The 55,811-nt window shown below is 66.7% G+C and carries 55 protein-coding genes and 1 riboswitch (1 of these 56 cut by a window edge); of the genes, 15 read left to right on the top strand and 40 right to left on the bottom strand.

The genetic code is table 11. The annotated features are described in order from the left end of the window. Positions 1–139 precede the first annotated feature (139 nt). Together QNO06_RS06020 and dusB are read right to left on the bottom strand one after the other, a co-directional pair. The gene (locus tag QNO06_RS06020; protein WP_227913933.1) at positions 140–1,423 is read right to left on the bottom strand and encodes a deoxyguanosinetriphosphate triphosphohydrolase; all 1,284 of its coding nucleotides are present in this window, start codon (positions 1,421–1,423) and stop codon (positions 140–142) included. A gap of 8 nt (positions 1,424–1,431) precedes the next feature. Then, positions 1,432–2,604, bottom strand: a complete 1,173-nt coding sequence (gene dusB / locus QNO06_RS06015; RefSeq protein ID WP_227913932.1) for a tRNA dihydrouridine synthase DusB — start codon at positions 2,602–2,604, stop codon at positions 1,432–1,434. 131 nt (positions 2,605–2,735) lie between these two features. Between dusB and QNO06_RS06010 the strand changes: the two genes are divergently transcribed. Beyond that, complete coding sequence (locus QNO06_RS06010; protein WP_227913931.1) at positions 2,736–3,314, top strand: TetR/AcrR family transcriptional regulator; 579 nt, start codon at positions 2,736–2,738, stop codon at positions 3,312–3,314. Positions 3,315–3,415: 101 nt separating this feature from the next. Here the strand turns inward: QNO06_RS06010 and QNO06_RS06005 are convergent, their stop codons facing one another. From QNO06_RS06005 to QNO06_RS05995, 3 genes are all read right to left on the bottom strand, one after another. Continuing rightward, positions 3,416–4,321: a GNAT family N-acetyltransferase gene (locus QNO06_RS06005; RefSeq protein WP_227913930.1), complete on the bottom strand. Its 906-nt coding sequence runs from the start codon at positions 4,319–4,321 to the stop codon at positions 3,416–3,418. Then, entirely contained in the window at positions 4,321–5,709 is a 1,389-nt protein-coding gene (locus QNO06_RS06000; RefSeq protein WP_227913929.1) for a glycine--tRNA ligase, read from the bottom strand. Before QNO06_RS06000 ends, QNO06_RS06005 begins: the two co-directional genes overlap by 1 nt. Positions 5,710–5,896: 187 nt before the next feature. Further along, positions 5,897–6,910: a DMT family transporter gene (locus tag QNO06_RS05995; protein WP_442860188.1), complete on the bottom strand. Its 1,014-nt coding sequence runs from the start codon at positions 6,908–6,910 to the stop codon at positions 5,897–5,899. 76 nt (positions 6,911–6,986) lie between these two features. Between QNO06_RS05995 and QNO06_RS05990 the strand changes: the two genes are divergently transcribed. Beyond that, a complete protein-coding gene (locus tag QNO06_RS05990; RefSeq protein ID WP_227913928.1) occupies positions 6,987–7,217 on the top strand; it encodes an RNA-binding S4 domain-containing protein in 231 nt (76 codons plus the stop codon). Positions 7,218–7,253: 36 nt separating this feature from the next. Here QNO06_RS05990 and QNO06_RS05985 read toward each other — a convergent pair whose 3' ends face one another. Beyond that, the gene (locus QNO06_RS05985; protein WP_227913927.1) at positions 7,254–7,907 is read right to left on the bottom strand and encodes an alpha/beta hydrolase; all 654 of its coding nucleotides are present in this window, start codon (positions 7,905–7,907) and stop codon (positions 7,254–7,256) included. Positions 7,908–7,981: 74 nt separating this feature from the next. On the opposite strand from QNO06_RS05985, the gene QNO06_RS05980 reads away from it, so the two are divergent. Then, a complete protein-coding gene (locus QNO06_RS05980) occupies positions 7,982–8,845 on the top strand; it encodes an SGNH/GDSL hydrolase family protein (RefSeq protein WP_442860187.1) in 864 nt (287 codons plus the stop codon). On the opposite strand, the gene QNO06_RS05975 is transcribed toward QNO06_RS05980, so the two are convergent. Together QNO06_RS05975 and QNO06_RS05970 are read right to left on the bottom strand one after the other, a co-directional pair. Continuing rightward, positions 8,842–9,162: a hypothetical protein gene (locus QNO06_RS05975; protein ID WP_227913926.1), complete on the bottom strand. Its 321-nt coding sequence runs from the start codon at positions 9,160–9,162 to the stop codon at positions 8,842–8,844. The two genes, QNO06_RS05980 and QNO06_RS05975, sit on opposite strands and share 4 nt — an antisense overlap. Positions 9,163–9,192: 30 nt before the next feature. Beyond that, the gene (locus QNO06_RS05970) at positions 9,193–9,615 is read right to left on the bottom strand and encodes an SRPBCC family protein (protein WP_227913925.1); all 423 of its coding nucleotides are present in this window, start codon (positions 9,613–9,615) and stop codon (positions 9,193–9,195) included. A gap of 111 nt (positions 9,616–9,726) precedes the next feature. Between QNO06_RS05970 and QNO06_RS05965 the strand changes: the two genes are divergently transcribed. Continuing rightward, positions 9,727–10,500, top strand: coding sequence for a VOC family protein (locus QNO06_RS05965; RefSeq protein ID WP_227913924.1), 774 nt, complete (start codon positions 9,727–9,729; stop codon positions 10,498–10,500). Between the two features lie 13 nt (positions 10,501–10,513). Here QNO06_RS05965 and metX read toward each other — a convergent pair whose 3' ends face one another. Continuing rightward, entirely contained in the window at positions 10,514–11,638 is a 1,125-nt protein-coding gene (metX, locus tag QNO06_RS05960) for a homoserine O-acetyltransferase MetX (RefSeq protein ID WP_442860186.1), read from the bottom strand. Between the two features lie 7 nt (positions 11,639–11,645). Then, entirely contained in the window at positions 11,646–12,962 is a 1,317-nt protein-coding gene (locus QNO06_RS05955) for a bifunctional o-acetylhomoserine/o-acetylserine sulfhydrylase (RefSeq protein WP_227913922.1), read from the bottom strand. A gap of 89 nt (positions 12,963–13,051) precedes the next feature. After that, a riboswitch (SAM riboswitch) is annotated at positions 13,052–13,168 on the bottom strand. Between the two features lie 161 nt (positions 13,169–13,329). On the opposite strand from QNO06_RS05955, the gene QNO06_RS05950 reads away from it, so the two are divergent. From QNO06_RS05950 to QNO06_RS05940, 3 genes are all read left to right on the top strand, one after another. Next, positions 13,330–13,980: a VOC family protein gene (locus QNO06_RS05950; protein ID WP_227913921.1), complete on the top strand. Its 651-nt coding sequence runs from the start codon at positions 13,330–13,332 to the stop codon at positions 13,978–13,980. Between the two features lie 221 nt (positions 13,981–14,201). Beyond that, complete coding sequence (locus QNO06_RS05945) at positions 14,202–15,140, top strand: type IV toxin-antitoxin system AbiEi family antitoxin domain-containing protein (protein WP_227913920.1); 939 nt, start codon at positions 14,202–14,204, stop codon at positions 15,138–15,140. A gap of 145 nt (positions 15,141–15,285) precedes the next feature. Continuing rightward, positions 15,286–16,116, top strand: a complete 831-nt coding sequence (locus tag QNO06_RS05940; RefSeq protein ID WP_227913919.1) for an alpha/beta fold hydrolase — start codon at positions 15,286–15,288, stop codon at positions 16,114–16,116. A gap of 75 nt (positions 16,117–16,191) precedes the next feature. On the opposite strand, the gene QNO06_RS05935 is transcribed toward QNO06_RS05940, so the two are convergent. From QNO06_RS05935 to QNO06_RS05905, 7 genes are all read right to left on the bottom strand, one after another. Continuing rightward, complete coding sequence (locus tag QNO06_RS05935; protein ID WP_227913918.1) at positions 16,192–18,057, bottom strand: glycoside hydrolase family 2 protein; 1,866 nt, start codon at positions 18,055–18,057, stop codon at positions 16,192–16,194. Positions 18,058–18,059: 2 nt separating this feature from the next. Then, positions 18,060–18,848 (bottom strand): CPBP family intramembrane glutamic endopeptidase, encoded by a 789-nt coding sequence (locus tag QNO06_RS05930; RefSeq protein WP_442860185.1) that lies wholly within the window; start codon positions 18,846–18,848, stop codon positions 18,060–18,062. A gap of 43 nt (positions 18,849–18,891) precedes the next feature. After that, positions 18,892–20,145 (bottom strand): amidohydrolase family protein, encoded by a 1,254-nt coding sequence (locus QNO06_RS05925; RefSeq protein ID WP_227913916.1) that lies wholly within the window; start codon positions 20,143–20,145, stop codon positions 18,892–18,894. Further along, complete coding sequence (locus QNO06_RS05920; RefSeq protein ID WP_227913915.1) at positions 20,142–21,539, bottom strand: formimidoylglutamate deiminase; 1,398 nt, start codon at positions 21,537–21,539, stop codon at positions 20,142–20,144. Before QNO06_RS05920 ends, QNO06_RS05925 begins: the two co-directional genes overlap by 4 nt. Further along, entirely contained in the window at positions 21,536–22,762 is a 1,227-nt protein-coding gene (locus tag QNO06_RS05915; RefSeq protein WP_227913914.1) for an allantoate amidohydrolase, read from the bottom strand. Before QNO06_RS05915 ends, QNO06_RS05920 begins: the two co-directional genes overlap by 4 nt. 9 nt (positions 22,763–22,771) lie before the next feature. Next, the gene (gene hutU / locus QNO06_RS05910) at positions 22,772–24,457 is read right to left on the bottom strand and encodes a urocanate hydratase (RefSeq protein WP_227913913.1); all 1,686 of its coding nucleotides are present in this window, start codon (positions 24,455–24,457) and stop codon (positions 22,772–22,774) included. Positions 24,458–24,610: 153 nt separating this feature from the next. Further along, the gene (locus QNO06_RS05905) at positions 24,611–25,435 is read right to left on the bottom strand and encodes an IclR family transcriptional regulator (protein WP_227913912.1); all 825 of its coding nucleotides are present in this window, start codon (positions 25,433–25,435) and stop codon (positions 24,611–24,613) included. Between the two features lie 181 nt (positions 25,436–25,616). On the opposite strand from QNO06_RS05905, the gene hutH reads away from it, so the two are divergent. Beyond that, positions 25,617–27,185, top strand: coding sequence for a histidine ammonia-lyase (hutH, locus tag QNO06_RS05900; RefSeq protein ID WP_227913911.1), 1,569 nt, complete (start codon positions 25,617–25,619; stop codon positions 27,183–27,185). A 28-nt stretch (positions 27,186–27,213) separates the two neighbouring features. After that, positions 27,214–27,504, top strand: coding sequence for an acylphosphatase (locus QNO06_RS05895; RefSeq protein WP_227913910.1), 291 nt, complete (start codon positions 27,214–27,216; stop codon positions 27,502–27,504). 255 nt (positions 27,505–27,759) lie between these two features. On the opposite strand, the gene QNO06_RS05890 is transcribed toward QNO06_RS05895, so the two are convergent. The 9 genes from QNO06_RS05890 to QNO06_RS05850 all read right to left on the bottom strand — a co-directional run bounded on the left by QNO06_RS05890 (position 27,760) and on the right by QNO06_RS05850 (position 36,536). Then, positions 27,760–28,653: a hypothetical protein gene (locus QNO06_RS05890; protein WP_227913909.1), complete on the bottom strand. Its 894-nt coding sequence runs from the start codon at positions 28,651–28,653 to the stop codon at positions 27,760–27,762. Positions 28,654–28,838: 185 nt separating this feature from the next. Beyond that, the gene (locus tag QNO06_RS05885) at positions 28,839–29,942 is read right to left on the bottom strand and encodes an NAD(P)/FAD-dependent oxidoreductase (RefSeq protein WP_227913908.1); all 1,104 of its coding nucleotides are present in this window, start codon (positions 29,940–29,942) and stop codon (positions 28,839–28,841) included. Further along, on the bottom strand, positions 29,939–30,745 hold the full coding sequence (locus tag QNO06_RS05880) for a hypothetical protein (RefSeq protein ID WP_227913907.1): 807 nt from the start codon (positions 30,743–30,745) through the stop codon (positions 29,939–29,941). The genes QNO06_RS05885 and QNO06_RS05880 overlap by 4 nt, the downstream gene beginning before the upstream one ends. Continuing rightward, positions 30,746–31,648 carry an aminoglycoside phosphotransferase family protein gene (locus QNO06_RS05875; RefSeq protein ID WP_227913906.1) on the bottom strand — a complete coding sequence of 301 codons (903 nt, stop codon included), beginning with the start codon at positions 31,646–31,648 and terminating at the stop codon, positions 30,746–30,748. Positions 31,649–31,778: 130 nt separating this feature from the next. After that, entirely contained in the window at positions 31,779–33,296 is a 1,518-nt protein-coding gene (gene gatB, locus QNO06_RS05870) for an Asp-tRNA(Asn)/Glu-tRNA(Gln) amidotransferase subunit GatB (protein WP_227913905.1), read from the bottom strand. Next, complete coding sequence (gatA, locus tag QNO06_RS05865) at positions 33,297–34,799, bottom strand: Asp-tRNA(Asn)/Glu-tRNA(Gln) amidotransferase subunit GatA (RefSeq protein ID WP_227913904.1); 1,503 nt, start codon at positions 34,797–34,799, stop codon at positions 33,297–33,299. 8 nt (positions 34,800–34,807) lie between these two features. Further along, positions 34,808–35,104, bottom strand: a complete 297-nt coding sequence (gene gatC, locus QNO06_RS05860; protein WP_227913903.1) for an Asp-tRNA(Asn)/Glu-tRNA(Gln) amidotransferase subunit GatC — start codon at positions 35,102–35,104, stop codon at positions 34,808–34,810. Positions 35,105–35,424: 320 nt separating this feature from the next. Further along, a complete protein-coding gene (locus QNO06_RS05855) occupies positions 35,425–35,919 on the bottom strand; it encodes a GNAT family N-acetyltransferase (protein ID WP_227913902.1) in 495 nt (164 codons plus the stop codon). A 170-nt stretch (positions 35,920–36,089) separates the two neighbouring features. Then, positions 36,090–36,536, bottom strand: coding sequence for a TraR/DksA family transcriptional regulator (locus tag QNO06_RS05850; RefSeq protein ID WP_227913901.1), 447 nt, complete (start codon positions 36,534–36,536; stop codon positions 36,090–36,092). A 150-nt stretch (positions 36,537–36,686) separates the two neighbouring features. Between QNO06_RS05850 and QNO06_RS05845 the strand changes: the two genes are divergently transcribed. Beyond that, positions 36,687–37,478: a class I SAM-dependent methyltransferase gene (locus QNO06_RS05845; RefSeq protein ID WP_227913900.1), complete on the top strand. Its 792-nt coding sequence runs from the start codon at positions 36,687–36,689 to the stop codon at positions 37,476–37,478. A gap of 14 nt (positions 37,479–37,492) precedes the next feature. Next, positions 37,493–38,107 (top strand): GNAT family N-acetyltransferase, encoded by a 615-nt coding sequence (locus QNO06_RS05840; RefSeq protein ID WP_227913899.1) that lies wholly within the window; start codon positions 37,493–37,495, stop codon positions 38,105–38,107. A 14-nt stretch (positions 38,108–38,121) separates the two neighbouring features. Here the strand turns inward: QNO06_RS05840 and QNO06_RS05835 are convergent, their stop codons facing one another. From QNO06_RS05835 to QNO06_RS05785, 11 genes are all read right to left on the bottom strand, one after another. Beyond that, positions 38,122–38,916 carry an inositol monophosphatase family protein gene (locus QNO06_RS05835; RefSeq protein WP_227913898.1) on the bottom strand — a complete coding sequence of 265 codons (795 nt, stop codon included), beginning with the start codon at positions 38,914–38,916 and terminating at the stop codon, positions 38,122–38,124. Next, positions 38,913–41,102 carry an NAD-dependent DNA ligase LigA gene (ligA, locus tag QNO06_RS05830; RefSeq protein WP_442860189.1) on the bottom strand — a complete coding sequence of 730 codons (2,190 nt, stop codon included), beginning with the start codon at positions 41,100–41,102 and terminating at the stop codon, positions 38,913–38,915. The genes QNO06_RS05835 and ligA overlap by 4 nt, the downstream gene beginning before the upstream one ends. 240 nt (positions 41,103–41,342) lie before the next feature. Continuing rightward, a complete protein-coding gene (locus QNO06_RS05825) occupies positions 41,343–42,221 on the bottom strand; it encodes a hypothetical protein (RefSeq protein WP_227913896.1) in 879 nt (292 codons plus the stop codon). Between the two features lie 49 nt (positions 42,222–42,270). Further along, entirely contained in the window at positions 42,271–42,789 is a 519-nt protein-coding gene (locus QNO06_RS05820; RefSeq protein ID WP_227913895.1) for a hypothetical protein, read from the bottom strand. A gap of 141 nt (positions 42,790–42,930) precedes the next feature. Then, positions 42,931–43,383, bottom strand: coding sequence for a hypothetical protein (locus tag QNO06_RS05815; RefSeq protein WP_227913894.1), 453 nt, complete (start codon positions 43,381–43,383; stop codon positions 42,931–42,933). A 225-nt stretch (positions 43,384–43,608) separates the two neighbouring features. After that, positions 43,609–44,502, bottom strand: coding sequence for a hypothetical protein (locus tag QNO06_RS05810; protein ID WP_227913893.1), 894 nt, complete (start codon positions 44,500–44,502; stop codon positions 43,609–43,611). 31 nt (positions 44,503–44,533) lie between these two features. After that, positions 44,534–45,019: a hypothetical protein gene (locus tag QNO06_RS05805; RefSeq protein WP_227913892.1), complete on the bottom strand. Its 486-nt coding sequence runs from the start codon at positions 45,017–45,019 to the stop codon at positions 44,534–44,536. Positions 45,020–45,022: 3 nt separating this feature from the next. Further along, complete coding sequence (locus tag QNO06_RS05800) at positions 45,023–48,346, bottom strand: hypothetical protein (protein ID WP_227913891.1); 3,324 nt, start codon at positions 48,344–48,346, stop codon at positions 45,023–45,025. 44 nt (positions 48,347–48,390) lie between these two features. Continuing rightward, positions 48,391–48,780, bottom strand: a complete 390-nt coding sequence (locus QNO06_RS05795; protein WP_227913890.1) for a DUF6507 family protein — start codon at positions 48,778–48,780, stop codon at positions 48,391–48,393. 8 nt (positions 48,781–48,788) lie between these two features. Then, positions 48,789–49,094 (bottom strand): pore-forming ESAT-6 family protein, encoded by a 306-nt coding sequence (locus tag QNO06_RS05790; RefSeq protein WP_227913888.1) that lies wholly within the window; start codon positions 49,092–49,094, stop codon positions 48,789–48,791. 80 nt (positions 49,095–49,174) lie between these two features. Further along, on the bottom strand, positions 49,175–49,510 hold the full coding sequence (locus QNO06_RS05785; protein ID WP_227913887.1) for a hypothetical protein: 336 nt from the start codon (positions 49,508–49,510) through the stop codon (positions 49,175–49,177). A gap of 251 nt (positions 49,511–49,761) precedes the next feature. On the opposite strand from QNO06_RS05785, the gene QNO06_RS05780 reads away from it, so the two are divergent. Next, on the top strand, positions 49,762–50,541 hold the full coding sequence (locus tag QNO06_RS05780) for a glycosyltransferase (RefSeq protein ID WP_227913889.1): 780 nt from the start codon (positions 49,762–49,764) through the stop codon (positions 50,539–50,541). 50 nt (positions 50,542–50,591) lie between these two features. On the opposite strand, the gene QNO06_RS05775 is transcribed toward QNO06_RS05780, so the two are convergent. Together QNO06_RS05775 and QNO06_RS05770 are read right to left on the bottom strand one after the other, a co-directional pair. Beyond that, entirely contained in the window at positions 50,592–50,897 is a 306-nt protein-coding gene (locus QNO06_RS05775; RefSeq protein ID WP_227913888.1) for a pore-forming ESAT-6 family protein, read from the bottom strand. Between the two features lie 80 nt (positions 50,898–50,977). Next, positions 50,978–51,313, bottom strand: coding sequence for a hypothetical protein (locus QNO06_RS05770; RefSeq protein ID WP_227913887.1), 336 nt, complete (start codon positions 51,311–51,313; stop codon positions 50,978–50,980). A 337-nt stretch (positions 51,314–51,650) separates the two neighbouring features. On the opposite strand from QNO06_RS05770, the gene QNO06_RS05765 reads away from it, so the two are divergent. Beyond that, positions 51,651–53,999, top strand: coding sequence for an FdhF/YdeP family oxidoreductase (locus tag QNO06_RS05765; RefSeq protein WP_227914208.1), 2,349 nt, complete (start codon positions 51,651–51,653; stop codon positions 53,997–53,999). Between the two features lie 78 nt (positions 54,000–54,077). Here QNO06_RS05765 and QNO06_RS05760 read toward each other — a convergent pair whose 3' ends face one another. Beyond that, positions 54,078–54,395 carry a DUF6457 domain-containing protein gene (locus QNO06_RS05760; RefSeq protein ID WP_227914207.1) on the bottom strand — a complete coding sequence of 106 codons (318 nt, stop codon included), beginning with the start codon at positions 54,393–54,395 and terminating at the stop codon, positions 54,078–54,080. A gap of 194 nt (positions 54,396–54,589) precedes the next feature. On the opposite strand from QNO06_RS05760, the gene QNO06_RS05755 reads away from it, so the two are divergent. After that, a complete protein-coding gene (locus QNO06_RS05755; RefSeq protein WP_227914206.1) occupies positions 54,590–54,919 on the top strand; it encodes a hypothetical protein in 330 nt (109 codons plus the stop codon). A gap of 5 nt (positions 54,920–54,924) precedes the next feature. After that, on the top strand, positions 54,925–55,811 hold the 5' portion of the coding sequence (gene eccD / locus QNO06_RS05750; RefSeq protein WP_227914205.1) for a type VII secretion integral membrane protein EccD. Its footprint extends 439 nt past the window's final position; only the first 887 of its 1,326 coding nucleotides appear in the window; the start codon lies at positions 54,925–54,927; its stop codon lies beyond the right edge, outside the window.

Raw genomic sequence — 55,811 nt, 5'->3', positions numbered from 1 at the left:
TCGGGTGCGCTCGATCGGCCGACATCTCCCGTCAGTGAATCGGAAGACGCTGAACCACCCCGCGCCAGAGGCTAACTGCCCAAACGGCCGTCCACCAGAGAGCAGCCGCGCAATCCTGCAAAGATCCCAGGGAAAGTCCCTACCAGAGCGCCGGAACCGGTCCTACCAGCCGCTCGTGCAGGGCAAGCGCCGAGCCGTCCGTCAGCGAGGCGACCTGGTCCACCACCACGCGCAGCCGGGCGCCGTCGTCGGCCGCGTCCTGCCAGTCGGCAGCGAACATCGGCTCCAGGTGCTTGTCCCCGGTGGCGGAGAGCTGGGCAACCAGGGCCGTGAGGATCTCCCGCTGGCGCTCATACAGCGGCTGGCGCTGGTCGGTGGTCATCACGAAGGTGGTGGCCAGGCCCTTCATCACTGCGATTTCCAGTGCGGTGTCCTCGGGGACCACCATCTGGGCGTTGTAGCGCGTCAGCGGGTCCCTGCCGTAAATGCCGCGGGTGGCTTCCAGGGCACTGTTGCAGAACCTGCCGATCAGTTGGCTGGTCATGTCCTTCAGCGCGGCCATGGCGCGGCGGCTGCCATCAGACTCCCGGACCCACACCCGGGTTGCTTCCAGCCGTGCCAGTGCCGCCTCAATGGCAGCGGGGTCGACGCCGGGCAGGTACCACTGCTGCGTGTAGCCGACTACGCGGGCCCGCTGGTCGGGGTTGTCCAGCCACTTGAGCTGCACGTGGCCGGCGACAATGGCGTCCTCGACGTCGTGCACGGAGTAGGAGATGTCATCGGCCAGGTCCATGACCTGGGCCTCGAGGCAGGAGCGGCCCTCGGGGGCGCCGTCGCGCAGCCAGGTGAAGACCGGCAGGTCATCCTCGTACACGCCGAACTTGGTGGTGCGGTGCCCGTTAACCAGCGGGGCGTCGGCGATGGACCACGGGTACTTGGTGGCGGCGTCCAGGCTGGCGCGGGTCAGGTTCAGCCCGGCCGGCGTGCCGTCCGGGGCGATGATCTTCGGTTCCAGCCGGGTCAGCAGCCGCAGTGTCTGGGCGTTGCCCTCGAACCCGCCGATCACGTGCGCTATGTCGTTCAGCGCGGTCTCGCCGTTGTGGCCGAAGGGCGGGTGCCCCAGGTCATGGGAGAGGCAGGCGGCATCGACGACGTCGGGGTCGCAGCCCAGCGCGTTGCCCAGTTCCCGGCCCACCTGGGCCACTTCCAAGCTGTGCGTCAGCCGTGTCCGCACGAAGTCATCCGTATCCGGGGCCACCACCTGGGTTTTGGCCCCGAGCCGGCGCAGCGCGGAAGAATGCAGCACCCGCGCCCGGTCACGGCCGAACTGCGTGCGGTTGGTGTTTTTGGCCGGCTCGGTAACCCAACGGGCCAGGTCAACATCGGTATAGCCTGCGGTGGAAACTGCCTGCGGGAAGGTCATGGGTTGCTTTAGCCGCCTGATACGTCGAGTTCAGCTGCCGAAATGATGGCTTTCTGGGAGGCGTTCAGTTCCCGCCCGTCCAGCCAGCCTTCCGGCAGCGCTGTCTTTTTGGGTGTGCCGGCCCGTCCGCGCGGTCCCTCGGCGTCGGCGCCGGGGTACGGAGCTTCGGGATCCAGCTGGTCCAGCAGTTCACGGAGCACCGCCAGGGACGGTACCGTCGCCAGTTTAGCGCGGAGGTCTCCCCCGACCACGTAGCCCTTGAAGTACCAGGCCATGTGCTTGCGGATGTCGCGCAGGGCAATGACTTCGTCCCCGAAGGTCTCCACCAGCAACTCGGCATGCCGGTACACGCTGTCCGAAACCTGCTTCAGTCCGGGCCGGTGCCGTTCGGTGCTGCCCTCGAAGGCGGCCTCCAGGTCACCGAACAGCCAGGGCCGGCCCTGGCAGCCGCGGCCGATGACGACGCCGTCCACACCGGTTTCGCGCACCATGCGGATCGCGTCCTCGGCGGACCAGATGTCGCCGTTGCCCAGGACGTTCATGTCCGGCAGGGCTTCGCGCAGTTCGGCGATGGCGGACCAGTCGGCCTTGCCGGAGTAGAACTGCGAGGCCGTGCGGCCGTGCAGGGTCACCGCGGCCACCCCGGAGTCGCGGGCGATCTTCCCCGCGTCAAGGAAGGTCAGGTGGTCCTCGTCAATGCCCTTGCGCATCTTGATGGTCAGGGGCACGTTGCCGCGGGAAGCTTCCTTCACGGCGGTCTGCACAATGGCGGTGAACAGGTCCAGCTTCCAGGGCAGCGCCGAGCCGCCGCCCTTGCGGGTGACCTTGGGCACCGGGCAGCCGAAGTTCAGGTCGATGTGGTCGGCGCGGTCTTCCTCCACCAGGAGGCGGACGGCTGCACCGACGGTCTTGGGGTCCACACCGTACAGCTGGACGGAGCGGACCTTTTCGTCGTCGTCGTGCTTGATGATGCGCATCGACTCCGGCGAACGTTCCACCAGGGCGCGCGAGGTGACCATTTCGGTCACGTAGAGGCCGCCGCCGTATTCACGGCAGAGCCGGCGGAAGGCCTTGTTGGTAATACCGGCCATGGGAGCCAGAATCACCGGGGTGTCCACAGTGATGGGGCCTAATTGCAGCGGGGGAAGCTCGAGCTTGAGCTCCGGAGATAGAACAGTCACCTGTCTATTCTCGCAAGTGGATGCAAATCCTGCTCAGAACACCGCTGCACCTTCCGGTAAACGCGCCCGGTTGCGCCGCCAACTAAGATCAGTGGAAGAGATGTTTTCCATCGTGAAGGACGTACTGCCGCATGCCACGCGAATCCGGAACCCAGCGCGCCATACTGGATGCCGCGCTGGAACTAGCCGCAGCGAACGGCATCTCCGGCACCACCATGGATGACGTGGCCGAACGGGCCGGTGTGGCCAAGGGCAGCCTCTATTACAACTTCTCCTCCAAGGACAAGCTTTTCGAGAAGCTGACGCTGGAGGGTGTGGGCTCCCTGACTGATTCGCTGCGGACAGCACGGAGCGGCCGTACGGGCTGGCCTGCCATCGAGTCCATGGTCCGGGCCCTCCTGGAACTGCTGTACGAAAACCGGGCGCTGGCCAAGCTGATGGCCGCCGAAATCCTGCGCACCGACCGCACCTGGCAGCACTCCATGCACCTGCTGCGCCAGGAGGCGCTGGCCGAGTTCGTGGAACCGATCCGTGAGACCGTGCAGGAGAACGGGACCGACGGCCCGGACAATGTGATGCTGATAGCCGGCAGTGTTTTCGGCGCCACCCTGATGGCTGCCCTGGACTGGCTGGTGTTTGACCCCGAACGCCCGCTGGAAAAGGTCACGGACTCAGTGCTGTATGCCCTGTCCGGCCAGCTCAAGTCCTAGCCGCTCTTTCCGGCCGCAGCCGCCGCAAACAGAAAAGCGGCGGCCCCCGGAATCGAAGTAATCCTCGATGCAGGGACCGCCGCTTTCGGCGCCGGTAACGCCTAGTCGCTGAGGATCAGCGTTTCGCTGCCGACCTGCCGGGCCACCCCGGCACGGGTCAGCGGTTCCAGTGCGCGGACCACGGCAGTCATGGACTCGTCGATTTCCAGCTGCACCGGATACTGGTACGCCAGCATGGCGATGAGCGACTCCACGGCGGCCTGCGCCTCGGCGTCGTCCAGCGTGGTGTCATAGCCCACCAGCACGTCCGCAGGCTCGTCAGTGCGTTCCTGCGTGTAGCTCACCGCGAAGGCGGCAATCTTCCCGCCGTCCTTCTTTGGCTTGTCCCGCAGCACAATGGCTCCGGAGGCACCGGTGGCGTCATTGAGCAGCATCTGCTGGGCCCGGCCCAGGTTCATGTCCGCCCGGTCCCAGCCGTGCACCGAGTTGTAGAACTCCGTCACCGCTGAGGTCAGCTCCACCGAACCGGTGGCGGCCTCGTCCAGCTGGGGACCGTCGTCGGTGAACACGGGCAGTTTCAGCTTGCCCGGCTCCACCACAATCACGGCCGAGCGCTGGATGGGTGTCAGCCCGACAGCTTCGGCGAACTTTGCGCCCGGGGTGCCCGGCTCCACCTTCGCGCGCAGCTTCCGCACGCCCGACGGCGCGGATTCGGCTTCCTTGCGAAGCATGCCCAGCAGGGTGCTGCCGAGGCCTGCGCGCCGGTTTTCCCGGGCTACCTCCACGTAGGCCCAGAGCCGGTCCGGGTGCAGGCTGGTCTCGTAGACCACCCCGGCGGCCACGGGGATACCGTCGTCTTCGGCCACAATGCAGCGGCTCCACGGTTCGTTGGAGGACGGGCGGAGCACGGCACGAAACTGGCCGGCCTGCACGCTCTCCGGATCGCCCCAGAGCTGGTTCAGCTTGAGATCGTCGTCTTCACGCCATTCGCGGAATGAAAGAGCCATTACGCGCCGATCAGGCGTTCGGCGAGGTAGCCCTCGACCTTGTCCAGGCTCACCCGCTCCTGGGCCATCGTGTCGCGTTCACGCACGGTGACGGCCTGATCCTCGAGGGTGTCGAAGTCCACGGTGATGCAGAACGGGGTGCCGATCTCGTCCTGGCGGCGGTAGCGGCGGCCAATGGCGCCGGCGTCGTCGAAGTCGATGTTCCAGTTCCGGCGCAGCTGCGCGGCGAGGTCCTTGGCCTTGGGCGAGAGGTCCTCGTTGCGGCTCAGCGGCAGCACGGCGGCCTTGACCGGGGCGAGGCGCGGATCCAGTTTCAGGACGGTGCGCTTGTCCACTCCGCCCTTGGCGTTGGGGGCCTCGTCCTCGGTGTAGGAGTCCACCAGGAACGCCATGAAGGAACGGGTCAGGCCGGCGGCGGGCTCAATCACGTACGGGGTGAAACGCTCGTTGGTGGCCTGGTTGAAGTAGCTCAGGTCCGTGCCGGAGTGCTTGGAGTGCGTGCCGAGGTCGAAGTCGGTGCGGTTGGCAATGCCTTCCAGCTCGCCCCACTCGGAGCCCTGGAAGCCGAAGCGGTATTCGACGTCGGTGGTGCCCTTGGAGTAGTGGCTCAGCTTTTCCAGCGGGTGCTCGAACAGCCGCAGGTTTTCGGGATCGATGCCCAGGCCCACATACCAGTTGAAGCGGTTTTCGATCCAGTACTTGTGCCATTCCTCGTCCGTGCCCGGCTCAACGAAGAACTCCATTTCCATCTGCTCGAACTCGCGGGTGCGGAAGATGAAGTTACCCGGCGTGATTTCGTTGCGGAAGCTCTTGCCGATCTGGCCGATGCCGAACGGCGGCTTCTTCCGCGAGGTGGTCAGCACGTTGTTGAAGTTCACGAAGATGCCCTGCGCGGTTTCCGGGCGCAGGTAGTGCATCCCTTCCTCGTTGGCCACCGGGCCCAGGAAGGTCTTGAGCAGGCCGGAGAATTCCTGCGGTTCGGTCCACTGTCCCTTGGTGCCGCAGTTGGCACAGGCAATATCGGCCAGGCCGTTCTCAGGGGCGTGGCCCTTCTTTTCCTCGTAAGCCTCTTCGAGGTGGTCGGCACGGTAGCGCTTGTGGCAGCTCAGGCACTCGACCAGCGGATCGGAGAAGACCTCCACGTGGCCTGATGCTTCCCAGACCTGGCGCGGCAGGATGACGGCCGAGTCCAGGCCTACGACGTCGTCGCGGCCGCGGACCATGTGCTGCCACCACTGCTTCTTGATGTTTTCCTTGAGCTCGACACCCAGGGGGCCGTAATCCCATGCGGACCGGGAACCGCCGTAAATCTCACCCGACTGGAAAACGAAGCCCCTGCGCTTGGCCAGGGAGATGATCGGATCCAGCTTGGATTTGGTCGAAGCCATGGAATGGTACCGCCGTTCTTTTCGTGTATACAGGGCCGCTGGGTGCGGTCCGCTCGTGGTCCCGGGCCCGTCCGCGCAGCTTCAAAGGGCATGCGGGGACAGTGCCAACAGGCAAAGCTTAACTACCAGCTTAAGGCGAGCAGGGCCCGCCCACCTACCGGAGCCGTTCGGTGCGTCGCTGCCCGTCTCAGCGGGGCGTGCCGGCGGTGTCCGGCCGGGAGGAACGGCGACGGCGGAACGGACCGCCGCCGGGCATGTTCCACGGCAGGGTGGCCAGCACAATGGCGGCCAGGGTCAGCAGGGTGCCGAGCACCGTGGCTGCCACCACTGTGGTTCCCGGGGCCGGGAAGACAATATCGAGCAGCAGGGAGCCGATCAGCTGTCCGCCGATCAGGCCGAGGCTCGTCAGCAGCACTCCCAGGCTGCGCACCAGCAGCGCTGCCAGGCCAATAAAGACGCACCCCATCGGGCCGCCCAGGTACAGCCACCATTCTCCCGGCAGCGGGTTGCCCAGACCGGACACAGCCACCTTGATGCCCCACATCACGGCCAGCAGGACGGTGCCCGAGATGAAGTTCACCAGCGTGGCCGTGATGGGAGTGCCGTAGTGCATGCCCGTAGTGCCGTTCATGGCCTGCTGGAAACTCATCAGCATGCCGGCCGTCAGCGGCAGCAGCACCGGCAGCAGCCAGGCGGACGGATCCTGCCCGCCGGTCAGCTTCGGGCTGACAGCCCAGGCCACCGCGGCAATGGTCAGCACCGCTCCCACCACGCGCATCACGGTCAGCGCCTTCTTACCGGCGGGGCCGATCCCGAGCCGGTCCACCACCAGTCCGGTCAGGGTCTGCCCGGCGACTGCGGCCACCGTGAACACGGCGACGCCCAGCACGGCGACGGTAAGGGTCTGGGAAAGAACAAAATAGCCGCCGATCATGCCGGCCAGTACGTAGTAGCGCGGAAAGCGCCGTTCGCGCAGGGCAGGCAGCAACTGGGAGGCGCCGGCGCGCCCGCGCGGAAGGACGACGCTGATGGCGCTCATCACTACCAAGCCAACGGTAAAGCTGACCAGTGCAGCGGCCAGGCCGTCGTCAAGCCGCTGTCCGAGGGTTCCGTTCACGCGCGTCTGGACCGGCATGGCGACGCCGGCGAGGAGGGACAGGGGCAGACCGATCAGCGGGGACATCCGCACAGCATTTGGCACGCGTCCACCCTACCGCCGCCCGCGTGCCCGCCGTTCCCCTGCGTCCGGCGTCGTCGTCATCGGGCAGAATGGAAGGATGAGTTCCCCCGATGCCCAAGACCTGCCCATCCGCGACGAAATGATCCGCCTCGGCCAGCTGCTCAAACTCGCGAACCTGGCCGAAGACGGCATCCATGCCAAGCAACTGATCGAAGACGGCCTGGTGAAGGTCAACGGCGACATCGAGGAGCGGCGCGGCCGGCAGCTGCACGCCGGTGACGAAGTAACCGTGAACGGTGAAACTGTCCGGATTGTCCGCGAAGGCTGACCTTTCGGCCCGGACGGCGGCGCTGGGACGTCCGGATTAGGACGTCCGGGCGCCGCGCAGCACCGTATGCGTGAGGAATTCCTTCACGTGCCCCAGCTCCTGCATGTTAATGCCGTGGCCCATGTTCGAGTACAGGATCTTGGTCAGCGCAGTGTGCGTATTGAGCCAGGCGTGCGTGTATTCGATCCGGGCTGCGTCGATCACCGGGTCGGCCTGGTCCCGGCCCCAGAAGAACGGCACCTTGCGCTCCGCCAGCTCGCCGTCAGAAAAGAACGCGTGGTCCTGCGAGGGCACTACAAAACCGGACAGCCCGACGACGGCGGCGAAGTCCCGGGGGCGGTGGCGCAGCAGCGAGGTGGCAACGGCCATCCCCATGGAGAAGCCCAGCATGCTCACGCTGCTGTGCCCGGTGCTGATGCCGTCCAGCCAGTCGGACACGGCGGATACTGAGTCCACCACGGCCTCCACGGAGTAGTCGGCGTCAGCCGTCAGCGGGAACCAGGTGTAGCCGGGGCCCATTGCCTGCGGGGCCCGCACCGAGGCGATGGTGAACTCTGCCGGGAGGTAGTCGGTGAGGCCCATGAGGTCCTCCTCGTTGGCCAGGTGACCGTGAAAAAGGACGAGCAGCGGAGTGCCGGCGCGTTCGGCTTCAGGCTTGGACCACAGGACAACGGGATTCTCGAAAGTCATGGGTCCAATTCTGGCACGCCCTTATTTACAACCTACGGTCGCGTAGCCTGCGGGCCGTTTGCAAGAATTGACCGGTGAGTACAAATTACCTGTCCCAAGCCGCTCCCGCCCCCGAGTCCGGACGACAGCAGCCGCCGGCTCACCTCTGGTCCCGGATGGTTGCCATGGGCGATTCCTTCACCGAAGGCATTGGCGATCCCGACCCGAACAGTCCGGGCGGCAACCGCGGGTGGGCGGACCGCGTGGCCGAGGAACTCGCGTCAGGCCAGCCCGACTTCGCTTACGCGAACCTGGCTATCCGCGGACGGCTGCTCAACCAGATTGTCGACGAGCAGCTGGAACCGGCCCTGGCACTGAAGCCGGACCTGGTGACCATCTGCGCCGGCGGAAACGACGTCATCCGTCCCGGCGGCGATCCGGACCGGCTGGCCGAACGCATGGACGGAGCCGTGGCCCAGCTGCGCGCCGCCGGTGCCGGAGTGGTCCTCTTTACCGGCCCGGACCTCGGGAACACTCCGGTGCTGAGCAGCGTCCGGGGCCGTGCCGCCATCTACAACGAGAACCTGCGGACCGTGGCCAAGCGGCACGGCGCCGTCGTTGCGGACATGTGGGCGCTGCGCGAACTGAACGATCCGCGGATGTGGGCTCCGGACCGGCTGCATTTCTCTCCGCTGGGCCATCACACCATTGCGGCCATGGTGCTGGACACCCTCAATGTCCCGCACACCCTGGAACCGCTGGAAACCAAACCCCTGCAGGCCAAGAAATGGCGTGCCGCCCGGTCCGAGGACCTGGTCTGGGCCCGGGAATTCCTCCTGCCCTGGGTGGTCCGCCGGGTGCGCCACCAGTCCTCCGGCGACGGTATTTCCGCCAAGCGGCCCGAGGCCGGCCCCATGTTCGGGGCACCGATGCCGCAGGGCGCCGGCGAAGCCGACTAGCGGCCCTGCGCGGCCGGCTGGCCGGTGCGCCCGCGCCGGCCCAGCCGGAACCCGCCCCAGAAGGCAGCGGCGAGCAGTCCCGCCGCCACAAGCAGATACCCCAACTGCATTCGTCCGGTGAGCATCAGCAGCTTCCCCGGCCCGGTGCTTTCCTCCAGCGGCCCGTAGGCAAACCAGCCGAAGGACTCCACCGGTGCGGTGGCGGCCAGGACGACGCCGGCAACCACCAGCGCCGCTGCCGCCAGCGGGACCATTGAGGCCTTGAGGATCCTGGCTGCCGGGCTGCGGCGGCCGGACACATCTGCTGCATTGCTCATGGCGGCAAGACTAACCCGCGCCGCGCCTGCTCACTTCTCTGCCTGCTCGATCAGGTTCGCCAGATGGAAGGCCCAGCCCTCACGGTGCGCCTCGGATAACGCCGGCCCAGATTTCAGGGCGGCGAACCCGCTCTCGGTGACGGCGACGTCTGTCGCACTGCCCTCCCCGCCGTCGTCGTCCGCCGGCGTGAGTTCAAAGCTGACCACTGTGTGCGCCTCCCAGTCCGGAGCTGTCCAGCGGAAGGAAAAAAGGTGGCCCGGGGCCACGGCCAGGACCGTGCCGCTGGCCGTATGCTCCACCCCGTCCTCCATCCAGCGCTCCTGCAGCGGAGAGCCGGGATGCGGCGAGAAATCCATGTCCGGCCACCACGCCGCCCGGTTGTCAACGAGTGCATGCCAAAGGGCCTGCGGCGAGCACTGGGCCCGCCCCTGCAGATGGATCCGGTCAGTCATGGCATTGTTTTCGCACGGATAGGCCCTGCTGGCAAGGGCACCGCCCTGTTGCCCGGCGGGCCCAGTTGATATAGCTGGGACTCCCGGCCCCCACCCGAGAGCAGGACTGCCATGCCCGAAGTGTCCGCCCCGTTTCCCGCCGGCGCCCCGTGCTGGGCGGACCTGGCCAGCTCCGACCCGCAGCGGGCCAGGGAGTTTTACGCCGGGTTGCTGGGGTGGGAGGCTGCTGTGTCCGAACCGGGCGGGTATGCCGACTTCCTCCATCGGGGCTCGGCGGTGGCCGGACTGATGCCCAACTCCCCCGAAACCGCCTACCCGGATACCTGGACGGTGTACCTGGCTTTCGGGGATGCCGCCGGTTCAGCGGATGCGGCTGCCGAGGCCGGCGGGCAGGTGATGCTGGATCCGCAGCAGGTGGGGACCAAGGGATCAATGGCCCTGCTCGGTGACCCGTCCGGAGGAACCATCGGCATCTGGCAGCCGGCGGACCATTCCGGATTCGCCCGGATCGACGAGGCGGGGGCACCGGTCTGGTACGAGCTGCTGACCAGCGACTATCCGGCCGCCCTGCGGTTCTACCGGGACGTCTTCGGGTGGGAGACCGAAGTCCTCTCCGATACCGCCGACTTCCGGTACACCACCGTCCAGAGCAACGGCCGGCCAGTAGCCGGCGTGATGGACGGCGCCGCGGACCTGCCCGACGGGATCCCCTCGCACTGGGAGCTCTACTTCGGGCACACCGACGTCGACGCCGCTGCCGACCTGGCCGAGGAACTGGGCGGGGCGGTGCTCACCCCGCCCGAAGACTCCCCTTACGGCCGGATGGTCCAGCTGGCTGATCCCACCGGTGCAGCCTTCTGGCTGATGGAGGCCGAGGCAGACTAGCCCGCCCCGCGGCTCAGGCGAAAAACGCCGCCCGGAGCGGGCCGGCAATCTCCTGCGCGTTGGTCAGGAAACCGTCATGCCCTATCGGTGCCCGGATCAGGTGCACGGAGGTACCCCGGGGCAGGGCCGCGGCCAGGTCGGCTGACTGCTGTGGAAAGTACAGCCGGTCCGACTCGACCGCCGCGATGAAGAACTCGGCACCGGTCCCCCGCAGTGCCTCGCGCAGGGATCCTCGTCCGCGCGCGACGTCGTGCCCCGCGAGAGCTTCGGTGAGCACCAGATAGGTGTTGGCGTCAAAGCGGTCCACGAGTTTTTCCGCCTGGTGGTCCAGGTAGCTTTCCACCGCGTAGCGGCCCCTCTGTGCAGGGAACGCGGCACCGAACGGGTCCTCGGTTCCCTGCGGACTGCGCCCGAACCGGTACTCCAGCTCCGGCTCGGACCGGTAGGTGATGTGGGCTATCCGCCGCGCCAGCCCGAGCCCGGCCAGCGGCGGGGCACCGTTGTAGTAGTCCCCGCCGTTGAACGCCGGGTCCAGCCGGATCGCGGCCAGCTGCGCCTGGGCAAAAGCGATCTGCTCCGCGGTGCTGGCCGCCGTCGCCGCAATGACGGCGCAGCGTTTCACCCGCCCGGGTTCGGTAACCGCCCATTCCAAGGCCCGTGCTCCCCCGAGCGAACCGCCCAGCACGGTGTGCCAGGCCCGGATCCCGAGCAGGTCGGCCAGCCGTGCCTCGGCGCGCACCGAGTCGCGGACGGTGACAAACGGGAACCGGGATCCCCAGGGCAGTCCCTGCGGATCCGGGGACGAGGGACCGGTGGAACCGTAGCAACCGCCCAGCATGTTCGCCGCCACCACATAGAACCGGTTGGTGTCCACGGTTTTGCCCGGCCCCACCAGGTCATCCCACCAGCCCGGTTCATCCGTATCGCCCCGAGCCACGTGGGTGCTGCCGGTCAGCGCATGGGCAATAAACACTGCGTTGCCGGCGTCGGCGTCGAGCCGTCCCCACGTTTCGTAACCGAGGACGACGTCGGGCAGGTAACCGCCCGTTTCCAGGTCGAGTCCGCCAATGGAGGCGAACTGCAGCACCCCGTCCCGGTCGGTGACGGGGTGCTGCAGAGCGGGGTGCCGGATCGCCACGGAAGGCTCAGGCTCCCTTGGCGGCCCGGAAGCCGGCATCGAGGTCCGCCAGGATGTCATCGATGTGTTCAATGCCCACGGACAGCCGCACCAGCCCCGGGCTGACCCCTGCCGCCAGCTGCGCCTCGGCACCGAGCTGGCTGTGGGTGGTCGACGCCGGGTGGATGACCAGCGAGCGCACGTCCCCCACGTTGGCCACGTGGGAATGCAGTTCCAGTCCGTCGACAAACCGCTTCCCGGCGTCCACCCCGCCGTCGATCTCAAAGGACACAATCGCGCCGGTGCCGCGCGGACCATACTTGCGTCCGCGCTCAAACCAGGGACTGGATTCCAGACCCGCGTACGCCACCGAGACGACGTCGTCGTGCCCCTCGAGCCAGTTGGCAACGGCGACGGCGTTGGCTACGTGCCGCTCCACCCGCAGGCTCAGGGTTTCCAGTCCCTGCGCAATGAGGAACGCGTTGAACGGGGACACCGCCGAACCGAGGTCGCGCAGCAGCTGCACCCGGGCCTTGAGGATATAGGCCAGGTTGGCGCCCAGCGCACCGTTCACGCCCAGGTCCCGGGCATAGACCAGGCCGTTGTAGCTCTCATCGGGGGTGTTGAAGCCGGGGAACTTCTCCGGGTCGGCGGCGAAGTCGAAGTTGCCCGAATCCACGATCACCCCGGCAATGGAAGTCCCGTGCCCGCCGAGGTACTTGGTGGCCGAATGCACCACAATGTCCGCACCCCACTCAATCGGCCGGATCAGGTACGGCGTGGAGAGGGTGTTGTCCACAATCAGGGGAACGCCGGCGTCGTGCGCGACGGCGCTGATGCCCTCCAGGTCCAGCACGTCCTGCCGCGGGTTGGAGACCACCTCGCCGAAGAACGCCTTGGTGTTGGGCTGCACCGCTGCCCGCCACTGCTGAAGGTCATCCGGGTCCTGCACAAACGTGGTGTCGATCCCGAACTTCTTCAACGTGTGCCGAAGCAGGTTGTAGGTGCCGCCGTACAGGCTGGGACTGGCCACGATGTGGTCACCGGCATGGGCTACGTTGAGCAGCGCAAAGGTTTCCGCTGCCTGCCCCGAGGCCAGCAGCAGCGCGCCGACGCCGCCCTCCAGGGAAGCGATCCGGTTTTCCACCGCTTCCTGGGTCGGGTTGCCGATCCGGGTATAGATGGGTTCCAGTTCGGCCAGCGCGAACCGGTTCGCGGCGGCCTCAGCGCTGGGAAACACAAAGGACGACGTCTGATAGATCGGCAGGGCACGCGCGCCGGTGACGGCGTCGGGCTCCTGGCCTACGTGGATCTGGCGGGTTTCAAAAGACCAATCTGCACTCATGATGCTCCCTCATACCAGGGGCCGCACAACGCCGTCGTTCCGGTTTTGGGTACACGAACGTGCACACCGGAATTCCGGTAGGGCTGCGGGGCCCGCGCTTGCCGGACGCCCTCTTGGCGTACGGCCAGGTCTTCACCCGGGGCACCCCACCGCGGTTGGAGGGTTGCCGGCCAGCAAGCCGGGGCTATCTGCTGGCACTCATGACCTGCACCTATGAAAACCGATAGCCGGGCCCAGCGCAACCTTCATGACTTTGCGTGAAACCCGGTGGCGCCCCGATCCGCCGTTTCGCTTCCGCCGGCACTGAAATTGGCGGTAAGGAGGTCCTAAGTCGAGACGGTGGTCACAACGTGCCACAATGAGCCGCATGCGCTTGGATCATGTTTCTTACGCCTGTGAATCTGACGGTCTTTTGGCCACCACCGAGAGGATTGCTGCTGCCCTCGGCGCCGACTTCGTTAAGGGTGGCGTCCACCCCCGATTCGGTACCCGCAATATGATCCTCCCCCTGGCCAACAACCAGTACGTCGAGGTTGTGGAGGTGCTCAACCACCCGGCATCGGACAAGGCCCCCTTCGGCCAGGCCGTGCGCCAGCGCTCCGAATCCGGCGGCGGCTGGATGGGCTGGTGTGTTGCGGTGGATGACCTCTCGCCCTTCGAAGAGCGGCTGGGCCGTTCCTCCGTGCCGGGCAACCGGAAGTTTCCGGACGGCCAGGAGCTGACCTGGCAGCAGATCGGCATCAACGGCCTGATTGCCGATCCGCAGGTGCCCTACCTGCTGCGCTGGGATGACGGGACCGAGGCACTGCACCCGTCCAACGCCATTCCCGGCATGCCCGGCTCCGTGAAGCTGAGCTCGCTGACCATTGCCGGTTCCGCCGCCCGGGTCAGTGACTGGCTGGGCACCCGTGTCGAGGAGCCGCTGGACGGCCTGGGAGTCACCTGGATCGCTCCGGCCGGCACACCGGGCGTTATGTCGGTAACCTTCGACACCAGCAAGGGTCCCGTCGAGATCTAGGTTCGGGTGCCGCGTCCGGATTCCCGCGCCGCGTCCGGATTCCCGCGCCGCGTCCGGATTCCCGCGCCGCGCAGTGCGGGGATTGCCACAAAGTGCGGGCGTTGCCACAAAGTGCGGGGCTTCGGCCCGAGCACTCCTGCACGGGAGCACAGCCCTGCGGTTTTTCCACAACAGCGGGGTCTAGCCTCGCAGGCCTGCCTATGCCCACGCAGCCTCGGTGCATGGACCCGGAGCTCATTTTCACAGCCGACGCCGAAGCTTTCGGAACGGACCGGCGATCCCTGGCCCTGCGCTGCCGTGCAGGCCAACTCGTCCGGCTCCGTCCCGGCGTCTATGCGCAGGCAGACCAATGGCGGAATCTCTCCCCTTGGGAACAGCAACGGTTACGCGTCCGGGCAGCCGCGGAACAGGGTGACGGGCAACGGATTCTGATTCAGGAATCCGCCGCCGTTATGTGGGGGCTGCCCGTGATTGGCAATTCACGCGGAGTTCTGCTGCTGTCCGTACCGCCCAGGCATGGGCATAACCGTGGCGAACTCCGCTGGGCCGAACGTGCACTGTTGGAGCCGGTCACCACCCTGGACGGTGTGCCCCTGACTTCGAGGGCACAGACCGTAATAGACATGGCCGCCTACCTCCCCTTTGAGCAGGCTGTTCCGGCCATGGACCGGGTACTGCGTCCGGATCCTGCGCGGTTTGCCCTCACGAAGGATGAGCTGCGGGGATTGGCCCGGGCGCTGCCCGCCGCTGGAAAGCAGGCAAAAGCACAGCGGGTCATTGATTTTGCCGACGCACGCTCCGAGTCGGCAGGGGAATCATACTCGCGCGCAGTACTGCACCGGCAGGGTTTTCCCGTTCCGGAACTCCAGCACGAATTCCACACTTCAGCAGGACGTTTCCGGACCGACTTCTATTGGAAAGAACACGGTCTCGTAGGCGAGTTCGACGGCGCGGTGAAATACGGGGCCGCCGGCTCAGCTCTCGCGCCGTCCTGGGACACCCTGATGCGGGAAAAGCGCCGGGAAGACGCTATTCGGGAAACGGGCGCCGCCGTTATCCGCTGGTCCTGGCGTGACGTGGGCAGACCTCCGCAGCACCCGGAGTCCATGGCATGGCGACTGGCCCGGGCCGGGTTGCCCCAATCCCGCCGCAGGCACTGATTTCCCTGCCGGTTTGGGAAATCCCTGCCGGTTTGGGAAATCCCTCCGCTGCGCTGTGGCAGGGATTTCCCAAACCGGTTGAATTTTCCCAAACCGGAGCGACTCCGGCGCAGGAGGGAGATACCGCACCGGTAAGTTGGTCCGAATGGAAAGAATCACGGCACCGGATGGTGTGCAGATATGCGTGCAACTCGAAGGCGCCGGTGACCAGCCGCCTGTTCTGGTGCTTCCGGGCGGACCGTGCCGCGACCCGGCCTACCTTGTGGGCCTGGCCGGGCTGGCTGCCGTGCGTCCGCTTGCCGTTCTCCATCCCCGGGGAACCCCCGCGACCGGTGGACTGTCCCGCGGTTGGTGGAATGACGCGGCGGACGCCATCGCGGTTGCCGATGCGCTGGGCCTGCCCGGCTTCGATATCCTCGCCCACTCTGCAGGGACGCGCCTGGCCCTGGCGGCCGCTGCGCAGTTCCCCGGACGCGTCCGCTCAATGGCCCTGGTCACTCCAGCCGCAGCCTGGCTAACCGGCGCGGTGCACGACGGCCCTGATCTTGCCGCCCGCCGGTCCGAGCCGCTGGTCGACGCAGCCCTCACCTCGATGTCCGGGGTGCAGCCCGGCACGGAGGATGAGTTCCAGCATGCCCTGAAGGTGGAGGCCCCCGCCGGATATGCCCGCTGGGCAGCACCGGAGCGGCAGCACTCCTGCGTCGGGACGATGACCCTCGCCGCAGCATCGGCCTGGTTCAACCGGATCCCCGGCGACGCCGCCGCCCGGATCCTTGCCTCGCCGCAGCCGCCCACCTTGGTGGTGGGCGGCCAAGAGGACATCCTCTCCGGCGTCGGACCCGTCCGCGCGTATGCCAATGCCCTCGGCGCCGAGCTCGCATTCCTGCCCGACTGCGGACACTACCCCTGGATCGAGCAACCTGAAGCCTTCGTCCGGATCATGGAGGGCTGGCTGCGGATTCCCGCTGCCGGTTAGGGATTCTCCTGCCGGTTTGGGAAATCCCTCCGCTGCGCCGTGGCAGGGATTTCCCAAACCGGTCGATTTCTCTAACTAGGAACACGCAGCGCGGATCAGCCGGGCGTTGAGCTCCCGCACCGTGCCGGCATCGATCTTCAGCACGGCCCGGTCATAGGTGAGCAGGCCGTTGTCCTCGTCCTCGACGTCGGTCAGCTGGGTGTAGACCGTGGCCGCCAGGCCGCGGGCCACCGCGGGTTCGATCTGCCGCAGCATCAGCCGCCGGTACGCCCGTTTCAGAGCCGCGCGGCTCCGGAAGCTCCGGTAACCGTGCTCCTTGGCGTTGAACGTGTGGCCCGGGATGCGCAGGCTGTAGCCGCCGTATTCGGACAGTACGACGGCGCGGCCGCCCCGCAGCCAGCCCTTCCGCAGCCGGAACGGCACCACGTAGACGTGCACGCTCTTCAGGTCTCCCCCGCCCTGGTCATGCCAGCCGCTGGCGTGGTCGATGGTGCGGGTGGGGTCCAGCCGGCGCAGCAGGTGAGCGGCGGCATTGGCGTCAAACTGGCCCCAGCCCTCGTTGAACGGAACCCAGACGGCCAGGGATACCGCGTTCTGCAGCAGTTCCACGGTGCCGCGCAGTTCGGCCAGAAACTCTTGGCGCCCCTGCTCGTCGTCCCGTCCGAAGACCAGGTACGCGTCGTCGCTGCGGTGCGGCGCCCCGGCCGCCGGCGGCCTGATCACCGAGTTCCGGTAGGTGCTGCCGCCGTTGACCAGGTCCTGCCAGACCAGGATCCCCAGCCGGTCGCAGTGGTAATACCAGCGCAGCGGCTCAATCTTGATGTGCTTGCGCAGCATGGTGAAGCCCAGGTCCTTGGCGCGGCGGATGTCTGAGGCGAGCGCCGCGTCCGACGGCGCCGTGTAGAGCCCGTCCGGCCAGTAGCCCTGGTCCAGCAGCCCGGCATGGAAGTACGGACGGTCGTTGAGCAGCAGCCTCTGCCGCCCCTTCGCGTCGGGTCCCATGCCGACGGTCCGCAGCCCGGTGTAGCTTTGCACCCGGTCCACTTCGCGGCCGCCGTCGAGCAGCCGCACCTCAACGTCGTACAGGAACGGGTCATCGGGGGTCCACAGGTGCGGGTCCGGCACTCGGATACGCGAGGGCACACCGGGTACGACGGCGGCCTCGGCCACGGTGCGTCCGCCGGCGGAGAGGGTAACGAGGGCGGTCAGGTCCGGGCCTCGGCCTTCCGAAACGTCCACCGATCCGCCTTCCCCTGCACACGGCCCGGCACCGCCGTCGAGCAGCACCTTGATGTCCACAGACTCGAGGTCGGGGACCAGCGCCAGCCGCCCAACGCTGATCCGCGGCACCGATTCCAGCCACACGGTTTGCCAGATGCCGGACTGGGCGGTGTACCAGATCCCGCCGCGGTCCAGCTTTTGCTTGCCGCGGCTGTGGTGACCGGTGTCGCTGACATCCCGGACCCGGACCACAATTTCCTGCCCGGACTGCCCGGACTCCCCTTCCGGGACCAGGGCATCGGTGACGTCCAGCGTGAACGGCAGGTAGCCGCCCACGTGGCCGCCCACCGGTATCCCGTTAACCGTCACCGTGCAGCTCTGGTCCACGGCACCGAAGTGCAGCAGCACCCGCTCGCCGGCGAACCCCTCGGGCAGCCGGACCGTCCGGCGGTACCAAAGCGCCTGGTCGGGCTGCAACTGGCGGCCGACGCCGGACAACGGGGCCTCCGGAGAAAAGGGCACCAGGATCTGCCCCTCCCATGTGTCCGGCGGCTGCTGCGCCGCGGCGGGGGTTACGGCGTACTGCCAGTACCCGTTGAGGTTGAGGTAGCTGTCCCGGACCAGCTGCGGGCGCGGGTATTCCTGGAGCACCGCGTCCGGGTCCAGGGCCGATCCCCAGGCGGTCAGCAGTGCCACAGTGTCTCCATCTCCAGATGCCATTCTCAGTTTCCGATGCCGATGGCCGGGCCGAACAGCGCAAACCCGACAAAGCCCGTGATGTCCACCAGTGCGTGGGCAATGACCAGCGGCATCACGCGCCGGGTTTTGACGTAGACCGCACCGAAGAGCAGGCCCATCAGGAAATTGCCTATCCCGGGGCCGATGCCCTGGTACAGGTGGTAGCTGCCGCGGATCAGGGCGCTGGTGAGGATGATCGCCGGGGCACCCCAGCCCAGCTGCCGCAGCCGGGTGAACAGGTAGCCCACCACAACCACCTCTTCGAGCACCGCGTGCCGCACGGCGGAGAGGATGAGCACCGGCAGCGTCCACCAGTAAGTGTCCAGCGCAGCGGGAACCAGCGCGGTGGTGATCCCCAGCGCCCGGCCGGCCGCATACACGCCCAGGGTTCCGACGCAGATCACTGCCGCCAGCCCCACCCCCAGCAGGAAATCGCGCAGCGGCTTCTCGAAGGTGAACCCGATCCGGCGGAAAGCCGACTTACCGGGTTCGGTCAGCAGGAAGAGCACCAGCGCCACCGGAACCAGGGAGAAGAAGATCCCCAGCAGCTGGTACACCAGGTCGAACCAGGGCTGCTCGTCCAGCACCGGATTCAAGGTGGTGGTCTGCCCGCCCAGGGGCGCTTCAGTCGCCTTTTCGATCAGCTCGACGACGGCGTAAACCCCGGACCTGCCCAGGGACAGTCCGAGCACAATCAGGATTTCGAAGACCAGCATCCGCCGGGCCCGGGGATCCAGTGAACCGGCCGGGGCGGAAGGGGAGGCAGCACGCATGGTGTCCATTCTGCCGGACGGAGTGCATGCTCCGCCCCGTGGCTCAGCGCACCTGCTGCCCGGCCCGCCACACCGCTCCCGTGAGCGGCATGCCGGGCCGGTAGGCCAGGTGAGCTGCGGAGGGCGCGTTCAGCAGCTGCAAGTCCGCACGGTGCCCGACGGCGAGCGACCCCACCGCCCGCTGCCCGTCCCGGTCTTTCCCGGTGTGCATCCGAAGGGCCAGGGCTCCGCCGAAGGTGGCGGCCCGGAGCGCTTCCTGAACGGTGAGGCCCATTTGCAGCACGGCCGTGGCCACGCAGAAGTTCATCGAGCTGGTGTAGGAAGTGCCCGGATTGCAGTTGGAGGCGAGTGCCACCTGCACGCCGGCATCCAGCAGCTGCCGTGCCGGAGCCAGTGGTGCACGGGTGGACAGGTCGCACGCGGGCAGGCAGGTGGCCACCGTTCCGGGGACACCGGGAGCACCAAGCCCAACGCCGTTCCATTGTGCCCACGTCCCGGCAAGGGCATCGATGTCCTCGTCCGTCAGGTAATTCACGTGATCCACGCTTGCCGCCCCGAACTCGACGGCCAGGCGCACCCCGGCACCGTGGCCCAGCTGGTTGCCGTGCACCCGCAGCCCCAGGCCGGCGTCGCGGCAGGCCTGCAGCACCCGGCGGGACTGGTCCTCGGTAAAGGCGCCCACCTCGCAAAAGACGTCGGCCCACTGCACATACGGCAGCACGGCTTCAAGCATGCCGGTGCAGACCAGGTCCGTGTATTCCTCTGCATCAGCGCCGGCCGGAACCAGATGCGCGCCCAGGTAGGTCACCTGGTTCGCAACCGTGGACGCAATCCGGGCGTGCCGCCGCTCTTCCTCCACACCCAGCCCGTAGCCGGTCTTGGTTTCCAAATATGTAGTGCCGCCGGCTGCGGCCTCGGCAACGCGTGCCAGCAGCAGCCTGGTCAGCTCGTAATCCGAGGCGTCCCGGGTGGCGCCGGTGGTGACGGCGATGCCGCCGGCGGCGTAGGCCTCTCCCGCAATGCGCGCCTCGAACTCCGCGCCGCGGTCCCCTGCAAAAACCAGGTGCGTGTGGGAGTCCACCCATCCCGGCAACCCCGCCCGTCCGCCGGCGTCGACCACCACATCAGCGGCCGGCGCCGCCGAGGCCGCACCGATCCAGCTGATCCGGTCTCCCTCAAACACCACGGCGGCATCCCGCAGCACGGAACCGTCCGCTCCTCGGGACTGGTCCTGGGTGGAGAGCTCGCCGATGTTGGTGATCAGTGTTGCTGCCGTGGGCTGGGTGGATGCGCTCATGAGTCTTTCGTGGTTGCGGCGGGTGGCGTGCGGTGCCGGGACGAGTCCACGGCGGCGACGGCGGCTGACAGCAGAACGGCCGGGTCGCCCAGGCGGGTGTGCAGCCCGTTCCGGGCCAGGATGCGGCCGCCGACGACGACGGTGTGCACATCCGCGGCCGTAGCGGTAAGTGCCAGCTGGCCCGCCTCCGAACCGGCGGTACGGATGGTTCCTGGATCCACTGACATCAGATCACAGGTTTGTCCGACGGCCAGCCCGGGCGCCGGCCGTCCCTGCGCTTCTGCTCCGGCACGGGAAGCGGCAGTGTGCAAATCCGCCGGGGCAAAGCGGCCGCGTTTCCCGGAGCGGAGGCGTTCCCCGTGTTCCAGCGCCCGCATCTCCAGCCAGGGATCCACGACGGCGTGCTGGTCGGTGCCCAGCGCGATCCGGGCACCCGCATCGCGCAGCTGTGCCGCGGGGCCGATCCCGTCAGCCAGGTCCGCCTCCGTAGTGGGACACAGAACCACAGTTGCGCCGGCATTGCCGAGGACCGTGATGTCTTCGGCACCCAGATGGGTGGCATGAACCGCCGATAGCCGCCGGGTCACCAGTCCGTGCTTGGCCAGCAGCAGTGCCGGGGTGAGTCCGGTGGCTTCTACACAGGCTTCGTTCTCGGCTGGCTGTTCGGAGAGGTGGATGTGCAGCGGCAGGTCCGCGGGAAGGTTCCGGGAGATCAGTTCCAGTTCCTCCTCCGGAACACCGCGCACGGAGTGCAGCGCAGCGGCAACGCTGACCTGTGCGGGATCGAATTCTTCCGCGAACGCTTCCCGGAGGGAGGCCAGCCGCTGCAGCCAGGCGGCGCCGTCGCGGTCACCGAACCGCAGCTGGCCCCGGGTGAGCGGCGCGCCGAACCCGCCGGCCAGATAACAGGTATCCAGAAGCGTCAGCCGGATGCCTGCGGCGACGGCTGCCCGTGCCAGGGCACGCTCCATGGCATGCGCCTGCCCGTAGGGGCTGCCGTCCGGCCGGTGGTGGACATAGTGGAACTCGGCCACCGAGGTCCAGCCGGTGACCACCATTTCCGTGAACACCGCCGTAGCAAGCTGCCCGTACAGGTCCGGGGTCAGTGTGGCGGCGGCCTCGTACATCTGCTCGCGCCAGGTCCAGAAGCTGCCCGTGCCGGCGTCGTGCGTGCGGCCGCGCAGGATCCGGTGGAAGGCATGGGAGTGGGCATTCGACGCCGCCGGGAACGTCACTCCGGCCAGCCGGCAGTCACCCGCGCGGGCCGGGACGCCGGTTTCGGAACGTGTCACTGTTCCCAAGGCATCGACCTCCAGCCGGACACCGCCAACAACGCCCCCGTTGATCCAGCCCTGCTCGCACCAGAAGGACGCCTGCCGGTCCGGCGCACTCACAGCAGGTCCTGCAGCACATCCGCCAGGGCCGCCGCTCCGGCGTCGGCGTCGGCCTCCTCCACGTACTCCTCCGGCGAGTGGCTGATCCCGGTGGGATTGCGGACAAACAGCATGCCGGCGGGCACGTGCCCGGCAAGGATCCCGGCGTCGTGCCCGGCGCCGGTGGGCAGCACGGGCGCCCCCGGCAGCGACAGCTCCAGGCTGCGCCGCAGTTCGGCGTCGAAGTCCGTGGTCCCGGTCCAGGATTCCCGGGACAGGGAAACGGTGCAGCCCTCGAACGCGGCGATCTTCTGCGCCTTGCCGTGGATGGTATCCACCAGGTCCAGCGCGGCGGCGTCCTGCGGGTGCCGGGCGTCCAGCCACAGATCCACCCGGGAGGCGATGACGTTGGTGCCGCCGGGCACGGGTTCGATCCGTCCCACCGTGGCCCGGGCGCCTTCCACGCCGGACGCGGCCTGCTGCACCGCGAGGATGATCTGCGCGGCGGCCACCATGGGATCTGCGCGGTCCGCCATCGCAGTGGTTCCGGCGTGGTTGCCCTGCCCGGTTATGCTCATCCGCCAGCGGCCGTGGCCCAGGACGGACCCGCCGACGGCGACTCCCGGACCGCCGTCGCCCAGCCCCCTGCCCTGCTCCACGTGCAGTTCCACAAAGTCCCCGATGCGGGCAAGGGCCTGCCCGTCCCTGCCCAGCAGCTCCGGGTCCAGCCCGTTGGCGCGGGCTGCTTCGGCGAATGTGGTGCCGTCTGCGTCGCGCAGGTTCCGTGCCTTGTCGGGGTCGATCGCGCCGGTGAGCAGGCGCGAACCCAGGCAGGCCACACCGAAGCGGGACCCTTCCTCTTCCGGGAACACGGCAATGGCCAGGGACCGGCGGGGCTCGACGCCGCGGCTGCGCAGGATGTCGACGGCGGCGAGCGCCGAGGCCACTCCCAGTGGTCCGTCGAAGGCTCCGCCACCGGGCACGGAATCCAGGTGGCTGCCGGTAACCAGGGCGCCTTCCTGCGGTTGCCCCCACCAGGCCCAGAGGATCCCGTTGCGGTCGGTTTCCACCGGCAGGCCGCGCCGTTCCGCCTCCACGGCAAACCACCCGCGCAGGTCCAGCTCCGCGGTGGAAAACACGGGGCGCGAGTAGCCGCCACGGCGGGGGTCCCGCCCAACGTCCTGGATGGATCCAAGCAGGGAAATGACGCTGGGGATGATCTTGTCCGTGTACCTATCCCTCATCGGCCCGGCCTATTCGTTCATGGGGATCCGGATACCGCGCTCCGCGGCAACCCGGTTCGCCTGGTCGTACCCGGCGTCGGCGTGGCGGATCACCCCGGTACCCGGATCATTGGTCAGCAGCGTTTCCAGCTTCCGGGCGGCCAACTCGGTGCCGTCGGCCACGCCCACCTGGCCGGCGTGGATGGACCGGCCGATGCCCACGCCGCCGCCGTGGTGCAGTGACACCCAGGTGGCCCCGGAGGCCGTGTTGAGCAGGGCGTTGAGCAGGGGCCAGTCCGCGACGGCGTCTGACCCGTCCGCCATGGCCTCGGTCTCCCGGTATGGGGACGCAACCGAACCGGAATCCAGGTGGTCGCGGCCAATGACGATCGGGGCGCTGACCTTGCCTTCGGCGACCAGGGAGTTGAACAGCAATCCGGCCTTGGCCCGGTCCCCGTAGCCCAGCCAGCAGATGCGGGCGGGCAGCCCTTCGAACTCGACGTGCTCCGCGGCGGCGTCGAGCCAGCGGTGCAGGCGGGTGTTCTCCGGGAAGAGCTCCTTCATGGCCGCGTCCGTGACCGCAATGTCCTGCGGATCACCGGAGAGCGCCACCCAGCGGAACGGTCCCATCCCCTCGCAGAAGAGCGGGCGGATGTAGGCGGGAACGAAGCCCGGAAACTCAAACGCACGGGCATAACCGCCCTGGCGTGCCTCGTCGCGGATGGAGTTGCCGTAGTCGAACACCTCGGCACCGGCGTCTTGGAAACCGACCATGGCAGCAACATGGCGGGCCATGGATTCGCGGGCCTTCTTGGTGAAGCCCTCGGGGTCCGCAGCAGCCTCCGCGGCCCAGTGTTCCACTGGCATTCCGGCCGGCAGGTAGCTCAGCGGATCGTGTGCGGAGGTCTGGTCCGTGACGATGTCCACGCTGATCTCCCCGGCCTGCTGCCGGCGCAGCAGTTCTTCGAAGACTTCCGCGGCGTTTCCCACCAGCCCCACGGACAGCGCCCGCTTCTCCGCCTTGGCTGCCATCACCTTGGCGACGGCGGTGTCCAGGTCCGTCTCCACCTCCTGCAGGTACCGCTTGCCGGCCCGGCGGCGGAGGCGGGTTTCGTCGACGTCGACAATCAGCACCGCTCCCCCGTTCAGGGTCACTGCCAGCGGCTGGGCACCGCCCATGCCGCCGCAGCCGCCGGTCAGGGTCAGGGTGCCGGCCAGGGTGGCGTTTTCATCCTTGAACAGTTTGCGGGCGACGGCGCCGAAGGTCTCGTAGGTGCCCTGCAGGATGCCCTGGGTGCCGATGTAGATCCAGGATCCGGCAGTCATCTGCCCGTACATCATCAGCCCCTCAGCCTCCAGCCGGCGGAACTCTGGCCAGGTGGCCCAGTCCCCCACCAGGTTGGAGTTGGCGATCAGGACCCGCGGTGCCCACTCGTGGGTGCGGAACACGCCTACGGGTTTGCCGGACTGGACCAGCATGGTCTCGTCATCCGCCAGCGTGGCCAGGGTGCGGATGATCGCGTCATAGGCTTCCCAGCTGCGCGCTGCCCGGCCGGTACCGCCGTAGACCACCAGGTCTGCAGGCCGTTCGGCCACTTCGGGGTCCAGGTTGTTCATCAGCATGCGCAGGGGCGCCTCGGTCTGCCAGCTCTTGGCCGTCAGTGCGGTGCCGCGCGGTGCCCGGATCAGCCGGGCCGGATCGGAGGTGGTTGCCATAGCCCCGACCGTAACCGAGGGGGCCCGGACCGGGCGCTGCTCCGGCGGCAATGTCTGGGATCCCAGACCCGTCCAGGCTGGCCCTCGACCCGTCCCAGCCGGTCCCGGGAGCTACGTTCCGGCAGCTAGGTCCCGGCAGCTAGGTCCCGGCAGCTAGGCCCTGGCGGTGCCGCCCAGCCGCCGGGAAATTTCGGCAGCGCAGCGGGTTAGGCCCGGCAGGTGGCGTTCGGCCAGAACGGCCAGGCTGCCACCGGTTCCCTCCGCCGTTTCCCCGTCCGTCCGGCCAGCCGGAGCGTGGTCCCGGTTGTCTGCGGTCACGGTAACGCTGGCAACGGCGTGTCCGGCCCGGTCCAGCACCGGCACGGCAAGGGAGGAGAATCCCTCCGTAACCTCGTTCTCTTCCCAGGCATAACCGCGCTCCCGCATCTGTGCCAGCAGGCCGGGCAGGCCCGTTCCACCGGCGCGGGAGGAACGCACCGCCGCAGGATCCGGATACAGCGCCCTGAGCTGGGCACCGGTCATCTGCCCCAGCAGCGCCCTGCCGCTGGCGGTGCGGTGGGCCGGAAGCCGCACACCGGCGTCGGTCACGAGCGGTGGCTGCCGGGGCGCCCGTTCTTCGACCACATAGATCACATCGGTGCCCTGCAGCACCGCCAGATGCGCTGTAGCGCGGCACTGCGCGGCCAGTTTCCGCAGCGGAAACCGTCCGATACGCTGCAGCGGTGCCTGCCTGGCATAGCCGGTCCCCAACTCGTGGGCGGTGGCACCCAGGGCGTACTTGCGTTCCTCGGGCAGGTGGACGGCGAAACCGTCCGCGGCCAGGGCGGCGAGCAGGTGGTACGTGGTGGACCGCGGCAGGGACAGGTCCCGGGCGACGGCGGCGGCACTCACCGGCCCGGCCTGGGTACCCAGATAACGGAGGATGGCCAGGACCTGGGCCGCAGCGGGAACCTGGACGCGCGAATAGCTGGCGGACATGCGCCGAGTCTAGGGCAGCGTCTGGTATCCCAGAAACACAATCCTGCCCGGAGGTAGGCTCGGCACCGAACTGGTGCTGGGATAGAGGTGCCGGTACAGGCATGCTGGAACAGAGGTGCCGGGACAGGAATGCCCCGGCACTGTGGATGACGGAGAGTTTTCTCCGCGAGGACGGAGATACATGGACATCATTTCCCGGGCGGCCGTTGAACTGGGGGCCGGTCCGCTGAGCGGCGGAGACATCGTGGCCGTGGCCCGCGGGGGCGCAGAGGTTGCCCTCTCCCCCGAGGCCCTGGCCGCGATGGCATCCTCACGCGGTGTGATTGAAAGCCTCGCCGCAGACGAGAAACCGCATTACGGGGTATCCACCGGTTTTGGCGCCCTGGCGGTCAAGCAGATCCCGCCGGAGCAGCGCACCCAGCTGCAGCGCTCCCTGATCCGCAGCCATGCGGCGTCGTCCGGTGCGGAAGTGGACCGCGAGGTCATCCGGGCCTTGATGCTCAACCGCCTCTCCACCTTGGCCACCGGCCGCACCGGCGTCCGCCCGGAGGTGGCGCTCGCCTATGCCGGTCTCCTGAATGCCGGGATCACCCCCGTGGTGGGTGAGTACGGCTCACTGGGATGCTCCGGCGACCTGGCGCCCCTGTCCCACTGCGCCCTGGCGCTGATGGGCGAGGGCGAGGTCCGCACCCGGGACGGCCGCCTGGTTCCCGCAGCCGCGGGTTTGGCCGAGGCCGGCCTGGAACCGGTCCTGCTGCAGGAAAAGGAAGGCCTGGCGCTGATCAACGGCACCGACGGCATGCTGGGGATGCTGACGCTGGCTATTGCGGACCTGCACCGGCTGCTGGCCATCGCGGACCTGGCGGCGGCAATGAGCGTTGAGGGGTTGCTGGGCAGCGATGCCGTGTTCGCTGCGGACCTCCAGGCGCTGCGGCCCCAGTCCGGACAGGGCGAGTCCGCCGCGAACATCCGGGCGGTCCTGGCCGGGTCGGCCCTGATCGAAGAACAGAAGACCGGCGGCTTCACCCGGGTGCAGGATGCCTACTCGCTGCGCTGCGCCCCGCAGGTGCACGGCGCGGCCCGGTCCACCCTGGGCCACGCCGAATCGGTGGCTGGCGCGGAGCGTGCCTCGGCCATCGACAACCCCGTGGTGACCGTGGACGGACGGCTGGAATCGAACGGCAACTTCCACGGCGCCCCGGTAGCCTATGTGCTGGATTTCCTGGCCATCGCCGTTGCGGACGTGGCGTCCATGAGCGAGCGGCGCACCGACCGTTTCCTGGACCGGTCCCGCAGCCATGGCCTCAACGCCTTCCTGGCCCATGATCCGGGAGTGGATTCCGGCCACATGATCGCCCAGTACACGCAGGCCGGCATCGTGTCCGAACTCAAGCGCCTGGCCGTGCCCGCTTCGGTTGACTCTATTCCTTCCTCCGCCATGCAGGAGGACCACGTGTCCATGGGCTGGGCGGCCGGCCTGAAGCTGCGCCGCTCCCTGGACGGACTGACCCGGGTGCTGGCCATCGAACTGCTGACCTCGGCCCGGGCCCTGGACATGCGCGACGGCGGTCTGGCCGCCCCTCGTTCGGCTCCTGCCGTTACGGCCGTGCGCTCTGCCATCCGTGCCGTGGTTCCGGGGCCGGGCCCGGACCGTTACCTGGCACCCGAGATTGAAGCGGTGCGGGTCCTGGTCGACGACGGCTCTTTGCTGGCCGCTGCGGAGGAACGGATCGGAGCCGGCCTGCTGTGAGCTGCTCCGCCGGGACTACGCTGGGCGGATGAATCAGGAACAGGAACAGACCCGCCGGCTTACCGCCGTCGTCACCGGTGAGGTGCAGGGAGTGGGATTCCGCTACCGGACCATGCAGCAGGCCACGCGGCTTGGCCTCACGGGAGTGGTGTCCAATAACCGGGACGGCTCGGTACTGGTGATTGCCGAGGGCAGCGGCCCGGCCCTGGACGGACTGCGGGCATTCCTTCAGGGTCCCGAGGCGCCCGGGGCGGTAACCGGGGTGGAAGAACGGTTTTCCGAGGCCACCGCGGAATTCCGGGAGTTCCGGGCACAATAGGTTCCCGGCACCGGGCCTGCCCCCATAGGTAAGCCCCGGGGAACCAGAAGTTAAAAGGAAAACGCCGGCAGACTTGGGGTTGGTTGGGGGAAACAACCCTAGTCTGCCGGCGTCCGGACCGGTCACTACTCGGTCCATTCATCACTCGCACCCTTATGAGGTACTAATTACGATAAGCGGCCCGTCTGGGTAGGTGCTGAAGAGAACCTGACAACTACCTGAGTATCCGAAGGGGTCCGGGACTGTGCTGCGCGCTTAGGCCGCCGAAACCAATTCGCGGAGCCGGGCCACTGTAGCGGCACGGTCCGGGGCTGCCGTGAGCCCGCAGGCCGGGGCGCCGGAAAGGCGCGGCAATACATCCTGCTGGGCGGTACGGATTCCCGGAACGTTCATCAGCGGCGCCTTCCCAGCGGCGGTTCCTGCGGAGCCGGTTGCCCCTCCTTTTACCGGAGAAGGCGCAGCGGACGCTTTGGCGTTTCCTGCAGCGGCACCGGATCCAGCACCTTTGCCGGCCGAACCGGACTTCTTGCCTCCGGTGGTCTTCTTCGGTGCAGTGTTTGCCGGGCTTCCGGCAGCGCGCGAAGCGGCGGGGCGGGACTTGCCTGCCTGGGCTTTCTGCGGCTGGGCGGGCTGCTTCGGGCCGGACTTCTTTTTGGTAGCGGACTTGTTGACCGCCGATTTGGTTGCGGTCTTGGCCGGCGCAACCATGGCAGCGGCGGCGACAGCGGACTTCTCTGCCACGGCGGCTGCGGTCAGGGCAGCGGTTCGTGCCGCGAGGGCTGCGGCCACGTCCAGGGCGTCTACATTCTGCGGCATGCGCACGGCGGGGCGGCCGGCAGGAGCTGCAGGCCGCAGCGCGGCCATGATTTCCTCGGTGGCAGACCGGGTGGTGTCAACGAAAACGGCTGCGGCGTTGTCTTCGGGAACGGTTTCAACGCGCTGGCGTGCCGCCCGGGTGACGAACCGGTAGATTGCCGAGACCACTACGAGCAGGGCACCGCCGGTGGTGTAGAGCAGGATCAGTGAGAAGGCCAGGGAGGTGGTGCCGCCGGAAAAGAACCCCAGCCCGATGACGGCCGCAATCAGCCACAGCGTACTAAGAATTGTCAGGATGGAACGGACCCGGATGTAGAGCGGACGCTGCTGCACACCAACGACTTTTGGCGGCAAGAATTCTGGCACTGAGACTGACCTTTCGGGCACTGATTTTGGAGATGTTCCGGAGTTTCGGCCGGAGAAGCTTGGTACTACAACTCTAGGCATCGATCGGCCGCCTAAAGACCATACGGGCGGCCCTTGGCTGATTCGTTACGTGCCAAGCAGTGAGATCTTCGTCACACTTTGTGCCGGGCGGGGCTGAGGGCCCGGGAGGCACTGTTTTCCCCGGCCGCACCGCTGATGATTCCGGCTGCCAATTCGGCAATAGCGGACGATGTTTGGAAGCCGTAACCGCCCTGGCCGGCCAGCCAGAACAACCCCGGAACCGCAGCATCCCAGCCGACTACGGGCACGCCGTCGGCCGCTTCCGTCCGCAGCCCGGTCCAGGCCCGGAACACGGCCGAGATACCCATGGTGGTGACGCTGTTCACCAAGTCGATCAGGGCCTGCACGTCCTCCGGACGGTGCCGGGCGTCCTCCGGAACGCTGGGCTCGCTTTCCGACGGCGAGATCAGCACCCGGGTGCCTTCGGGCCGGTAGTAGAAGCGGTCTGCGGCGTCGGCCACCATGGGCGCTCCCGGCTCCAGCGGCCGTTCGACGTCGACGACGGCGGCCGTCCTCCGGTAGGGAGTGAGCCCCTGGGGGCGGGCCCCGAAAAGACCGGCGACGCCGTCGGCCCATGCTCCGGCTGAGTTGACCACCACAGGCGCGGTGAACCGCGTCTCCTCGGCCGAAACCATCCAGGCCCCGTCGGCCGCCCGGCGTGCGGCATCGACCCGCCGGCCGGTGACCACCTGTCCGCCTGCTGCCAGCAGGCGGGCGCGGTGGTACTCCAGCAGGGCATCTGTATTGCAGGCCACCGAGGTGGTGTCCAGACCTGCGGCCGTGAAGGATCCGGGCTTCAATTCCGGTGCCAGGGCCAGTGCCTCGGCGGGCATCACGGGATGCATGTGCGAGCTGGCCCGGTCCCGCACGGCTTCTTCATCGCCCACCAGCAGGAAGCTCCGGGGCGTGAGGATGGGCTGCGGCAGTCCGGCTTCGGCCGCCCGGATCAGCGCAAGCGTACGCAGGGTCAGGTCCTGGACCACCTGCGGTCCGTAGCTGGGGATCAGCTGCCGCGCCGAGCGGGAGGACGTGTGGTAGCCCAGCGTGGGTTCAGCCTCTGCCAGCACCACGGCCGCACCGTGGCCGGCAGCAAGTTCTGCTGCCAACGAGAGGCCGGCGATCCCGCCGCCAATAACCAGGATGTCGGAGGTGAGGTGTTCTGCCGCTGCGGTCACGGGAGCCTTTCTGCTGCGTCGATCCGTTCCACGGTAATAAGGGTTGCGTCGTCCGCGCTCTCGCCGGTTTCACGCTGCCGGCGGCGCAGCTCCAGCAGCATCTCCTGCGCGGCGACGGCGGAGCGGCAGGCGTGCAGGAAGCCGCCCGCACCGTCCACTATGCCCAGGTCCACTGCCCGCCACGCGCCGTCGGAGGCCAGGACAACGCGCCGGGGTGCGGGCAGCTGCACTGTGCGGGCATGCCGGGCCGCTTCCGGCTCCCGGCGGGCCACCCACAGCCGTCCGGGAGTGTTGCGCAGCTCCCTGTCCCGGATCAACTGCTCCCGTTCGCCTGCGGCATCGTCAAAGTGCAGCACCCGCAGGTCTGCGGGCTCGTGGGTGACGTGGACCAGGGAGGCGTCCTCGAGTTCCACCACCGCATGGCAGTCCGCCAAGGCCACGATCTCCACGCCGTCCTCGGTCAGCTGCGCCAGACAGATGGCTGCGGACGGGAACCGGGCCCGCTCCTCCCCTGCCACCTCCTGCGCCAGGGTATCCATCCGGGCCAGTGCATCGGCCAGTACCTGCTCCCCCGATCCGGCGCCGTGCCCGGCCTCCGGAGCCGCGGCGGCTTCGGTCAGCAGCAGATCCAGCCGGCGCGCATACCAGGAGGGGTCCGACGGTCCGGGCAGTCCGAGCTGCGGCAGCAGCGGCGTCGCACCGTCCACCACCCAGGCACTCGCTCCGGCATAACCGCAGATATCTTCCTGCACATGGCCGTCGCCCTCAATCGAAATGCGGACTGCGTTCCGCCAGGTCGCCATCTAGTCCGTCTCTTCGCGGTCGCCGGTGAGGATTTCCATCAGGGTTTCCGAGCCCACCAGGTTCAGGCCCGGGGCGTCGTCGGAATTGGCCAGCAGGATGGTGGCAATGCAGATCGCCCAGCCCCGGGCGCGGTCCCAGATGTAAGGATCGGCTGCGTACTGCCGGCCCAGGGCGTTGCGGAACGCGGACCGGCCATCGGCGTCGAACACCAGCCAGGCGGTGGCCAGGTCGGTGGCCGGATCCCCGGCGGTCATGTCCCCGAAATCAATGACCGCCTGCAGCGCCTCGTCTTTGGAGACGAGATTCGCGGCATGCAGGTCACCGTGCAACCACAGCGGCGGGCCTGGCCAGGCCGGGATCTGCTGTGCCTCGTCCCATAGCTCCCGGACCCGGGCCGCATGCGGGACCATACCGGAGTCCAGCCGCTGCAGCACCGACTCATACCGGCTGGAAAGCGGGCCGCCGCGGTACGGATTGCGCGGGTAGTCCGCCGGCGCCGGCCGGTGGAACGCGTTGAGGAAGCCGGCGAGCCCGGTGGCCAGGGCAACGTTGCGGTCCCGCGGCTGCAGGGAGACGTCCTGTCCGTCGAACCAGCGGGTGATGCTCCACGGCCACGGGTACAGCTCGCACGCCGTGCCGCAGAAGACGGGGGCCGACGTCGGCACCGGAACGTCCGCCGTCAGTTCCGGCAGCCAGCGCTGTTCGTTGGCGGTCAGTCCGACTGCGGACCGTCGGCGCGGGAGCCGGATGGCGTAGTCGGTGCCGAGCCGGTAGATGTGGTTGTCCCAGCCGCTGCCCTCCTGCCGGAGTTCCAGACCGGAGAGATCCGGACGCTGTTCCTGCACCAGCTGCCGGACCAGGGCGGGGTCGGCTGCAATATCGGCAGCGGGAAGGTTGGCCATGCCGCCAGAGTACCCGGCAGCTGTGTCGACGGTCACGTTGGTGACGCGGCCGCCGCATTCCTCCCGTTAACCCGACGGACCCCGGCAGGCGGAATGCCTGCCGGGGTCCGGAACGGACGGATACCGGGTGTTAGCCCTGTACGCCCAGGCGTTCCAGGATCAGTTCGCGCACACGGCCTGCGTCGGCCTGGCCGCGGGTGGCCTTCATGACTCCGCCCACGATGGCGCCGACGGCCTGGACCTTGCCGCCGCGGATCTTGTCCGCGACGTCGGGCTGGGCCGCGAGGGCGGCGTCGATGGCTTCGAGCAGGGGGCCGTCGTCGGAAACAACGGCGAGGCCGCGCTTTTCGATGACTTCCTCCGGGGTGCCTTCGCCGGCGAGGACGCCGTCGAGCACCTGGCGGGCCAGCTTGTCGTTGATCTTGCCGGCCTGGACCAGGCGGTCCAGTTCAACGATCAGTTCCGGCGTGACGCCTACGTCCACCGGATCCACTTCGGCTTCCTTGGCCCGGCGGGCCACTTCACCCATCCACCACTTGCGGGCCACCTGTGCGGAGGCTCCGGCGGCGATGGTTTCCTCGATGGCCTCCATGACGCCGGCATTGACGACGTCGCGGAACTCGGCGTCGGAGTAGCCCCACTCTTCCTTGAGCCGCTTGCGGCGCTCGGCCGGCGGCTCGGGCAGCTGCGCCCGCAGCTCTTCGATCCATTCCTTGGACGTGACCACGGGAACCAGATCGGGCTCCGGGAAGTAGCGGTAGTCATCGGCGTCGGACTTCGGCCGGCCCGAGGTGGTGGAGCGGGTGTCCTCGTGCCAGTGCCGGGTTTCCTGGACAATCGTGTTGCCGGAGTCCAGGACGGCGGCGTGGCGCTGGATTTCGAAGCGGACAGCGCGTTCGACGGCGCGCAGCGAGTTCACGTTCTTCGTTTCGGAGCGCGTGCCGAACTTTTCCTGGCCGTACGGGCGCAGCGAGACGTTGGCATCGCAGCGCACGTTGCCGCGTTCCATCTTGGCGTCGGAAACGCCCAGGTTCTTCACGATTTCCCGGATGGCGGCCACGTAGGCCTTCGCCAGCTCGGGGGCCCGGGAACCGGCGCCTTCAATCGGCTTGGTGACAATCTCCACCAGCGGCACACCGGCGCGGTTGTAGTCCACCAGCGAGAAGTCCGCGCCCTGGATGCGGCCTGCAGCGCCGCCCATGTGGGTCAGCTTGCCGGCGTCCTCTTCCATGTGGGCACGCTCAATCTCGACCCGGAAGACGGTGCCGTCCTCCAGCTCAATGTCCAGGTAGCCGTCGTACGCAATGGGATCTTCGTACTGCGAGGTCTGGAAGTTCTTGGGCGTGTCCGGGTAGAAGTACTGCTTCCGGGCGAAGGTGCAGGATTCGGCGATCTTGCAGTTCAGCGCCAGGCCGATCAGGATCGAGTACTCCACGGCCTTTTTGTTCACGACCGGCAGCACGCCGGGCATGCCCAGGTCCACTGGGGTGACTGCCGTGTTGGGCTCGTCGCCGAAGATGTTCGGGGCGTCGGAGAACATTTTGGTTTTGGTGTTCAGCTCCACGTGGACCTCGAACCCCAGCACCGGATCGTACTTCTCCATAGCCTCTTCGAAGGACAGGGTTTCATCCTGGATGTGGACGGACATTTACTTCACTCCTCCGAGTACGGGTGCCTGGGCCAGCAGCGGACCGCCCCACTTCTGCTCCAGCATGCCCTCAAGGGCGGCGCCGGCGCGGTAGAGGCGGATGTCTTCACGGGCGGGGGCCAGGAACTGGATACCGACGGGAAGGCCGTCGGACAGGCCGCCGGGAATCGAGATGCCCGGGACGCCGGCCATGTTGGCCGGGATGGTGGCGACGTCGTTCAAGTACATGGCCAGCGGATCGTCCAGCTTTTCGCCGAGCCGGAAGGCCGTGTTGGGCGAGGTGGGGGAAATCAGCACGTCGGCCTGCGCGAACGCGGCGTCGAAGTCGCGCTGGATCAGGGTGCGCACCTTCTGGGCCGAGCCGTAGTAGGCGTCGTAGTAGCCGGCCGACAGGGCGTAGGTGCCCAGGATGATGCGGCGCTTGACTTCGTCGCCGAAGCCGGCGGCGCGGGTGGCACCCATAACGCGTTCAATGGTCAGCGGCGGCTCGGCGGGCAGCTCGCGCATGCCGTACCGGACGCCGTCGTACTTGGCCAGGTTCGAGGAAGCCTCGGACGGCATGATCAGGTAGTAGGCGCCCAGGGCGTACTTGAAGTTGGGGCAGGAAACCTCGACGATTTCCGCTCCCGCGTCCCGAAGCATGTCCAGCGATTCGTTGAAGCGGGCCTGGATGCCTGCCTCGTAGCCTTCACCCTGCAGTTCCTTGATGACGCCGATGCGCATTCCGGCGACGTTGCCGTTCCGGGCGGCGTCGGCCAGGGAACCCACGGGCTCCGTCAGGGAGGTGGAATCGCGCGGATCGTGGCCGCCGATGACTTCCTGCAGCAGGGCGGCATCCAGCACGGTGCGGGACACCGGGCCGATCTGGTCCAGCGAGGAGGCCATGGCGATCGCCCCGTAGCGGGAGACACCGCCGTAGGTGGGCTTGACGCCCACGGAACCGGTGACGGCGGCCGGCTGGCGGATGGATCCGCCGGTGTCGGTGCCCAGCGCCAGCGGTGCTTCGAAGGCGGCAACAGCGGCCGCAGATCCGCCGCCGGATCCGCCGGGGATCCGGTCCAGGTCCCACGGGTTGCGGGTGGGGCCGTAGGCGGAGTGCTCCGTGGAGGAGCCCATGGCGAACTCGTCCAGGTTGGTCTTGCCGAGCATCGGCATCCGTGAGGCACGGATCTTCGAGATGACCGTGGCGTCGTACGGGCTCATCCAGCCCTCGAGCATCTTGGAACCGGCCGTGGTGGGCTGGCCCTTGGTGACAATCAGGTCCTTGATGGCAATGGGAACGCCGGCCAGTTCGTGCAGCTGCTCGCCGGCGGCGCGGGCCTTGTCGACGTCGGCGGCTACCTGCAGTGCCTCGTCCGTGTTGACGTGCAGGAAGGCGTTGACGGCGCCGTCCACCTCGCTGATGCGGTCCAGGTGCGCCTGGGTGACCTCGACGGCGGTGACCTCGCGGGCGGCCAGCTTGGCGGCCAGTTGCGCGGCGGAAGATGTAATCAGTTCACTCATGGAAGTTTTTACTCCTCATCCAGGATGGCAGGGACCTTGAAGCGGCCGGCGGCATTGTCGGGAGCGCCGGACAGGGCTTCGTCATTGGTCAGCGTCTGCCCCACAACGTCCTCGCGGAAGACGTTGGTCAGCGGGATGGGGTGGGAGGTTGCCGGGATGTCCTCGCCGGCAACTTCGCTTACGGATTTGATCGAATCCACGATGACATCGAGTTCGCCGGCCATCTTGTCCAGCTCGTCGTTGGTCATCTCAATGTGGGCCAGCCGCGCCAGATGCGCCACAGCCTCACGATTGATCTCAGACATGAGTCTCCCATGCGTCTTCTAAAGGAACGTTTCGGTATGAAACCGGTATCCGTTCCAGTCTACGGCGTTCGGCGGCCGCCCATGGAGGCCGCCGCCACACACTCCCGTGCAGCAGATGCTGGGTCGGGCTCATCTCCCGTACAGCAGATGCTGAGTCGGGCTCATCTCCCGTACAGCAGATGCTGCCTGGCGGAGCCGTAGCCCGCATCAGCTGTACACAAGGCACCGCATCCGGCGCGGCCCGTCGCCGGGCAGGGATACGCGAAAGCCGCCCCGCCGCCGTCGGGCGCTGGAGCGGCTGGCCCCGCGGGCAAGGACGGTTAGACAGCCTTGCGGAAGACCCAGAGAATGTAGTCTTCGCCGGGAACGGTCCAGTCCCGCTCCGGCACCCGGACAAAGCCCAGGGACAGGTAGAGGGCGTGGGCGTTCAGCATGGTGGTCATGCTGGTCAGGCTCACTGCCTCGATGCCGTCCTTGTTCCGGGCGTAGTCGATGATGGCGTTAACCAGGGCGCGGCCCACTCCTCCGCGCTGCACGGCGGGGTCGACGGCGAGCATCCGGAATTCCAGCTCGCCCTCAATGGCGATGTCGGTGTAGGGCTGGCCGGCGTAGGTGATGGCCGCGGAGGCTGCCACCTTTCCGTCCCGTTCCGCCACCCACAGTTCGGTGTGCTTGGCGCGGTCCTCGACGTTTTCGAGTTCCTTGACGTAGGGGTTGTCGGCCTCGATGTGATTGCCGTGCAGGTAAGCCTCACGGGTGATCCGGCGGATATCTTCAAAATCAGCCTCGGTGGCAAGCCGGATGGTGATGCTCATGCGCGTTACGAATCCTTACGTCTCTAGTTGAAGTGCACGTAGATTCTACCCTCACCCCGCTCCGTTTCCGGACCGGGGTGAGGGTACGCACATCACTGGAAAACGCCTGTATCCGTTAGCGCGGGTTTACCGGTTGTTCGCCGGTTGATTACCGGTTGCTCACCGGTTGCTCACCGGCGGCGGGCGGCGGCGCAACTGACGCAGAAACGCGTTTCCGGACGGATCTCCAGCCGGGCCGCCGGTATGGGATTTCCGCAGCGTTCGCAGATACCGTAGGCGCCGGCATCCAGGCGAACCCGTGCATCAAGCAGTTCAATCAGCGATGTTTCCGCTGCCGCCAGCAGCGCCACTTCGTTGGCGCGCTCCACCGAAACGGTGGTGCCTTCGGGGTCATGTTCGTCGTCGGCAGGGATGTCCTTTGCCGCCAACGTCACTTCCCGGATGACCGCGTTCAAGGTGTCGATCTGTTCACGCGTCCGGTCGATGCGTTCATCGATCAGGGTCGCGAAATAGGCGGTGTCCAGCTCCGGCGGTGTTTGCACCCGAGGCAGTGCCGGGGCGGACACGGGCTCCGTCCGCACGGTTTTCCGCGGAGCGGTGGTTGTTTTGCGGGGCACGGGGTACCTCCTGTGAGTCGATGCTGCACGGGATGCGTCGCATAGATTATCCGCGCTGCGGCTGGGAAACCCGGCCTGGGGAGAGTGGTCTTTCCTCAGGGCTTAATCCCGGTAGGCTTCCGGCTATCCGGAGGAGGAACAAGGGGATCCATGGTTGACGCACACTACAACGAGCCGCGCCTCGTTGCGCTTTACGACGAGGACAATGCCGGCCGGTGGGACACCGACTTTTATGCGGGGCTGCTGGGCACGGAACCGCTGCGGATCGCCGATGTTGGCTGCGGAACCGGCAGCTTCGCCGTCGAGCTGACGCAGGCGGGGCACACGGTGACGGGTATTGATCCGGCTGCCGGCATGCTGGCGGCCGCACGGTCCCGACCGGGTTCCGAACTGGTGACCTGGCTCGCCGGGACGGCTGAGGACCTGCCGGCAGGCCCCTTTGACGCCGCAGTAATGACCGGCCACGCCTTCCAGTGCCTGCTGACCGAGTCGGAGATGCTTGCAACGCTCGTTGCGGTCCGGTCGCGTCTCGTCCCCGGCGGCACCTTCTATTTCGAGTCCAGGAACCCGGCAGCCAAGGCCTGGCTGGAGTGGGACTCCGGCCGCTCCGGGCCGGAGCTCCAGGAGTCTTCCGCCGGGACCCTTGAGGTGGAGTGGGAGCTGATCTCGGTGCAGGAAGAGAACGACGGCGCGGTGGTCATCTTCGAGGACCGCACCACGTTCCTGTCCGACGGCGAACCGTTCGCCAGCCGAAGTACCCTCAAATTCCCGCCCGCGGATCTCCTGGAACGGCTGCTGCAGGAAGCCGGCTTCAGCTCCACGGACTGGTACGGGGACTGGGACGGCGGCCCCTTTGTGGAAGCGACGAGCCGGGAGATCATCATCGCCGCCCGGTGCCATGCGGCTGCCGAAGCCACTAGGCGCGTCCGGGGAACCGGATAGGCCATCATGGTGCCATGACCGCGACTCCCTCCGGCCCCCGCTGGCCCGTCATCACACCCCGCCTCACCATCCGTCCCGCCGAAGCCGAAGACCTGCCGCGCATGTTTGACTACCGGCGGAAACCCGAGGTCGCCCAATGGATGACAGCCCAGCCCACGGACGTGGACGCCTTCGTGGAGCGACTCCGGCAGCCGGAACATTTGGCGGCCACCTTTGCCGTGGAACAGGCCGGAACCCTGATCGGTGACCTTTATCTTGCCCGCCAGGACGCGTGGGCGCAGCAGGAGGTAGAGGAGTTGGCGCGCGGTACACAGGCGGAGATCGGCTACGTCATTGCGCCGGAGTTCGCGGGGCGGGGGTATGGGAGCGAAGCCGTGGCCGCACTACTGCGCGTCTGCTTTGAGGACCTGGGCCTGCGCCGGGTGGTGGCGGAGTGTTTCGCCGACAACACCGCGTCCTGGCGGGTCATGGAAAAAGCGGGAATGCGGCGTGAGGGGAGGTCCCGCCAGGGGTCCCTCCACCGTTCGGGGCGCTGGCTGGATGACCTCCGCTACGCACTGCTGGCCGATGAATGGCGCGCATCCCGGTCCGGCGGAAGTGCCGTGGCGGAACCGCCCCGCCACACTTAGCCGCCCCGCCACACTTAGCCCAGCAGCGCAGCTCCGGCCGTCGTGAAGGCAGCCTCGCGTTCGGCATCGTTGCCCGGCTTCGCGGGCCGCTGCACCGGCACACCGGCCTCCTCCGCGACCAGCGCCCCGGCGGCATAGTCGTACTCATTCAATCCGCGCTCGGTGTAGGCATCCAGCGTCCCGTCGGCAACCATGCACAGGTCCAGCGCCGCGGAACCGAGACGGCGCACGTCCGCGAACTGCCCGGCCAGGCCCGGCAACGCGGCATACTGCTCGTCGCGCACAGAGGCGTTGTAGGAAAACCCGGTGCCCAGCAGCTTTCCAACCCGCTCCGGATCCGGTCCGGTGAGTTTCCGGACGGTGCCGTGCTCAGCGAGCCATGCACCGTGCCCACGGGCGGCATAATAGACGCGCACCAGCGCAGGGGCGTGGACGACGCCGGCCAGCCACTCGCCGTCGTCGTTCACCGCTGCCACGGAGGTGGCGTAGTAGACGATGTTCCGGATGAAGTTGGTGGTGCCGTCCAACGGATCGATGGACCACCGGATGCCGGAGGAATGGACCGGGACCGCTGCTTCCAGCTCCTCCCCCGTCACCACATCCTGCGGGCGCAGCCGGGCCAAAACCTCGCGGACGGCCACCTCGGCGGCGGTATCGAAGTCCGTGACCCAGTCGCCGTCGGCGCTTTTGTTCACCGGGTTCAGCCCCGCCGCGGAACGCCGGGCCAGCACCGCAGCTCCGGCAGCGGCGGCCTCGCGGGCCACTTCCAGCAGTTCCAGCGGATCAACGTCGTCCGGCAGCGGGCTCATTCGGACCCTTCCTCCAGTGCTTCGGCGGCGTTCCCGTCACCGGGCTCTTCGTCGTCCAGCGGTACGGACCCTTCGGCCAGCAGCGTCCGGAAACCGTCTTCGTCAATTACCCGCACACCCAGGGCTTCGGCCTTCTCCAGCTTGGTGCCGGCGTTTTCCCCGGCCACCACGTAGTCGGTTTTCTTCGAGACCGAGCCGGAGGCCTTTCCGCCGCGGGTCAGGATGGCTTCCTTGGCCTCGTCGCGGCTGAAGTTCGGCAGGGTGCCGGTGACGACGACGGTCAGGCCCTCCAGCGTGCGGGGCATCGATTCGTCGCGCTCGTCGGCCATCCGCACCCCGGCTGCGGCCCAGGCGTCCACGATCTCGCGGTGCCAGTCCTCGGCGAACCACTCCGTTAGCGCGGCGGCGATGGTGGGGCCGACGCCGTCGACGTGTGCCAGCTGCTCTTCGGTGGCAGCGCGGATCGCCTCCATGGACCCGAAGGCCCCGGCGAGCGCACGTGCCGCCGTCGGGCCCACATGCCGGATGGACAGCGCCACCAGAACCCGCCACAGCGGCTGGGTCTTGGCCTTTTCCAGCTCTTCGAACAGCTTGCGGGTAGTGGCAGAAGGAACCGACGGTTTCTTGGCGGTGCCCTTGGTGTAGAAGTACGGGACCAGTTCGGTGCCGTCCACCACGCCCTTGACCCGCTTTGGCCGTTCGATCCGCACGTCCGCCAGGTCCTCGACTTTCAAGTCGAACAGGCCGGCCTCACTGGTCAGCGGCGGGTTTTCCGGCTCGGCGGGCGAGGTGAGCGCAATCGCCGCCTCCCAACCGAGCGCCTCAATGTCGAAGGCACCGCGGCCGGCCAGGTGGAACACCCGTTCGCGCAGCTGCGAGGGGCAGGACTTGGCGTTGGGGCAGCGGATGTCCACGTCCCCTTCCTTGGCCGGCTTCAGCTCGGTTCCGCAGGAAGGGCAGTGCGTGGGCATCACGAAGTCGCGAACCGGCGGATCCTGCGCGTCGCGGAGGGCGACGACGGGGCCAACGATTTCGGGGATCACGTCGCCGGCCTTGCGCAGCACCACAATGTCGCCGATCTTCACGCCCTTGGCCTTCACCACGTCCTGGTTGTGCAGGGTGGCCATCTCCACGGTGGAGCCGGAGACCAGCACCGGCGTCATGATCCCGTACGGGGTGACGCGTCCGGTGCGGCCCACGTTGACGCGGATGTCCAGCAGCTTGGTGTTCACTTCCTCCGGCGGGTACTTGTAGGCCACGGACCAGCGCGGCACCCGGGAGGTGTTGCCCAGCGCGCGCTGCAGTCCGAAGTCGTCCACCTTGACCACAATGCCGTCAATCTCGTGCGAGAGATCGTGCCGATGCTCGCCGTTCTCGGCAATGTACTTGAGCACTTCTTCGTAGGTGTCCAGCACCTTGTAATAGGGCGACGTCGGCAGGCCCCACTGCTTGAGCAGCTCATAGGTTTCGGACTGGCTGGCCGCACTGAGGCCTTCGCGGGCGCCGATACCGTGCACGTACATGCTCAGCGGGCGGCGGGCCGTGACTTCGGGGTCCTTCTGCCGCAGGGAACCGGCGGCGGCGTTGCGCGGGTTGGCGAACGGTGCCTTGCCCGCTTCCACCATGGTTTCGTTCAGGGCCGCGAATTCCTTTGAGGGGATGAAGACCTCGCCGCGGATTTCCATTTCCGCCGGCAGGTTTTCGCCCTTCAGCGTGCGCGGGATGGACGCGATGGTGAGCACGTTGTGGGTGATGTCCTCACCGGTGGTTCCGTCGCCGCGCGTGGCGGCGCGGACCAGTTCGCCGTTGCGGTAGAGCAGGTTGACGGCCAGGCCGTCGATCTTCAGCTCGGTGAGCCACTTGATCTTGGCGTCCGGGGCAATGTTGGCGACCGACGCTTCCGCCTTGCGGACCCAGGCGTCCAGCTCGTCGAGGGAGAAGACATCTTCGAGGCTGTACATCCGCTGCAGGTGTTCCACCGGGGCGAAGGCCGCGGATACCTCGCCGCCCACTTCCTGGGTGGGTGAATCGTTGGTGACCAACTCCGGGTGCAGCGCCTCGATTTCCTCCAGGCGGCGGTAGAGCGTGTCGAACTCAGCGTCTGAAACCAGGGGCGCGTCTTCGTTGTAATACGCGAACCGGTAGCGGCGCACCTGCTCTGCGAGCGCCTGGTATTCCTCGCGCAGGTCCCCGGCGGGCGGGGTGTCGGTGCTGACCGACTCGACGGCGGCTTCGGTGTCCGTGGTTTCCGGGGATGTCTTGGCTGTGCTCACCTAACCAATCTTGCCGTATACCGTCCGGTTGCGGGAGTTGCGTTGCACGCCGTCGTTGGCTGGCGACGTCTGTGTCGCAGCGCGTCCGGGCTTGCCAACTACGGGACATTCTCAGGTTGGAGGGTTCTTCCGCCACGAGACGTTGGAATTGCCCTAGCGCGCCGCCGGCTTGAGCCGGTTCTGGAACATCTCCACGTCCGTCACCGCAGACTCCGGCTGGACGGTCCAGTACACCCCGGCGTCCGCCTTGTTCAGGCCCAGCGACTCCGCAACATCGGCGTTGTGCCCGGTGTAGAAGAGACGGAAAACCCGGCCCCCGCCGTCGTGCGCCACATCCGTGATCCGGAACGGTTGCCCCTGCCACCGGCACACCGCATTGACCTCAAACAGGTCGTCCAACTCCGCCACCGGCACCTCCCGGCTCCAGCACCCGCGCATCGTCTGCCGGAACCCGGTAATCTCGGCCGGCGGCTCCGACGCCGCAGCCAGCACCGCCTTGTCCCCCACCACATCGGCCGGGAACTGGAAACCGTCCCAGACCGCCACCCAGCCGATCACCGTCTGCGGAGAGGCGTGCCGGGGAGTCGAGATGTCCGACCCCTCCAACACACCCCACCCCGAAGCGACATCTATATACATGGCCAGCAACTGCTCCTGCTGCCCCTCCCGGATCCGCCACAACTGCGCGCGCGGAGGAATCCGGCACTCGTCCAGGAACCACACCGGCGCCACTCCCCCGCCCCAGCGGGCAAACCCGGTACCGGTGAACGGCGGCCGGTCCACGAACCCCGGCGCCATCGCCGAATGCACATAGACCGACGGCGGCGCCTCGAAACGCAGCACGTCCAGGTAGTCGGCGTCCGGGTCCCACGGAGAGCCGGGGAAACCCAGCCCGTGCGCTTCGTACAGTTCCCGGGGCGACTTCACCTGCGCGACGTCGGCGGCGTTCAGGACAAACCCGGCGATCGAGTCGCGGTTGGCCTCCACCATCATGGCGACATGCGCCGGGCTGAGCGGTTTCTGAAAAATCACGAGACTCTGCTTCCTGCTGCCCTCGGGCCGCGATAAGTGCCGACGAAACCTACTTCTTCAAGTCCTTTTCAACCATCTGGACATCTTCCAGATCCTCCCAGCGGAAAGTCCCGTGATACTCAATCCGGTCAGCCTTGACAATCTCCGGGAATTCCCCCCGGTCAATCTTCGCTTCCTGCGCTGGATGCGGTTCCACCCTGGCGTGGACGACGCCGTCGGTATACGTGGCGATGCCAATCTTGTTTCCGTGCCAGGTGGCGATCACGGCGAGCCACACAAAGCGGTCTGCCTCATCCTCGGCGACTTCCAAGGTCCACGAGGTGTGCCCGCCGCGCGGGTCGCGCGCCGAGGAGGGAGACCATTCCGGTCCTGGAGCCTCGGATGCTTCAGTGAACAGAGTGATAAACCCCTTACGCAGGCGCGCGGCACGATACCACTGGCCCCTCCACACCGCGTATTTACCAGGCCGCAGCATCCCGTTCGGCAGCGTTTCCAGCAGGAACCGGGACCCGGGATGGGAAGCTCGGCGGCTGCCTGCCTCCTCGGGCCGCGGAGTTTCCTTAGTCAACCGTTTGCACCCTTCTCCACATGCCGGTCCCTGTGCTTTCCTCGAAAATGGCTGCCAGAACCCGTTTGCCCGGCCAATCCCTCATCATCGAACGATTACAGCTACTACAAGGGCAGAAACCGAAGCTCCCACCCGTTGGGACTAGTTGGAAGCGCTGCCAAGCCCAAGCTTCGGCGCCAGCCACGTCGGAATGTGCTCCGGATCCCGCGGATACCTATCTTGGTCCTGTTTATAGGACTGGTCGGCAAGCGGGAAACTCCAGTCCGCTTCCTCGTCAAAGTTGTAGCGCGTTTCCACATGGCCCTGATTATCAATGTGCGTCTCCAAGGAAAACCATGTGCCGTACCCCGGCCGGTACATCAGCTTGCGTAACTCCTCTATGAGGCTGAAGGCCTTACCAGAGGTTTTTTCCCTCTTCACCACGCCGTTCCGGTCGACGTAGAGCTGCAATTCAGTCACCGTACCGGCTTCACGTCCCTCTAACCTGAGCGACCGCCAGCCCGACCGCACACTACCGTCTACCTCGCGAGCCAATGCGGTCTCCAACTCGGTCCGTCGCAAAACCAGATTCAGACCTGCTAATTGTTCAGCCACCGGCCTACCCCCTCATCATCGAATGGTTACAGCTGCTGCACGGGTGGGAGCCGAAGCTCCCACCCGGTGGAACTAGTTGGAAGCGCTGCCAAGCCCGAGCTTCGGCGCCAACCACGCGGGAATGTGCTCCGGATCCATTCGATTTTCAGCCACGCGATGCCCTGTCCTGTCCTCGTGGCTGAAGCGCCCGGGAGCCGCGTAGAGCGCAGTGCCTCACCGCCGCAACTAAACCCCGAAAAGATTACTCGGCATATGGTTTTCCACCACACGGTTATCCGAGGTTTCCTCGGCCGGAACCACCTCCCAATAAACACCGGCGTCGGCCTTATTCAGTCCCAGCGCCTCCGCACGGTCGGCGTTATGCCCGGTGTAGAACACCCGGAAGACCTGCCCGTCCTGGCCCCTGGCAACGTCGGTGATCCGGAACGGCTCGCCCCGCCAGGTGCAGGTGGCCAGCAGCTCGAAGGAATCCTCCACCTCCGCGGCTGGCACTTCCAAAGACCAACATCCCCGCGGCATCTGCTCGAACGGACCGAACTCGGCCGGCGGCTGCGTGGGGGCAGCGAGCATTGCCTTATCGCCCACCAGGTCTGCACGGAATCGGTGTCCGCACCACACAGCGTTCCACCCCATGATGTGAGAGGGAATGCTCCTGCCCGGCTGCGGTGTCCCTGCCGGAGGAGTCTGTACCAGCGCCCACCCGTAAGCGGCATGCATATACACGGCCACCAGGTCCTCACGGCCGCCGGCTGAAACCCGCCACAGCTCTGCTCCGGCCGGGATCGCCGACTCGTCCAGGAAATACAGGGGTACGACGCCGCCGGACCAGGGCGCGAACCCGGTCCCAGTGAACGGGGGACGGTCTACGAACTCCGGGGCCATCGCCTTATGCACGTACAAGGGCAGCGGATCATGGAAGCGCAGCACATGCACAAACCCCGCCGTGGGATCCCAGCGGGAGCCCGGAAACCCCAATCCGTGAACCGCGAAAAGGTCCTCGGGAGTGCGTGCTCCCACGGCATCCGCCGCGTTCACAATGAAACCCGAAACCGTGTCCTGGTTCTGGCCAATCAGGAATTGAACCTGTTCAGGACTCAATGCCTTCTGAAAAACAGTCATGCAAATGCTCCCCCGCAAATATTCAGATTCGTCATGAATCATCATCTTTCCGCCATGAGACTTCGGATCTAATGTTGTGGACCTTCTCTGCCGGAAGCCAACCAAACACACTGGATCGCTCAACCGGTTCATCATAGAAAGTAGTGAACCCATAAGCGCTCACCAGCCGGCGTCGCTCCTCCGGCGGCAGTGACTCACCGGAGATGGCAGCATAATTCCCCTCAGGGTCCTCGGCGAGAAGCTTCACCTCACGCCCGAGACCCAGGTTCCCCATCGCACGGACGCAATGAATACCTGTTACATCTTCCGCGGGAACCTCAAGTGAATGTATGACAACGCCCGGAGTAGGGAACCGACCCCTGTCCTCCACCGACAACCAGCCCGGACCAGGGGCATCTCCACCATGCTTTATGAGCAGAAACACCCTGTCGTCCAGCGTCGTCGAGTCGATTTCAACCTCATGCTCTTTCCACGTACCGTACGAACCGGTTAATTTCTTGCCACTCGAACTCCACATGGTTTAGAGGCTAATCCACTGCTTGAGCTTCTTACTGTAGATGCCCACCAGAACTTCCCTGCCGTTTCGGTCGATGCGCCACATTTCGCTTCCATCTTTCAGCGCAACGCCACCCTCAATCTTAAGTTCCGGGACGACGGGAAGGTGCTCCACCCGACTGCTGGTTAGCCCATGCCCGGTGTTCGGCCAGACAGCGGAATCCCCAAGGATCTCAATCCCTTCTCCATTGTTCATATGTGCCCGGAAGTCGAGTTCGTCCTGCCGCAGCAGGTCTGTGTCCCGCTCAGTCAAAGGACCTACCGCAGGGCGTCGGTCCGCCTCGCCAATCCTGTCCCGCCTGATCTCATCCACCCGGGCGTGGTTCGAGGCGTCCGGGATCACAACATTATTTGCTTGGTTCCCAGCGAGGTTGAAACGGATGGCGTAGATTTCATCCACTTCACCGGCGTTGAAAGCGATGCCGCCGTGGCCGTCGCTGTAATCAAGACGGAGACCGAGGATGATCTCGTCCACGGTCCGAAGATCCACGGTGTCCGAGGCCTGTGTGATGAACCCACCGACACTGCCCGGAAAGCGGTCAGTTTTTTCCCTGACCTTGAGCGCCTCGTCAGCACTGAGGATTTTCTGGAAAGGCTGCCGCGAATCACCGGAACCGAGCATATGCCGGACGTCGTGCACCAGGGCGGCCTGCGCATCGGTCAGGTCATAGTAGTAGCGATTTGGGATGCCGCGCAGGGCGGTCTCCAAGGGACTGAGCCCGCTGGGAACATCTCCGCGTCCCTCGATGCCGAAAACTTTCTCCACGAGTTCGGCCACCTGTGCTTCGGCCACCTTGGGCGGCAGGGTGCCGTCCGGATTGCGGAGGTTGTCCAGACGGTGGAAGTCCTCCGGCGAGAGGTGGGCTCGCAGCAATCCGTCGGCGTCGGTCCAGGTTTTCGGGTCCAAACTACGGCGAAGCTGGGCGATCTGGTCGTTCCGCGTGGAGACAGTATGTGTTATCCGCCTGTCTCCCACGGTGTACTCGACCGTCTCCGGACGCCCCTGGGCGTCGTGCAACACGGTCGGCTGAGTGTGATCAGCGCTGGATGGGCCGCTGTCACGGCCGCCGTCGCCGTCGAACGGGCCGCGGCCAGCAGGAACGTCTGGGTCTGCCACCGGTGTGCCCGACCGTATCTCTTCACCGGGTGCGGTGTGGGACGATGAGCCGTCCAGATCAACACGGCCCGACGGTGCCGACGTATCCGGAGCCCGGTTCCCTGCAGCCTCCGGTAGCGTATGGGCCTGCGTCGCGTCACGGTTCCCCTGTGTCAGGTCCGTGCTGCTCCCGTGGCCGGTAGCGCCGCCAACCGCAGTGTTTCCGTTAGGGGTCCCGGAACCGGATCCGTCCACACGGGCGGCTGCTTCCGGAATGTTCCCTCCGTGCGCCGTACCCGCTGCCGGTGCCTGTGGGTGCTCAGGCTTCGCAGCATCGACGCCAAGGTCTCCTGTCGATGAGCCTGTGTCCGCACTGGAGCGCACGGGAATCCGGTCTGCTTCCGCAGCCGCCGAATCGGCACCGGCATAAGCCGGAACGCGTTCCTTGACGTCAGCATCGGCAGCATCGCTGGCATCGCTGTGTACCGGAGTCTTGTCAGGGTCCGGCTTCCCGGGAGGGTCCGCCTGTGTTATCGCAGGCCCGGAACCGTCACCCTCCGGCTTCTGCGGCGGATCGGCCGGAGCCGCATTCGGTCCGGAACCATCCCGGTCAGGGGCCGTAGCGGCACCGGACCGCCGAGCAGCCGAATCGTCGGGACCATGCCCCGGGCCGTCGGCCGCCGGGGCGGCAGCCTGCGGAGCCGAAGCTTCCGGCGCGGCAGGAGAACCGGCGTCCGGCGCCGAGGTGTCATGAGCAGGATGAGCGCCGGGTGCAGGATTCCGGGGCGCCACGTCAGGCTCGGGTGCTGCAGCCGCGTGAGCCGGACGCGGAGCGGCCCCGCTGCCGTTCCCGTCGGCCAACCCCGTCCGTCCGGCGCTCCGGCCGGAGGCCTCAGGCACGGCCGTGCGGGTGTTGCCGCCTCCGTTGCCCTCACCGATTGCCGCAAGGTTCCGAAGTGGCGGGGTAGACGGGTCCGCGTCCGGCAGCGCCTGGCCAATCCGAGGCAGGGTGGTCTTTCCACCGTCAAACAGGTTGCGGCCCGCTTGGGCTGCGATCCGGGACGTATCGATCTTCAGCTTCTCGGCGAAGTCGGTGACCTTGATGGTGACGTCGGCGGCCTTGCCCAGGCCGGTGACGTCCACGGCCTTGCCGACTTTGCTGGCAGTGCCGGCGACATCTGAAACCTTCGACGCAACGGAGCCCACCTTAGCGGAAGCTCCGGCACCGGCCGTCATGAGAATGCTTGCCAGGTCAAAAGCGGATGCACCCGCTGCGTAGGCGGGGTCGGTTTTCCATTCGTCCCAGTGGATGGCGGCCTTGCCGACGGCGAGCAGCTCGTCGGCCGCGTCCTTGACCTTCTGCCCGTTGCCGGTAGCCACCAGGGCCATGCTCACCCCAGGCACGGCCACAATCGCCACATCCATGGCGAGCTTGCCCAGCCCCTTCCAGGTCTGCGCGAAGGCCTCCGGGCCCCCCAGCCCCACCATGTTGCCCAGCCCGGTGATGGTGCCGGTGACACCGCTCCACACGCCTTTGGCGAAGGAGCCGATGGCGTCGCCCACGTCCTGGTACCAGGGCTTGTCATACTCCCGGGGGTGGGCCCAGGGGACGTTGCCCTCCATGGACGCCGTGTTCAGCGAGTCCCGGGAGAACCCGTACTCAACTTCGCCGGCACCGGGGCCTTCCTCGGACGTCTCGACGTACTTGTCGCCGCCGTAAATGGCCGTCAGGGCATTGGCAAAGTTCCGCTCGGCAGTGGAGAGGTCCGCTGCAATGGAGTTGAGTTCCCCCGTGATCGCCAACTGCTCGTCATACAGGTCCTGGTCCTTGTTCCAGTCGTCATCGCCGGCGGTTTTCCGGTTGAACGCCGCAGCATCGGCCTTGGCGGCGGCAAGCCGTGCCTTCAGCGCCACTACCTCGTCGGCGTAAGTGTTGGCCGCTCCGTCCAACGTCCCAAAGTCGCCTGCGAGGTCTTCGGATGCTGTCTTGATGGGCCGGTACGCGGAGAACACCACCTCGGAGCCGTCGATGGCGTACACCTCTGGCGATTGAAGCTTCCCCCACGAGTGGGCTGCCGCTTCGGTGATGGTATCGATGGCAGTAGCGCCGTCGAGCAGGGCTTTGGCTGCTGCCCGGACTTCCTCCGGTTCCGGCATCATCGCCTCTAGTTCCGACACGTTGAAGATAGCCATGGCGTGGTTCGCTTTCCCGTCGAGGGTGTGAGGTTAGGGGCGGGTCAGGCCTGCGCGACGACGGCGCCGCGTGCTTGCCGGCCATAGACAGCAGGAGCGTAGGATCCTCCCGCAGTGCTCTGGGCGGCCTGGATCTGGGCCGTCCTGGCGTCATCGGCCATCTGGATATCAGCGGTTTCGACAATGGCCACGGCGTTGCCGACGGCCGTCGTGGCATCTTGGGTCCGTCCGGTGATGGTGCTCAGCTGCGGCATCAGGACGCGCTCAGTGAATCCGAGCAGTGCCGCGGACAGTGCCGGAGCGTTTTTCGACGCCGTGATCAGGGCCTGGAAATTACCCTCGAAGGCTCCGATGTGTGCCTCATACTGGGCGGCCTGGTCAGCCACTTCCGTCAGGACGGCACGCACCTCGGCCGGGCGAATGGAGTACGTCACCGCGCGTCCTAGCCGATATTGGCGACGGCGGACTTCGCCCGCGCACCCGCGCCGGCAGCCGTCTCATCATTCTGCGATAGCGTCTGCTTCACCAGGGCAATAATGTTCCGCGTCTCATTAGCCGCATTCCGGAAACGGTTCTCCACCGCCTGGTACTCCTCCGACACACCATCAGCCTGGAAATCCGACATCGCCGCGTTCACGGCCTTCTCACGCTCACCGATCAACGACTCCAACCGGGCAACAATCGACTGGATATCCCCCTGCACGGCAGAAGACGTATCAGTGTCATAGCTCAAACGATCCTGGGACATAACAAATCCTTTCAACACCGGCACCAGCCGGAACAAACAACCGAAAAAGAAAAGGAAGAAAAGAAGAAGCTCAACCCGCGCTAGCGCGAGGAACCGAACCGTGCGGCGTCGAACGCCGCCGAGCCCTGCTGCTGCGCCGCGTTATCCGCAGCCTCCTGGTCACCGGTCTGGAACGACCGGTCCATCTCCGACTGGCCCGTCAGGATCGCCGACAGGGAACTGTTCAGCTCATTGGCCACCTCATCAGTGCGGGCCTTGAACTCATCAAACTTCACCCGGCCGGCACCGTTGAACTTGCCCTCCAGCGGAGCAGCAGCCTCCATCAGGTTCCGCACCAGCTGCCCCAAATCCTCATTCGAGGAACCGGTCTGCTGCGTCAGCGTACCCAGCGTAGAAGAACCCATATCGAATTTCATGAAAAAACTCCCTATTGGCACCCCGCGGCGCCCTCGTCCGAAAACTGTTCCCCCGTCAGCCGGACGAATTCACCCCAACAGGTAAATCCCTTTCCGCTTGCCGGTAACCCCTATCAAACCCACCAAAACAAAACCGGTCAAGGAAAACACATGGGCAGAACTACCCATCCCCCGCCCATCCCACATAGCGCAAACCATCCCGTTCAGGTTCAATTGACCGGGTTAGCTTCCTTATCCAGACAGGGGAAAAGGTGGACCCGGACTCGAACCAGGCCGAAGCAACCCGCGTAAGCGTCTGCATGGCGGCCTACAACGGCGCCGAACACATTCGGGAACAGATCGACTCGATCCTGTCCGAACTGGGCCCCGGCGATGAGCTGGTAGTGGTGGACGATGCGTCCACCGACAAAACCCGGGACGTGGTGTCCGGCGTCGGCGACTCCCGCATCCGGCTCATCCCCTCTTCCGTCAACCGGGGGTACGTGAGAACCTTCGAGGCGGCACTGGCCCACAGCCGGGGTGAGTATGTGTTCCTGTCGGACCAGGACGACGTCTGGATCCCTGGCCGGGTCCAGCGAATGGTCGATGCCCTGCAGGATGCGGAGGTTGTCGCGAGCAATTTCAGTTTCTTCGGCCAGCAGCCGCGGGCCATAGAATCCATCCGCCTGCGGTCCGCGGACAGCGGACGGCGGTGGGCAAACCTGTTCGCGCTGTGGGTGGGATACCGCCCCTACTACGGTTGTTCCATGGCCATGCGGAGCAGTGTCCTGTCCCTGATCCTGCCGTTTCCGGGGTTCCTCACCGAAACGCACGACCAGTGGATAGCGATGGTGGCCAACCTCGCCGGCACCATGCACCACGTCGAAGAGGACACGCTGCGGCGCCGTCTGCATGAGGCCAACACCTCGCCCAAGCAATGGCGGTCGCTGCGGCGGATCCTGGCAGCGCGACTGATGCTGCTGCGCGCGTTTCTGGTGGCGGTCCGAAGGATCCGGCGGGGCTCTCCCGCCGGCACTGATCGACCCGCTTAAGCACAAACAAGCGGCGCCGGCAGGTTGCCGGCGCCGCTTGCCAAAGCGTCCTAGCCGATATTGGCGACGGCGGACTTCGCCCGCGCACCCGCGCCGGCAGCCGTCTCATCATTCTGCGACAGCGTCTGCTTCACCAGGGCAATAATGTTCCGCGTCTCATTAGCCGCATTCCGGAAACGGTTCTCCACCGCCTGGTACTCCTCCGACACACCATCAGCCTGGAAATCCGACATCGCCGCGTTCACGGCCTTCTCACGCTCACCGATCAACGACTCCAACCGGGCAACAATCGACTGGATATCCCCCTGCACGGCAGAAGACGTATCAGTGTCATAGCTCAAACGATCCTGGGACATAACAAATCCTTTCAACACCGGCACCAGCCGGAACAAACAACCGAAAAAGAAAAGGAAGAAAAGAAGAAGCTCAACCCGCGCTAGCGCGAGGAACCGAACCGTGCGGCGTCGAACGCCGCCGAGCCCTGCTGCTGCGCCGCGTTATCCGCAGCCTCCTGGTCACCGGTCTGGAACGACCGGTCCATCTCCGACTGGCCCGTCAGAATCGCCGACAGGGAACTGTTCAGCTCATTGGCCACCTCATCAGTGCGGGCCTTGAACTCATCAAACTTCACCCGGCCGGCACCGTTGAACTTGCCCTCCAGCGGAGCAGCAGCCTCCATCAGGTTCCGCACCAGCTGACCCAAATCCTCATTCGAGGAACCGGTCTGCTGCGTCAGCGTACCCAGCGTAGAAGAACCCATATCGAATTTCATGACAAAAACTCCCTATTGGCACCCCGCGGCGCCCTCGTCCGAAAACTGTTCCCCCGTCAGCCGGACGAATTCACCCCAACAGGTAAATCCCTTTCCGCTTGCCGGTAACCCCTATCAAACCCACCAAAACAAAACCGGTCAAGGAAAACACATGGGCAGAACTACCCATCCCCCGCCCATCCCCCGGACGCACGGCGCCGTCGCCGCTGTCGTCCGTCCGGACCCGCCGTGCTTGCAGCGGCGGCCCGCGGCTGCTAGGCCTGTAGGTAGGAGAACCCCGTGCCGGAACACTGCCGCCCGGGTGGACCTGCAACGGAGCGATGAAGGGAAGTGCGGCGTGGCCAGGAAAGAACCCCGGATAGAAGACGTCAACGAAAAGGACATCAAGGTCGAAAAGGGGCCCAAGGAATGGGCTGCGGGTATGCCTGCGGTCTACCACTCCATGAAACCCGCCATCGAGCACATGGGGCTTGCCCGGGCGCTGGGAACCACGTTCCGGATGAACCAGAAGCACGGTTTCGACTGCCCCAGCTGCGCGTGGCCGGATCCCAAGGACCGCAGCCCCTTTGAGTACTGCGAAGAAGGCGTCAAGGCCGTCACCTGGGAAGCTACCCCTGTAGTGATCTCTTCCGAATTCTGGGCCGAGCACAGCCTCACTGAACTGCGCGGACGCACCGAATACTGGCTCGGCATGCAGGGCCGCCTGACCGAGCCGCTGTACAAGCCGGCGGGCGAGGACCACTACCGGCCGGTCAGCTGGGACGAGGCGCTGACCATTGTTGCGGACCGGCTTAAGGCCTTGGAATCCCCGCATGAGGCGGCGTTCTACACCAGCGGACGTACGTCCAACGAGGCCGCGTTCCTCTACCAGTTGTTCGTGCGCGCCTTCGGCACCAACAATCTGCCCGACTGCTCCAACATGTGCCACGAATCCTCAGGATGGGGCATGGGCCAGACCATCGGCATCGGCAAGGCCACAGTCACCTATGACGATTTCGGCCAAGCGGACCTGATCATCCTGATGGGCCAGAACCCGGGCACCAACCATCCCCGGATGCTCACCGCCCTGGAACTGTGCAAGCGCAACGGCGGCAGCATTGTCGCCGTGAACCCGCTGCCCGAGGCCGGCCTGCGCCGCTACAAGAACCCGCAGAAACCGCGCGGCATCGCCGGCAAGGGCACCGAGCTGGCGGACCAGTTCCTGCAGATCCAGCTCGGCGGGGACATGGCCCTGCTCCAGGCCATTTCCAAGCGCGTCTTCGAGGCCGAGGAGAAAAACCCCGGCTCCGTCCTGGATCACGACTTCCTGGCGAAGCACTGCGAGGGACTCGAAGACCTCAAGGAACACCTGGCCATGCTCGACGACGAGGAAGTCCTCACCGCCACTGGCCTCCGCCCCGAGGAAATTGACGAGCTGGCCGAGCGCTACATCAAGGCCGACAAGGTGATTATTTGCTGGGCGATGGGCATCACCCAGCAGAAAAAGGGTGTCGCCACCATCAAGGAAATCATCAACCTGCTGCTGCTGCGCGGAAACATCGGCAAACCCGGGGCCGGCGCCGCACCCATCCGCGGCCACAGCAACGTCCAGGGTGACCGCACCATGGGCATCTGGGAACAGATGCCGCCGGCCTTCCTTGACTCGCTGGGCAAGGAGTTCAACTTCGACCCGCCGCGCGACCACGGAGCCGACGCCGTCGAGACCTTCCTGCAGATGCAGGACGGGAGGATCAAATTCTTCATGGCGCTGGGCGGCAACCTGGTTTCGGCCATCTCGGACACGCAGTTCGCCGAGGCGGCCATGGAGAAGACGGACATGACCGTCCAGATGTCCATCAAGCTCAACCGGTCGCATCTGGTCACCGGCAAAGAAGCGCTGATCCTTCCGGTGCTGGGCCGAACGGAGATAGACGTCCAGGAGACCGGCCGCCAGTTCGTCTCCGTAGAGGACACCGTCTGCGTGGTCCACGCTTCGCACGGAGGGGTAGAGCCCGTCTCCAAGAACCTGCTCTCCGAACCCGCCGTCATCGCACGGCTCGGAGCCATGGTGATCGGCGACCGGATCGACGCCGACTGGGCCGGCTACGAAAAGGACTACGACCTGATCCGCGACCACATCTCCCGGGTGGTGGAAGGCTGCGAGGACTACAACGAGCGCATCCGGCACGAGGGCGGTTTTGTGCTCCCCAACGGTCCCCGGGACTCCCGGACCTTCAACACGCCCACCGGCAAGGCCATCCTGACGGTCAATGACCTGGAAGCGGTGAAGCGCCCGGCCGGGACCCTGCTGCTGCAGAGCATGCGGTCCCACGACCAGTGGAACACCACCATCTACGGCCACAATGACCGTTACCGCGGCATCAAAGGCGGCCGGCACGTGCTGTTCATGAACGCCGAGGACATCACGGAACTGGGCCTGGCGGACGGCCAGTACGTTGATATCCACGGCGTGCACCACGACGGCGTCCAGCGGGTGCTGCGCAACTTCCGCGTGGTTTCCTATCCCACCCCCAAGGGCTGCGTGGCGGCGTACTATCCCGAAGCCAATGTGCTGGTGCCGCTGGACCATGTGGCCGAGGGCAGCAACACCCCGGTGTCCAAGACGGTGGTGGTCCGGGTGGAACCCGCGGCCCATGCTGCCGCCGGTCCCGAGGACAAGATGCGGCGCGCGGCAGCACCTGCCTAAGCGTTCCGGAGATACAACGGACGAGGGCTGAACCGCCGCGGCGGTTCAGCCCTCGTGTCTGTGATGCGGCCGCAGGAATTACTGGGCGGAGCCCTTCCACCCGGGGTTGTCCGGCCCTTCCAGGCCTGTCTCGGCCAACTGGAAGGCGGTGTCCGCCGCCTTCTGCACCGCTGCCTCCGCCGACTTCCGTCCACTGGTTTTGGTCAGTCCGGCGGCATAGCCCACCACAAAACCGCTGATGATGTCCGCGCCGCCTCCGACCGTCTCTTCGGATTTCCTCCCCAGCTCCAGCAGCATGGGGGTATCCACCTCCAGGTCCAGGATCTGCAGTGCCTGGGTCAGGCGCCTGCTCCAGTCGTCGAGCCGGCGTTCTTCAGTCTCCGGGTTGGTGCTCATGTTGTGCTCCTTCACTGGGGCGAATTGCGGGTGCTGGTCCCCTCAAGCATTAGCACCCGGGGCATGGCAGGCACAACGTACGGCAACCCCTGCGCTTGTCTTCGGCGACGGTGCCCCGGCGCGTGTGACGCAGACCGCTCCCGGATCGTGTAAGGATATGTCCGGTACTTGTCCATGTAGTGGGGGGACTTATTTTGGCGAGCGACTATGACAATCAGCTGATCGAATCCGTTGCCGTGCGCCGGAACCGGCTGCTGACTGCCCTGCTCTACGGCGAAAACGAGAACGAGCGGCGCTGGGTGGACAGTGTCCGCCTGTTCCTGTTCAGTGTGGCCGCTGCCGCGGTGATCGCGGCGGTCTGTGTGGGGTACTCCTTTGTGAGCAACCTGCTCGAGGAGAACCGGCAGAAACAGGAACAGCAGCGTCAGCAGCAAAGCTCGGCTGCCTTTCATCCCATGGACTACGACGCCGGCCCCGCCGCGGGCAGCTTCCGCCTTTCCTTCCCAGCGCAGACAGGATCCTAGCCGCCATGGCGCATGCCTTCACCCGAGTGACCCTGATTGGTTCCCGGCGACACCTGGACCTGCTGCTGCCCTCCGACCAGCCCGTCGGCGCACTGATGCCGCAGGTGCTGGAAATGCTCAACGATCCCCCGGCCGACGAAGTGGCGGCCAAGGTACTGGTGGGACCGGACGGCACCGAACTCTCCGCGGAAGCCACGCTGAGCAGCGCCGAGGTTGCCGACGGTTCCTCCCTGATGCTCACCAACGCGTCCGAAGCACCGCCGGCTCCGGTGGTGTACGACGTGACCGACCTGGTGGTTCACGAAACCGAAGCCGTCGCTGGCCGCTGGACCGACCGGTTCCGCGACCTGACCGCCGGGGTGTCCGCCGCCGTCGGGCTATGGGCCGGTGCCGAACTGCTGCTGGCTGCCCTGGCGCCCGGCGACGCCTGGTGGCTGCTGCTCTCAGCATCCCTGATCCTTTTGGTTGCCGGGACCGCTGCCGCGCGGCCGCCCCGGACCTCCGCCATCGGGCCCACCATGCAGGGCGCCGGCTGGCTGCTCGGCTTCGGCGCCCTGCTGCGCGCAGATCTGCCGTTCAGCGGCACCGCCCTGCTGCTGGCAGCCCTGTCCGTCCTGACCCTGGTCGGCATGGGCCTGAGCGCGGCCAATCCGCGGGCCCTGTTTACCGGAGCCGGCACCCTCGCCCTGGCCGCCGGCGTCTGGGCGGTTGCCGGACTTGTTTCCCAGGAACCGGCACGCGCGGCCGCGCTGGCCGCAGTGGCCAGCGTCCTGCTGCTGGGGCTGCTGCCGAAGCTGGCACTGGCCACCTCCGGCCTGGCCACCCTGGATGACCAGCGCGCAAAGGGCGGTACCATCGGCCGGACCGACGCCCTCGAAGCCGTAGCCGGCGC

The organism is Arthrobacter sp. zg-Y20 (assembly GCF_030142075.1).
GTDB lineage: Bacteria > Actinomycetota > Actinomycetes > Actinomycetales > Micrococcaceae > Arthrobacter_B.
Note: the sequence above shows the minus strand (reverse complement) of the source record. Positions and strands in the feature narration are given on the sequence as shown.

Bases quoted from the DNA above. Each gene is read 5' to 3' on its own strand.
- QNO06_RS05835 (WP_227913898.1), bottom strand. From the start codon at position 38,916: ATGAGCCCGCTGCCGGACGACGTTGATCCGCTGGAACTGCTGGAAGTG.
- QNO06_RS05845 (WP_227913900.1), top strand. From the start codon at position 36,687: ATGGTTGACGCACACTACAACGAGCCGCGCCTCGTTGCGCTTTACGAC.
- QNO06_RS05965 (WP_227913924.1), top strand. From the start codon at position 9,727: ATGCCCGAAGTGTCCGCCCCGTTTCCCGCCGGCGCCCCGTGCTGGGCG.
- QNO06_RS05805 (WP_227913892.1), bottom strand. From the start codon at position 45,019: ATGTGGAGTTCGAGTGGCAAGAAATTAACCGGTTCGTACGGTACGTGG.
- gatA (WP_227913904.1), bottom strand. From the start codon at position 34,799: ATGAGTGAACTGATTACATCTTCCGCCGCGCAACTGGCCGCCAAGCTG.
- hutH (WP_227913911.1), top strand. From the start codon at position 25,617: ATGGACATCATTTCCCGGGCGGCCGTTGAACTGGGGGCCGGTCCGCTG.
- QNO06_RS05875 (WP_227913906.1), bottom strand. From the start codon at position 31,648: ATGGCCAACCTTCCCGCTGCCGATATTGCAGCCGACCCCGCCCTGGTC.
- QNO06_RS05760 (WP_227914207.1), bottom strand. From the start codon at position 54,395: ATGAGCACCAACCCGGAGACTGAAGAACGCCGGCTCGACGACTGGAGC.
- QNO06_RS06005 (WP_227913930.1), bottom strand. From the start codon at position 4,321: ATGGCTCTTTCATTCCGCGAATGGCGTGAAGACGACGATCTCAAGCTG.
- QNO06_RS05955 (WP_227913922.1), bottom strand. From the start codon at position 12,962: ATGAGTGCAGATTGGTCTTTTGAAACCCGCCAGATCCACGTAGGCCAG.
- QNO06_RS05970 (WP_227913925.1), bottom strand. From the start codon at position 9,615: ATGACTGACCGGATCCATCTGCAGGGGCGGGCCCAGTGCTCGCCGCAG.
- QNO06_RS05790 (WP_227913888.1), bottom strand. From the start codon at position 49,094: ATGTCCCAGGATCGTTTGAGCTATGACACTGATACGTCTTCTGCCGTG.
- QNO06_RS05785 (WP_227913887.1), bottom strand. From the start codon at position 49,510: ATGAAATTCGATATGGGTTCTTCTACGCTGGGTACGCTGACGCAGCAG.
- QNO06_RS05775 (WP_227913888.1), bottom strand. From the start codon at position 50,897: ATGTCCCAGGATCGTTTGAGCTATGACACTGATACGTCTTCTGCCGTG.
- QNO06_RS05935 (WP_227913918.1), bottom strand. From the start codon at position 18,057: ATGGCATCTGGAGATGGAGACACTGTGGCACTGCTGACCGCCTGGGGA.
- QNO06_RS06010 (WP_227913931.1), top strand. From the start codon at position 2,736: ATGCCACGCGAATCCGGAACCCAGCGCGCCATACTGGATGCCGCGCTG.
- QNO06_RS05800 (WP_227913891.1), bottom strand. From the start codon at position 48,346: ATGGCTATCTTCAACGTGTCGGAACTAGAGGCGATGATGCCGGAACCG.
- QNO06_RS05940 (WP_227913919.1), top strand. From the start codon at position 15,286: ATGGAAAGAATCACGGCACCGGATGGTGTGCAGATATGCGTGCAACTC.
- QNO06_RS05915 (WP_227913914.1), bottom strand. From the start codon at position 22,762: ATGAGGGATAGGTACACGGACAAGATCATCCCCAGCGTCATTTCCCTG.
- QNO06_RS05895 (WP_227913910.1), top strand. From the start codon at position 27,214: ATGAATCAGGAACAGGAACAGACCCGCCGGCTTACCGCCGTCGTCACC.
- QNO06_RS05840 (WP_227913899.1), top strand. From the start codon at position 37,493: ATGACCGCGACTCCCTCCGGCCCCCGCTGGCCCGTCATCACACCCCGC.
- QNO06_RS05945 (WP_227913920.1), top strand. From the start codon at position 14,202: ATGGACCCGGAGCTCATTTTCACAGCCGACGCCGAAGCTTTCGGAACG.
- QNO06_RS05990 (WP_227913928.1), top strand. From the start codon at position 6,987: ATGAGTTCCCCCGATGCCCAAGACCTGCCCATCCGCGACGAAATGATC.
- QNO06_RS05985 (WP_227913927.1), bottom strand. From the start codon at position 7,907: ATGACTTTCGAGAATCCCGTTGTCCTGTGGTCCAAGCCTGAAGCCGAA.
- QNO06_RS05770 (WP_227913887.1), bottom strand. From the start codon at position 51,313: ATGAAATTCGATATGGGTTCTTCTACGCTGGGTACGCTGACGCAGCAG.
- gatB (WP_227913905.1), bottom strand. From the start codon at position 33,296: ATGTCCGTCCACATCCAGGATGAAACCCTGTCCTTCGAAGAGGCTATG.
- hutU (WP_227913913.1), bottom strand. From the start codon at position 24,457: ATGGCAACCACCTCCGATCCGGCCCGGCTGATCCGGGCACCGCGCGGC.
- gatC (WP_227913903.1), bottom strand. From the start codon at position 35,104: ATGTCTGAGATCAATCGTGAGGCTGTGGCGCATCTGGCGCGGCTGGCC.
- QNO06_RS05950 (WP_227913921.1), top strand. From the start codon at position 13,330: ATGCGCTTGGATCATGTTTCTTACGCCTGTGAATCTGACGGTCTTTTG.
- QNO06_RS05930 (WP_442860185.1), bottom strand. From the start codon at position 18,848: ATGCGTGCTGCCTCCCCTTCCGCCCCGGCCGGTTCACTGGATCCCCGG.
- QNO06_RS06020 (WP_227913933.1), bottom strand. From the start codon at position 1,423: ATGACCTTCCCGCAGGCAGTTTCCACCGCAGGCTATACCGATGTTGAC.
- QNO06_RS05880 (WP_227913907.1), bottom strand. From the start codon at position 30,745: ATGGCGACCTGGCGGAACGCAGTCCGCATTTCGATTGAGGGCGACGGC.
- QNO06_RS05855 (WP_227913902.1), bottom strand. From the start codon at position 35,919: ATGAGCATCACCATCCGGCTTGCCACCGAGGCTGATTTTGAAGATATC.
- QNO06_RS05975 (WP_227913926.1), bottom strand. From the start codon at position 9,162: ATGAGCAATGCAGCAGATGTGTCCGGCCGCCGCAGCCCGGCAGCCAGG.
- QNO06_RS06000 (WP_227913929.1), bottom strand. From the start codon at position 5,709: ATGGCTTCGACCAAATCCAAGCTGGATCCGATCATCTCCCTGGCCAAG.
- QNO06_RS05925 (WP_227913916.1), bottom strand. From the start codon at position 20,145: ATGAGCGCATCCACCCAGCCCACGGCAGCAACACTGATCACCAACATC.
- QNO06_RS05810 (WP_227913893.1), bottom strand. From the start codon at position 44,502: ATGACTGTTTTTCAGAAGGCATTGAGTCCTGAACAGGTTCAATTCCTG.
- QNO06_RS05905 (WP_227913912.1), bottom strand. From the start codon at position 25,435: ATGTCCGCCAGCTATTCGCGCGTCCAGGTTCCCGCTGCGGCCCAGGTC.